57 protein-coding genes and 1 pseudogene (2 of these 58 running past the window's edge) are annotated in these 56,942 nt (G+C 67.6%); 40 read left to right on the top strand and 18 right to left on the bottom strand.

The window, feature by feature from the left end; genetic code table 11:
- The 4 genes and pseudogenes from aroB to ACFWVD_RS13050 all read right to left on the bottom strand — a co-directional run.
- Positions 1-90 carry the 5' portion of a 3-dehydroquinate synthase gene (aroB, locus tag ACFWVD_RS13065; RefSeq protein WP_379242247.1) on the bottom strand. Its footprint begins 1,029 nt before the window's first position, so 90 of the gene's 1,119 nt are visible here — the first part of the coding sequence; its start codon is at positions 88-90; the stop codon falls past the left edge of the window.
- Positions 91-881: 791 nt separating this feature from the next.
- Positions 882-1,568: pseudogene (locus ACFWVD_RS13060) on the bottom strand (shikimate kinase); the annotation flags it as partial.
- Positions 1,569-1,714: 146 nt separating this feature from the next.
- The gene (gene aroC / locus ACFWVD_RS13055; RefSeq protein WP_379242504.1) at positions 1,715-2,923 is read right to left on the bottom strand and encodes a chorismate synthase; all 1,209 of its coding nucleotides are present in this window, start codon (positions 2,921-2,923) and stop codon (positions 1,715-1,717) included.
- 182 nt (positions 2,924-3,105) lie between these two features.
- Complete coding sequence (locus tag ACFWVD_RS13050; protein WP_379242246.1) at positions 3,106-3,561, bottom strand: prepilin peptidase; 456 nt, start codon at positions 3,559-3,561, stop codon at positions 3,106-3,108.
- A 160-nt stretch (positions 3,562-3,721) separates the two neighbouring features.
- Here ACFWVD_RS13050 and ACFWVD_RS13045 point away from each other — a divergent pair, with 160 nt between their 5' ends.
- From ACFWVD_RS13045 to ACFWVD_RS13025, 5 genes are all read left to right on the top strand, one after another.
- Positions 3,722-4,843, top strand: coding sequence for a M24 family metallopeptidase (locus tag ACFWVD_RS13045; RefSeq protein ID WP_379242245.1), 1,122 nt, complete (start codon positions 3,722-3,724; stop codon positions 4,841-4,843).
- Between the two features lie 64 nt (positions 4,844-4,907).
- The gene (gene efp / locus ACFWVD_RS13040) at positions 4,908-5,471 is read left to right on the top strand and encodes an elongation factor P (RefSeq protein WP_379242244.1); all 564 of its coding nucleotides are present in this window, start codon (positions 4,908-4,910) and stop codon (positions 5,469-5,471) included.
- Positions 5,472-5,473: 2 nt separating this feature from the next.
- Complete coding sequence (nusB, locus tag ACFWVD_RS13035) at positions 5,474-5,992, top strand: transcription antitermination factor NusB (protein WP_379242243.1); 519 nt, start codon at positions 5,474-5,476, stop codon at positions 5,990-5,992.
- A 2-nt stretch (positions 5,993-5,994) separates the two neighbouring features.
- Positions 5,995-6,261: a YciI family protein gene (locus ACFWVD_RS13030; protein ID WP_379242242.1), complete on the top strand. Its 267-nt coding sequence runs from the start codon at positions 5,995-5,997 to the stop codon at positions 6,259-6,261.
- A 160-nt stretch (positions 6,262-6,421) separates the two neighbouring features.
- Positions 6,422-7,426, top strand: coding sequence for a hypothetical protein (locus ACFWVD_RS13025; protein ID WP_379242241.1), 1,005 nt, complete (start codon positions 6,422-6,424; stop codon positions 7,424-7,426).
- A 165-nt stretch (positions 7,427-7,591) separates the two neighbouring features.
- On the opposite strand, the gene ACFWVD_RS13020 is transcribed toward ACFWVD_RS13025, so the two are convergent.
- The 3 genes from ACFWVD_RS13020 to ACFWVD_RS13010 form a co-directional block, all read right to left on the bottom strand.
- A complete protein-coding gene (locus ACFWVD_RS13020) occupies positions 7,592-10,057 on the bottom strand; it encodes an NERD domain-containing protein (RefSeq protein ID WP_379242240.1) in 2,466 nt (821 codons plus the stop codon).
- A 114-nt stretch (positions 10,058-10,171) separates the two neighbouring features.
- Positions 10,172-11,365: a serpin family protein gene (locus ACFWVD_RS13015; RefSeq protein ID WP_379242239.1), complete on the bottom strand. Its 1,194-nt coding sequence runs from the start codon at positions 11,363-11,365 to the stop codon at positions 10,172-10,174.
- Between the two features lie 146 nt (positions 11,366-11,511).
- Positions 11,512-12,135: an alpha-ketoglutarate-dependent dioxygenase AlkB gene (locus tag ACFWVD_RS13010; protein WP_379242238.1), complete on the bottom strand. Its 624-nt coding sequence runs from the start codon at positions 12,133-12,135 to the stop codon at positions 11,512-11,514.
- Positions 12,136-12,250: 115 nt separating this feature from the next.
- Here ACFWVD_RS13010 and ACFWVD_RS13005 point away from each other — a divergent pair, with 115 nt between their 5' ends.
- The gene (locus tag ACFWVD_RS13005; protein ID WP_379242237.1) at positions 12,251-13,810 is read left to right on the top strand and encodes an alpha/beta fold hydrolase; all 1,560 of its coding nucleotides are present in this window, start codon (positions 12,251-12,253) and stop codon (positions 13,808-13,810) included.
- A gap of 115 nt (positions 13,811-13,925) precedes the next feature.
- Here the strand turns inward: ACFWVD_RS13005 and ACFWVD_RS13000 are convergent, their stop codons facing one another.
- The gene (locus tag ACFWVD_RS13000; RefSeq protein ID WP_379242236.1) at positions 13,926-14,393 is read right to left on the bottom strand and encodes a hypothetical protein; all 468 of its coding nucleotides are present in this window, start codon (positions 14,391-14,393) and stop codon (positions 13,926-13,928) included.
- A gap of 44 nt (positions 14,394-14,437) precedes the next feature.
- Between ACFWVD_RS13000 and ACFWVD_RS12995 the strand changes: the two genes are divergently transcribed.
- Both ACFWVD_RS12995 and ACFWVD_RS12990 read left to right on the top strand, forming a co-directional pair.
- Positions 14,438-14,968: a hypothetical protein gene (locus ACFWVD_RS12995; protein ID WP_379242235.1), complete on the top strand. Its 531-nt coding sequence runs from the start codon at positions 14,438-14,440 to the stop codon at positions 14,966-14,968.
- Positions 14,969-15,049: 81 nt separating this feature from the next.
- A complete protein-coding gene (locus ACFWVD_RS12990) occupies positions 15,050-15,526 on the top strand; it encodes a DUF1772 domain-containing protein (protein ID WP_379242234.1) in 477 nt (158 codons plus the stop codon).
- A 21-nt stretch (positions 15,527-15,547) separates the two neighbouring features.
- On the opposite strand, the gene ACFWVD_RS12985 is transcribed toward ACFWVD_RS12990, so the two are convergent.
- Entirely contained in the window at positions 15,548-15,922 is a 375-nt protein-coding gene (locus tag ACFWVD_RS12985) for a nuclear transport factor 2 family protein (RefSeq protein WP_379242233.1), read from the bottom strand.
- Between the two features lie 192 nt (positions 15,923-16,114).
- On the opposite strand from ACFWVD_RS12985, the gene ACFWVD_RS12980 reads away from it, so the two are divergent.
- Both ACFWVD_RS12980 and ACFWVD_RS12975 read left to right on the top strand, forming a co-directional pair.
- Positions 16,115-17,641 carry an FAD-dependent monooxygenase gene (locus ACFWVD_RS12980; RefSeq protein ID WP_379242232.1) on the top strand — a complete coding sequence of 509 codons (1,527 nt, stop codon included), beginning with the start codon at positions 16,115-16,117 and terminating at the stop codon, positions 17,639-17,641.
- A 133-nt stretch (positions 17,642-17,774) separates the two neighbouring features.
- Positions 17,775-18,686, top strand: a complete 912-nt coding sequence (locus tag ACFWVD_RS12975) for a DMT family transporter (RefSeq protein ID WP_379242231.1) — start codon at positions 17,775-17,777, stop codon at positions 18,684-18,686.
- 11 nt (positions 18,687-18,697) lie between these two features.
- On the opposite strand, the gene ACFWVD_RS12970 is transcribed toward ACFWVD_RS12975, so the two are convergent.
- Positions 18,698-19,078 carry a hypothetical protein gene (locus ACFWVD_RS12970; RefSeq protein ID WP_379242230.1) on the bottom strand — a complete coding sequence of 127 codons (381 nt, stop codon included), beginning with the start codon at positions 19,076-19,078 and terminating at the stop codon, positions 18,698-18,700.
- Between the two features lie 55 nt (positions 19,079-19,133).
- Here ACFWVD_RS12970 and ACFWVD_RS12965 point away from each other — a divergent pair, with 55 nt between their 5' ends.
- The 15 genes from ACFWVD_RS12965 to ACFWVD_RS12895 all read left to right on the top strand — a co-directional run bounded on the left by ACFWVD_RS12965 (position 19,134) and on the right by ACFWVD_RS12895 (position 36,049).
- Entirely contained in the window at positions 19,134-19,904 is a 771-nt protein-coding gene (locus ACFWVD_RS12965) for a helix-turn-helix domain-containing protein (protein WP_379242229.1), read from the top strand.
- 249 nt (positions 19,905-20,153) lie between these two features.
- Positions 20,154-20,789 carry a bifunctional pyr operon transcriptional regulator/uracil phosphoribosyltransferase PyrR gene (gene pyrR / locus ACFWVD_RS12960; protein WP_379242228.1) on the top strand — a complete coding sequence of 212 codons (636 nt, stop codon included), beginning with the start codon at positions 20,154-20,156 and terminating at the stop codon, positions 20,787-20,789.
- 76 nt (positions 20,790-20,865) lie between these two features.
- Positions 20,866-21,819, top strand: a complete 954-nt coding sequence (locus ACFWVD_RS12955) for an aspartate carbamoyltransferase catalytic subunit (RefSeq protein WP_379242227.1) — start codon at positions 20,866-20,868, stop codon at positions 21,817-21,819.
- The gene (locus tag ACFWVD_RS12950; RefSeq protein WP_379242226.1) at positions 21,816-23,114 is read left to right on the top strand and encodes a dihydroorotase; all 1,299 of its coding nucleotides are present in this window, start codon (positions 21,816-21,818) and stop codon (positions 23,112-23,114) included. The genes ACFWVD_RS12955 and ACFWVD_RS12950 overlap by 4 nt, the downstream gene beginning before the upstream one ends.
- 12 nt (positions 23,115-23,126) lie before the next feature.
- A complete protein-coding gene (locus ACFWVD_RS12945; RefSeq protein WP_379242225.1) occupies positions 23,127-23,633 on the top strand; it encodes a transporter in 507 nt (168 codons plus the stop codon).
- The gene (gene carA / locus ACFWVD_RS12940; protein WP_379242224.1) at positions 23,630-24,745 is read left to right on the top strand and encodes a glutamine-hydrolyzing carbamoyl-phosphate synthase small subunit; all 1,116 of its coding nucleotides are present in this window, start codon (positions 23,630-23,632) and stop codon (positions 24,743-24,745) included. The genes ACFWVD_RS12945 and carA overlap by 4 nt, the downstream gene beginning before the upstream one ends.
- Positions 24,745-28,107 (top strand): carbamoyl-phosphate synthase large subunit, encoded by a 3,363-nt coding sequence (carB, locus tag ACFWVD_RS12935; protein ID WP_379242223.1) that lies wholly within the window; start codon positions 24,745-24,747, stop codon positions 28,105-28,107. Before carA ends, carB begins: the two co-directional genes overlap by 1 nt.
- 30 nt (positions 28,108-28,137) lie before the next feature.
- The gene (gene pyrF / locus ACFWVD_RS12930; RefSeq protein ID WP_379242222.1) at positions 28,138-28,962 is read left to right on the top strand and encodes an orotidine-5'-phosphate decarboxylase; all 825 of its coding nucleotides are present in this window, start codon (positions 28,138-28,140) and stop codon (positions 28,960-28,962) included.
- A 477-nt stretch (positions 28,963-29,439) separates the two neighbouring features.
- Positions 29,440-29,760, top strand: coding sequence for an integration host factor, actinobacterial type (gene mihF, locus ACFWVD_RS12925; protein ID WP_379242502.1), 321 nt, complete (start codon positions 29,440-29,442; stop codon positions 29,758-29,760).
- Between the two features lie 6 nt (positions 29,761-29,766).
- Positions 29,767-30,351, top strand: coding sequence for a guanylate kinase (gmk, locus tag ACFWVD_RS12920; RefSeq protein WP_379242221.1), 585 nt, complete (start codon positions 29,767-29,769; stop codon positions 30,349-30,351).
- Between the two features lie 27 nt (positions 30,352-30,378).
- Positions 30,379-30,657, top strand: coding sequence for a DNA-directed RNA polymerase subunit omega (rpoZ, locus tag ACFWVD_RS12915; RefSeq protein WP_379242220.1), 279 nt, complete (start codon positions 30,379-30,381; stop codon positions 30,655-30,657).
- 32 nt (positions 30,658-30,689) lie between these two features.
- Positions 30,690-31,910, top strand: a complete 1,221-nt coding sequence (gene coaBC / locus ACFWVD_RS12910; protein ID WP_379242219.1) for a bifunctional phosphopantothenoylcysteine decarboxylase/phosphopantothenate--cysteine ligase CoaBC — start codon at positions 30,690-30,692, stop codon at positions 31,908-31,910.
- A 204-nt stretch (positions 31,911-32,114) separates the two neighbouring features.
- Positions 32,115-33,326 (top strand): methionine adenosyltransferase, encoded by a 1,212-nt coding sequence (gene metK / locus ACFWVD_RS12905; RefSeq protein WP_379242218.1) that lies wholly within the window; start codon positions 32,115-32,117, stop codon positions 33,324-33,326.
- 14 nt (positions 33,327-33,340) lie between these two features.
- A complete protein-coding gene (locus ACFWVD_RS12900; RefSeq protein ID WP_379242217.1) occupies positions 33,341-35,419 on the top strand; it encodes a primosomal protein N' in 2,079 nt (692 codons plus the stop codon).
- Positions 35,420-35,461: 42 nt separating this feature from the next.
- Positions 35,462-36,049: a TetR/AcrR family transcriptional regulator gene (locus tag ACFWVD_RS12895; RefSeq protein WP_379242216.1), complete on the top strand. Its 588-nt coding sequence runs from the start codon at positions 35,462-35,464 to the stop codon at positions 36,047-36,049.
- Positions 36,050-36,074: 25 nt separating this feature from the next.
- On the opposite strand, the gene ACFWVD_RS12890 is transcribed toward ACFWVD_RS12895, so the two are convergent.
- Positions 36,075-36,467, bottom strand: coding sequence for a nuclear transport factor 2 family protein (locus ACFWVD_RS12890; protein WP_379242215.1), 393 nt, complete (start codon positions 36,465-36,467; stop codon positions 36,075-36,077).
- Positions 36,468-36,509: 42 nt separating this feature from the next.
- Positions 36,510-38,078: an HD domain-containing phosphohydrolase gene (locus ACFWVD_RS12885; protein ID WP_379242214.1), complete on the bottom strand. Its 1,569-nt coding sequence runs from the start codon at positions 38,076-38,078 to the stop codon at positions 36,510-36,512.
- Between the two features lie 89 nt (positions 38,079-38,167).
- Between ACFWVD_RS12885 and ACFWVD_RS12880 the strand changes: the two genes are divergently transcribed.
- From ACFWVD_RS12880 to ACFWVD_RS12855, 6 genes are all read left to right on the top strand, one after another.
- On the top strand, positions 38,168-38,845 hold the full coding sequence (locus tag ACFWVD_RS12880; RefSeq protein WP_379242213.1) for a PadR family transcriptional regulator: 678 nt from the start codon (positions 38,168-38,170) through the stop codon (positions 38,843-38,845).
- A gap of 62 nt (positions 38,846-38,907) precedes the next feature.
- Entirely contained in the window at positions 38,908-39,927 is a 1,020-nt protein-coding gene (locus ACFWVD_RS12875; protein ID WP_379242212.1) for an esterase/lipase family protein, read from the top strand.
- Positions 39,928-40,002: 75 nt separating this feature from the next.
- A complete protein-coding gene (def, locus tag ACFWVD_RS12870) occupies positions 40,003-40,542 on the top strand; it encodes a peptide deformylase (RefSeq protein WP_379242211.1) in 540 nt (179 codons plus the stop codon).
- Complete coding sequence (gene fmt / locus ACFWVD_RS12865) at positions 40,542-41,465, top strand: methionyl-tRNA formyltransferase (RefSeq protein WP_379242210.1); 924 nt, start codon at positions 40,542-40,544, stop codon at positions 41,463-41,465. The genes def and fmt overlap by 1 nt, the downstream gene beginning before the upstream one ends.
- A 656-nt stretch (positions 41,466-42,121) precedes the next feature.
- Positions 42,122-43,513, top strand: a complete 1,392-nt coding sequence (locus ACFWVD_RS12860) for an RsmB/NOP family class I SAM-dependent RNA methyltransferase (protein WP_379242500.1) — start codon at positions 42,122-42,124, stop codon at positions 43,511-43,513.
- Positions 43,514-43,607: 94 nt separating this feature from the next.
- Positions 43,608-43,952 (top strand): MmcQ/YjbR family DNA-binding protein, encoded by a 345-nt coding sequence (locus ACFWVD_RS12855; protein WP_379242209.1) that lies wholly within the window; start codon positions 43,608-43,610, stop codon positions 43,950-43,952.
- A gap of 25 nt (positions 43,953-43,977) precedes the next feature.
- Here ACFWVD_RS12855 and ACFWVD_RS12850 read toward each other — a convergent pair whose 3' ends face one another.
- A complete protein-coding gene (locus ACFWVD_RS12850; RefSeq protein WP_379242498.1) occupies positions 43,978-44,751 on the bottom strand; it encodes an RNA polymerase sigma factor SigF in 774 nt (257 codons plus the stop codon).
- A 122-nt stretch (positions 44,752-44,873) separates the two neighbouring features.
- A complete protein-coding gene (locus ACFWVD_RS12845) occupies positions 44,874-45,296 on the bottom strand; it encodes an ATP-binding protein (RefSeq protein ID WP_379242208.1) in 423 nt (140 codons plus the stop codon).
- A gap of 98 nt (positions 45,297-45,394) precedes the next feature.
- Here ACFWVD_RS12845 and rpe point away from each other — a divergent pair, with 98 nt between their 5' ends.
- A complete protein-coding gene (gene rpe, locus ACFWVD_RS12840) occupies positions 45,395-46,051 on the top strand; it encodes a ribulose-phosphate 3-epimerase (protein WP_379242496.1) in 657 nt (218 codons plus the stop codon).
- Between the two features lie 13 nt (positions 46,052-46,064).
- Here rpe and ACFWVD_RS12835 read toward each other — a convergent pair whose 3' ends face one another.
- Entirely contained in the window at positions 46,065-46,535 is a 471-nt protein-coding gene (locus ACFWVD_RS12835) for a hypothetical protein (RefSeq protein WP_379242207.1), read from the bottom strand.
- Positions 46,536-46,874: 339 nt separating this feature from the next.
- Between ACFWVD_RS12835 and ACFWVD_RS12830 the strand changes: the two genes are divergently transcribed.
- The 5 genes from ACFWVD_RS12830 (at position 46,875) to ACFWVD_RS12810 (ending at position 50,127) form a co-directional block, all read left to right on the top strand.
- Entirely contained in the window at positions 46,875-47,075 is a 201-nt protein-coding gene (locus ACFWVD_RS12830; RefSeq protein WP_379242206.1) for a hypothetical protein, read from the top strand.
- Positions 47,076-47,094: 19 nt separating this feature from the next.
- Positions 47,095-47,718, top strand: a complete 624-nt coding sequence (locus ACFWVD_RS12825) for a riboflavin synthase (RefSeq protein ID WP_379242205.1) — start codon at positions 47,095-47,097, stop codon at positions 47,716-47,718.
- 174 nt (positions 47,719-47,892) lie between these two features.
- Positions 47,893-49,137 (top strand): bifunctional 3,4-dihydroxy-2-butanone-4-phosphate synthase/GTP cyclohydrolase II, encoded by a 1,245-nt coding sequence (locus ACFWVD_RS12820; RefSeq protein ID WP_379242204.1) that lies wholly within the window; start codon positions 47,893-47,895, stop codon positions 49,135-49,137.
- A gap of 25 nt (positions 49,138-49,162) precedes the next feature.
- On the top strand, positions 49,163-49,639 hold the full coding sequence (gene ribH / locus ACFWVD_RS12815) for a 6,7-dimethyl-8-ribityllumazine synthase (protein WP_378929156.1): 477 nt from the start codon (positions 49,163-49,165) through the stop codon (positions 49,637-49,639).
- Between the two features lie 2 nt (positions 49,640-49,641).
- Positions 49,642-50,127, top strand: coding sequence for a PH domain-containing protein (locus ACFWVD_RS12810; RefSeq protein ID WP_379242494.1), 486 nt, complete (start codon positions 49,642-49,644; stop codon positions 50,125-50,127).
- A gap of 104 nt (positions 50,128-50,231) precedes the next feature.
- On the opposite strand, the gene ggt is transcribed toward ACFWVD_RS12810, so the two are convergent.
- Positions 50,232-52,184, bottom strand: a complete 1,953-nt coding sequence (gene ggt, locus ACFWVD_RS12805; protein WP_379242203.1) for a gamma-glutamyltransferase — start codon at positions 52,182-52,184, stop codon at positions 50,232-50,234.
- Positions 52,185-52,342: 158 nt separating this feature from the next.
- Between ggt and ACFWVD_RS12800 the strand changes: the two genes are divergently transcribed.
- Positions 52,343-53,035, top strand: coding sequence for an HAD family hydrolase (locus ACFWVD_RS12800; RefSeq protein WP_379242202.1), 693 nt, complete (start codon positions 52,343-52,345; stop codon positions 53,033-53,035).
- 41 nt (positions 53,036-53,076) lie between these two features.
- Here the strand turns inward: ACFWVD_RS12800 and ACFWVD_RS12795 are convergent, their stop codons facing one another.
- A complete protein-coding gene (locus ACFWVD_RS12795) occupies positions 53,077-53,424 on the bottom strand; it encodes a hypothetical protein (protein ID WP_379242201.1) in 348 nt (115 codons plus the stop codon).
- A 352-nt stretch (positions 53,425-53,776) separates the two neighbouring features.
- A complete protein-coding gene (locus ACFWVD_RS12790) occupies positions 53,777-54,190 on the bottom strand; it encodes a hypothetical protein (RefSeq protein ID WP_379242200.1) in 414 nt (137 codons plus the stop codon).
- A gap of 167 nt (positions 54,191-54,357) precedes the next feature.
- On the opposite strand from ACFWVD_RS12790, the gene uvrC reads away from it, so the two are divergent.
- Positions 54,358-56,469 carry an excinuclease ABC subunit UvrC gene (gene uvrC, locus ACFWVD_RS12785; protein ID WP_379242199.1) on the top strand — a complete coding sequence of 704 codons (2,112 nt, stop codon included), beginning with the start codon at positions 54,358-54,360 and terminating at the stop codon, positions 56,467-56,469.
- Positions 56,470-56,589: 120 nt separating this feature from the next.
- A protein-coding gene (rapZ, locus tag ACFWVD_RS12780; RefSeq protein WP_379242198.1) for an RNase adapter RapZ crosses the window boundary here: on the top strand, positions 56,590-56,942 show its 5' portion. The gene runs 604 nt beyond the window's last position; only the first 353 of its 957 coding nucleotides appear in the window; its start codon is at positions 56,590-56,592; the stop codon falls past the right edge of the window.

Genomic DNA, 56,942 nt, shown 5'->3' with positions numbered 1-56,942 from the left:
TGCCTCGACGAGATCGCCGAGCAGCCCGCGGCCGATGATCACCGGGTAGGGGTCGGCGGTGCGAACCTCAATGATGGACGGCTCTGTCACGTGCGCTGCTCCGATTCTTTCTGGTCGTTGCTATTACGTCGTCCGCTACGCCGCCGCGGCTGCCCGCGTCGACGACGTTCGTTGCTGATGCCCCCACGCTCCGCATCGCCGGCCTGCCCGCCCCGCTGACCCGATTCCTGCGCCCCGGCCGCGTTGCTCGCCTGTCGATCCGACGCCGGACGCGTGCCCGTCGTGTTGTCCGCCGCTTGATCCGACGTCGGACGCGTGTCAGTCGTGTTGCTCGCCGCTTGATCCGACGTTGCACCGGAAGTGGCGGGCTGCTCGCCACCTGCACCGCGTGCACGGCCCTCGGCACCGGAATTGCGGTTGGCTGTGCGGCCTCCAGCATTCGCCCTGCGGTTGCGCGTGCGACCTTCGGAACTGGCGCGCCGGTTGCCCGCGCCACCTCCGCCGTCGGCGACAGGGGCTCCCGAGTTCTTATCCCGGTTGCCCGCGGTGTCCGCGCCGCGACTGCCCGCATCGGCGCTGCGATTGCGCTGCTGGTCTCTCGCACCGGCGCCTTGGTCGGTCGCCCGATCCTGGCTGGTGGACTCGCGCGGGTCAGTCGGCGCTGCGTCCCGCGCGGCGGCGGTTCGGGTGCGTGCGCCTCCGCGGCGCGACCTCGGGCGCCGGGATCGCCGACTGCCCGCCGCGCGGGGCTCACCCTGGGCCGGCCCGCTGGCGGGTACCTCCGGGATGGCGTCGGATTGTGGTGTGGCCGTGCGGTTTTGTTCGTTGCGAGTGGCCCGGTTCTCGGACACGGTCGCTTCCTGCGGCGCACCGGCGCGTCGGGTCGCGGCGGCACGTGTGCGCGCACGCCGCCGGGTCTTGGACCGATTGCTACCGGTGCCGGGCTTGCTGTTCGCCGAACCCGAAGGCGCAGAAGCATTTCCGGTGTTCGCGCGCACGGGTTCGAGGTCGGTGCGCACTGATTCCAGGCCGAGCTTGGTCAGAATCATCCGCACCACCCGACCGGGACTGCGCCCATCGGTGCGCACCCGCACGGTCGCGATCTCTCGGTAGAGCGGGCGACGCTCACGCATCAGATTCCGGTACTTCGCGGCCGGGTCGCCACTGTTGAGCAACGGACGCGTGCTGCTACCCCCGGTGCGCCGAACCCCTTCGGACACACTGATTTCCAGGTAGACGACTGTCACGTCACGCAACAGTTCTCGGGTCCGCGCCGACAGCACCGAACCGCCGCCGAGCGAGACCACCCCGTCGTGCGAGAGCACAGCGTGGCGAACCACCTGCTCCTCGATCCGTCGGAACTCCGCCTCACCGTCGGTGGCGAAGATGTCGGGAATCGTGCGCCCGGTGTCGTCTTCGATGCCCGCGTCGGTATCGAACAGCGCCACCCCGAGTTCGCGGGCCAGCTTGCGCCCGATCGTGGATTTCCCCGAGCCGGGCAGCCCGACCAGCACCACGCGCGCTGCCGGTGCGACGCGGTCAGCAGCTTCGGACTCGACAGCCGACAGCACGTCGAGCTCGACGGTTGTCCCAGCGTCAGGGTTTTCGGTCGCCGACGCCGCAGGCCCCGCGGTGGTCGGAGCGCCCGGCTCGACCATCGCCGGTGAGGGGCTCGCACCGCCCTCCGGCGCGGACCCCTGCTGCCCCTGCTCGGTCACGGGATACGGCTGTCCGCGGGCACGTGTGGGCGGCTGCCGATCCGCTTGACGTAACTGGTGATGTTGTCGACGGTCTCGGCCAGCGAATCGCCACCGAACTTCTCCAGCGCGGCCTGCGCCAGCACCAACGCCACCATCGATTCCGCCACGACAGCGGCGGCGGGAACCGCACACACGTCGGACCGCTGGTGAATGGCGACGGCTTCCTCGCCGGTGGACATGTCGACCGTGGACAACGCCCGCGGCACGGTCGAGATCGGCTTCATCGCCGCCCGCACGCGCAGCGCCTCACCGTTGGTCATGCCACCTTCGAGACCACCCGCACGGTTGGTCGAGCGCAGCACACCGTCGGGGCCGGGACGCATTTCGTCGTGCGCCAGGCTGCCGCGTCGGCGCGCGGTCTCGAACCCGTCGCCCACCTCGACACCCTTGATCGCCTGAATGCCCATGAGCGCGGCGGCCAGTCGCGAATCCAGCCGCTGCTCACCGCTGACGAACGAGCCGAGCCCGATCGGCAGCCCGTCCACGATCACCTCGACGACACCACCGAGGGTGTCACCGTCCTTCTTGGCCGCCTCGATCTCCGCGATCATGGCCGCTTCGGCGTCGGCGTCGAACGCGCGCACCGGGCTGGCATCGATGGCATCGAGATCGGTCGCACCCGGTGTCACACCGGTGGTGTTGGCCGCGGCACCGATCGACACCACATGCGAGATCACCTCGACACCGAAGGCCTGCCGCAGGAAGTTGCGCGCGAAGGTTCCGGCGGCAACGCGAGCCGCGGTCTCGCGGGCACTGGCCCGCTCGAGCACCGGGCGGGCGTCGTCGAAGCCGTACTTGAGCATCCCGGAGTAGTCGGCGTGCCCGGGGCGCGGACGGGTCAGCGGCGCATTGCGCGCCATCCCGGCCAGCGCCGTCTCGTCGATCGGATCGGCCGACATCACTTCGGTCCACTTGGGCCACTCGGAGTTGGCGATCTCGATCGCGACCGGTCCACCCATGGTGCGGCCGTGGCGAACCCCGCCGACCAGGGTGACCTTGTCGGCCTCGAACTTCATCCGGGCGCCGCGCCCGTAACCGAGCCGGCGGCGGGCGAGCTGTGCGGAGACATCGTCCGATGTCACCTCGACTCCGGCGACCATCCCTTCCAGGAGGGCGACGAGAGCGGGACCATGGGATTCTCCGGCAGTTATCCAGCGCAACACGCCGACCATCTTCCCATGTCGGCGACCATGGTCGGGAATGCGGGCCGACGTGACGAGCGGCACGTGGGCGGCACGCGCGCCCGCACGATGGCGGCCACCGCCCTGATCCCGCCGAACCGACCCCATCCGGGCCACCGACAAAACATGGTCGCCGACCTCACCCCGGCGCGTCGCACCGGCATTCATGCCAGCGCCATCGCGGTCACCGTGGCCAGGCACATCGCCGGACCATGCGGCACCAACCGTCGAGTAGGCGCCGACCGAACTCGAGCCGCACGCAGCCGATCACTGCCCATCAGCAACACAGCCACGCCCGCCGTGAGCACCGGCGCGGCAAGAGCGGCCCACACCCACGCAGGCGGCCCGGCGATCGCAGCGGCCGCTCCCAACGCCACCGCCAGCTTCACATCACCGGCCCCCAGCGCGGCAGGCGACAGCAGATGCGTCACCAGGTACGGCATCGTCAACAACGCGGCCCCGATCACCGCGGTCGCCAACTCCCCGGTCCATAAGGCGAACAGGAACACCGCCACCGCACCGACCCCGGTCAGGGCGTTGGGCAGACGACGGGCATGAATATCGATGACGCCCAACAACAAACACCAGGCGATGAGGCAACAGAACGCGGCAGTGGTCATGGCATCGATCGTGCTGCCTGACAAGCACCGAAAACCGTCCTCACCACAGAATGTGGATAACTTCCGCACATGTGAACAAACCCGTATCCAGTTGCCCGCCGACACGAATGACCGACCTGACAGTGCCGACGTGTCGCGAGTTCAGCGGTAGCGTTGACCCATGTGTGCTGATTACCCGGCTCCCGATTACGCGGCCCGACGCGGTGCCCTGCGGAGCCTGCTCGTGGAAAACGGCGTGGACGCGCTGCTGGTCACCGACCTGGTCAACATCCGCTACCTCACGGGCTTCACCGGCTCCAACGCCGTAGTGCTGGTGCACTCGTGGGACATGCGCGACGCCGAGGACCGCACCGTGATCGGCACCGACGGCCGCTACTCCGCCCAAGTCGCCGAACAGGTCCCCGACCTGCAGGCCGAGATCTGCCGCGCCACCGCCCGCCGCATCCTGGAACTGGCCGGCGAATGGCAACTGGGTCGCGTGGGCTTCGAAAGCCACGTGGTGACCGTCGACCAGCACTCGCAGTTCCAGGACCTGCGCACCGGCTTGCAACTTGTCCCCACCTCGGGCTTGGTCGAGCAGCTGCGCATGGTCAAAGACCCCTACGAAATAGCCCAGCTCGACGCCGCCTGCACCGCCGCCGACCAGGCCCTGGCCACCCTGCTCGAACGCGGCCTGCTGCGCCCCGGCCGCACCGAACGCCAGATCGCCCGCGACCTGGAATGGGCCATGTTCGAACACGGCGCCGAGGCGATCTCCTTCGAAACCATCGTGGCCACCGGCGCCAATTCGGCCATCCCGCATCACCGCCCGACCGGCGCGATCGTGACCACCGGCGACTTCGTGAAGTTCGATTTCGGCGCCGTGGTCAACGGCTATCACTCCGACATGACCCGCACCCTGGTCGTCGGTTCCCCCGCGGACTGGCAGCGCGAGATCTACGAACTGGTCGCGGCCTCGCAACGCGCGGGAACACAGGCGCTGAAACCGGGCGCGCAGACCAGCGCGGTCGACGCCGCGGCCCGGATGATCATCGAAGACGCCGGGTACGGCCCGCAGTTCGTGCACGGTCTCGGCCACGGCGTCGGGTTGCAGATCCATGAAGCACCCGGAGTGGCCAAAACCAGTACCGGTACACTTCTGGCTGGTGTGGCGGTGACCGTCGAACCTGGTGTTTACCTTCCCGGCCGCGGCGGGGTCCGGATCGAGGACACCCTCGTGGTGCGCGAAGCGGGCCCGGAACTGCTCACCCGCACCAGCAAGGATTTGATCGTCGTGCAGTGACATCGGCGCCGAATAACGCAGTAAACCCCCAGTACGCAGTAACGAACGAGGAGATCCGAGGACAGTGGCGGACACCAGCGACTTCAAGAACGGCCTTGTGCTGAAAATCGAAGGTCAGCTCCAGCAGATCATCGAGTTCCAGCACGTGAAGCCGGGCAAAGGCCCCGCCTTCGTGCGGACCAAGCTGAAGAACGTCGTGTCCGGCAAGGTCGTCGACAAGACCTTCAACGCGGGCGTCAAGGTCGAGACCGCGACTGTCGACCGTCGCGACATGACCTACCTGTACCACGATGGCACCGACTACATCTTCATGGACGGTGACACCTACGACCAGATCTCCATCCCGGAGGCCACGCTGGGCAACGGCGCGCGCTTCCTGCTGGAGAACATGGGCGTGCAGGTCGCCGTGCACGAGGACGCGCCGCTGTTCATCGAGCTGCCGGTCACCATCGAGCTGCTGGTGCAGCACACCGACATCGGCCTGCAGGGCGACCGCTCCTCCGGCGGCACCAAGCCCGCGACCCTCGAAACCGGCGCCGAGGTGCAGGTCCCGTTGTTCATCAACACCGGTGACAAACTGAAAATCGACTCGCGCGACGGCAGCTACCTCGGCCGCGTCAACGGCTGATCGTGACGGACTCCTCGGCAGACAAGAAGGGCTCGTTCAAGAAGCTCGGCGCGCGCCACAAGGCACGCCGCCGGGCCGTGGACCTGCTGTTCGAAGCGGAAGCGCGCGATGTCGACGTCTCCGTGCTGCTCACCGACCGCGCCGACCTGGCCCTGCGTGACCAGAGCGTGGCGCCCGTGCACGCCTACACCAACACCCTGGTCGAAGGCGTGGCCAACGACCTGGACCGCGTGGACGGCACCATCGAGGGCTACCTGCAGGACTGGACCCTGCAGCGCCTGCCTGCGGTGGACCGCGCCATCCTGCGGATCGCGGTGTGGGAACTGTTCCACGCCACCGACGTCCCCCCGGTCGTCGCGGTCGACGAGGCCGTGGAACTGGCCAAGGAACTGTCCACCGACGACTCGCCGTCGTTCGTGAACGGTGTGCTTGGCCAGGTAGTGCAGGTGGCACCCCAGGTCCGCGCCGCCGCGGCCGCCACGGCCGCGGTCAAGTCCGCCCGCGACGAGGACCAGTCCTGACCATGGCCCGCAAGTACCTGGTGATGGCGCACCGCACCCCGCAGTTCGACGCCTCGGTGATCGAACCGCACCGCACCTTCCTGCAGGACCTGCTGGCCAAGGGCCGACTCCAGGAAAGCGGCGGCTTCACCAACAGCCCCGGCGGCGCCTACGTCATCCTGGCCGAATCCCTGCCCACCGCAACAATGATCGCCCACTCCGACCCCCTCCACACCACCGGAGCCTCGGAACTGACGATCTACGAATGGGAAATCACCGTCTCGGTGTGAATCCCGTTGTCACGGCCGTGTATCCACTGGATGCACGGCCGTTGTCGTCTCGGTGGCTGAGCAGGTTCGGCATTTCGACGTGCGAATCCTGTTGGCGTGCAGGATGATGCGTAGAAGAAGTAGTCGCGGCCGTGGGGGTGGCGGCGTCAGTGGGGGAACCATGAGTGACAACCAGAGCTTGAGCAGTCTGCACATGACGCGGGCCCAGTACCTATGGGCCGCACTCGGTTTGGTGCTGGTCTTCGCCATTCTGATCATGGCTCGCGGAAGCGTGCGAGACATTTTTCATGCCGAGAAGGAGTTCGTACTCGGCATGTCTTTGTCGATCAGTAGCATCTTCTTCACCAAGGCGTTCTCCCGCTCGAGCGTTGCCTCGGCAGTCCATCACATCCACGAACCCAAAGATCCGAGCGTGGTAGCCGCGCTGGATGCCGCAGTCGACCAGCGGTTGCACGCGATGGGTCTACACGAGAACATTGCGCTGCTGAGCCGCGATATCGCCGTGGCGGGCAAGCGGATCAACGAGTTCTACGACCTGCAGGCGATGGATCCGCGGTTCCATGCGACAGCACCGCTGCTCCGCGTGGCGCTCACCGACCTCGACGACGCGCTGGCGATCGTGAGTCGGGTCGCCGAGCGGATCGGAACGGCCGAGGTCAATCACGTCTACCACATCCCGGCCGAGATGAAGTCGCACCTCAACGATGCCCTGCGTGACGTGCGAGAAGCTTCGGCGCGTCGCAATGAATCCTACGAGTCGCTGCGTGCACAGATCGCCGGTGCCGCCGTCGACGATCTCTGGGGCGTCTTCGCGGTTCTCACCTCCGACACGCTCAAGGCGCAACGAGACCTGGAATCGTTGGCGAGCAGGTCTATTCAAACTGTGCCTGCCGACCGGATCGCCGTCTTGCAGGGATACATCGCGGCATCGTTGCTGCGCCTGGCAACCGTGCGAGATCTGGTTCGTGACCGAGGGCTCGAAGAACCGCACACCTTGCAGATCGTCGGCGAGGATCTGGTGCGAGCACAGGTGAAGCTCGCTCGTGCACTGGAACTCGGCGCTATCGCGCGACCGGCCGAGGAGCAAGCGACCGAAGGGCAGGCCCCTCAGGAGCCAGCTGCCGAGGATCCGCCGACCGAGGCGCCGGAAGCTCCCACACCGTAGTCGGCGTTGGCGGTGGTCGGGGAAAGTTGATCCCGACGGCCTCCGCCGGTGGGTGTACGAGGAAACCGGCGGAGGCGCTACCGGCGCTGGGTGGGCGCGGTGTCGGGTGTGCTCGGGGCACGTTGACGAATACTGCCGCCTCGAGTGGGGTTGAGGTCAAGGGGTTCAGCGGGCGGCGTGGACCAGGGGGGCCAGGAAGCCGGTGAGTTGGGTTTTGGAGGGTTGGCCGAGGCGTCGGCCCAGGTAGTCGTCGGCGTTGGCGGCCGCTCGGCAGCGGTCCTGGTCGGTGTTGGCGGGGTCGGCGGAATAGCGTTCGCCGAGCATGGTCGCCTTGGCTACTTCGCGGCCGGTGTGCAGTTCGTAGACCGCGACCTCGTAGGTCGCGCGGAACAGGTTGACGGTGCGCCCTATCGGCAGGCCGGGGGTGGGGCCGTACTGGCAGGTTTGGACCAGGTCGCGCAGTTCCAGCTGTTTCATGCAGGCGATGAGCTGCACTGTCGACGGGTCGCTGGGGTTCCATGCGGTGGGGTCGTCGGGGTGGACCATGGTGGTGAGTTGGCCGGACAGGTATATCGGGCGTGCGCCGCCGCCGCGTTCGTAGGGTGCGGCGTTGGGGAACGGTTTCTTGTCGGGGCCGCACATTCGGTCGTAGTCCGACATCTGGAACTGGGCGGCCTGCACCGCCTTGATCGCGAAGAACCCGGCTCCGAACAGTGCGATGAACAGTATCAACGCGACACCGGGTCCGATCCGCAGTCCGCGTCGGGGTGTCGTTCGCTGCCGAACGGGGCGGTTGTGCCATTTGTCGATCAGCGACGGACCGTTTCGGTGGCGCAGTGCCTGCCATCGTTGCGTCAGGGTCGGTCGCGGCTTGCGTTCCCGCTCGGCCCATTCGGTCCAATGCCCTGGGTTCTGGTGCGGCGCTTCGGGTTCGGGGGCCGGGGGTGCGATGGTGGTAGTGCCGCTGGGAGTTGATGCGGCGGTTCGGGATTCGGTGCCGGTGGAAGACCGTGTGGAGGCAACGCCGAGTGCGGCACCTGTCGCGAGCGCGGCAGCTGCGCCGAGTGTTGAGCTTCTGCTGTCCGCGGGGCGAGGGTCTGGTGCGGGGCTCGGCGTGGGATTCGCGGTAGGTGAGGGGCCCGGGACGGGAGATGGGCTCGCGACGGGGGAGCGGGTCGCGACGGGGGAGCGGGTCGCGACGGGCGCGGGGGTCGCGGCAGATGGAGAATCCGGGCCGTCCGAGGGGCCCTCACCAGCTTCGCGGCTCGTGCCAGTCGAGGCACCAGCCAAAGACCTCGCGACCTCGGGCTCAGGTTGCTCGTTCTCGTGCTCCACATCGGTTGTGCGCGTAGCAGATTCGCCGTCGAAGTCACCGTCGCTAAGATCAGCGCTCGCGCCTGATCCATCCCCAACGGCCGATTTGCTCAGTGAGACAGGATCTTCGGAGGTGTCCTCATGCGGTGGATCGCCCTCTTCGACAGGGTCGGGTGCGCCAGCTGGGGCGAGAGTTTCGTCGGCAGCAGAAGATTCGGCCGACACCTCTTCGAGAGTCGACACTTCCTCGACAGCCGATTCGCCACTCGACGCTCCCACGGTCCCCGCCCCGTCATCTGCGGGCTCGGCGAGCGGAGCGATCTCCGAGGTCTCCGGTCCGGCCTGCGGATTGTCGAGCGGATCCCCACTCGACCCGATCGCTCCGAGAGATGCCGCCGAAATATCTGATTCATCAGCAGAATCGCTACTGCCAGCAGGTGTTTCAGCGTCCTCTTCGTAAGAGCTCGACGGCGTCGAACTCACAGTGCGAACAGGTGCGGGCGATCGATTCGCGAGCCTATCGATCGCAGCAAGGAATGCCGGGGTAGCAGCCTGGGCAACCGGCAACGAACCAGACTGCCCCGCAACAGGACTCGCCGGAACAACCGATTCATCAGAACCAGAACCCGCCCCACTCCCGAGTTCGAAGGCAGGCGGCGAAGCCGGTCGCGAAGTAGCAGCCGGATCAAGCGTGGCCGGAAACCCCTGCGCCATCAGCTCATCCGATGCCGGCAACAAATGCCCCAGGTTCAGGGCGGCAAAAACCCGCGTGACATCTTCGATACTGAGCCGAACGGTACGCCCGCTTTCGGCCTGAAAATAGTCGTGCAGCGCCGACGCATCATCGCGGTCCACCAACACCGCCCGATACCCGTCAGCGATCCGAGTCTCCTCGATGGTGATCTCGGCACCAGGCTGCGGGACCAGCGCGATCACCGCGTTCACCCAACCGAAGATCCCGGCCTGTTGCAGCAGACTCTTCGCCGCGAACACCTGCCGACGCACCTGGACGAACGGGTTCGGCACCCGCACAGCGTGATAGAGCGCGGCCGGTTCGCCGTCGATGGTCCACGGACCGTTCGGCGGCGTGGCCAACGTGCCCTCTTGGCGGGCGGTGAACCCCTTCACCTCCACGATGGTCACGCTCTGCGGCGTGCACACCAGCGCGTCGACCTCGACCGACCCGCCCCGACTCTCCGGCACATGGCAGCGGAACACCGCCACGCCACCCGCTTTGAACGCCTGGTCACGCACGGCAGTGCCGACGATCTGTTCTGCGCCTTCGAGTTCGCTCTCGTCCGCGACAACGACGATCACCACGACCCCCTGTGCACCCGACTGCGGACTTCTACCAGGATACGGCCTCCACTAGCCGTATCGAAACCGAATCCTGTTGCTGAGCAACATCTTCGGCAATCCGAATTACCGATCTCACCACGGCGCCCCCGGATTTCGTTCCACCGCTGGTTGTTCGCCGACCGGCCGATCCCAGGTCACCGGCGGTGCGGTGACCTGACCTGCGACAAGGACCAGGCCGGTCGGCCGGTCCACGGCTAGGAATCCGAACGGCCGGTCGATATTCACCGAGGTGATGGTCGACCACGTCTTCTGCGGAACACCGCCGAGGCGTATTGCCGCGGCCGTCACGGCTGCCGCTTCGAACCCTTCTGCGTCGAAGCGCGCGATGACATCCTGTCCCGCCGCGTCCAGCGCCAGCGGAACCGAGGCGAGCCCGTCGAAATGGGATCCGGGCATGCTGAAGGCGGTGGTCAGTCCGAACAGCGCCGCATGTTGGGCGAGGTTGTGCTTGTTCTCGACTTCGAACGGTGGCATTTTCAGCACTACGGAATCACGACCCCCGACGGTCTCCCTGCGACTGACCGTCAGGCAGGGTGCCGTTGTCCCGACCGGCAGGTCTGTCCGAACATCGGCGGCCCCGTCCAGTGCTGCCAGGCCTGTCGTCAAGCCGTGACGCGGATCCGCTCCGATCAGCAGGTGCACATCGAGTTCGCCTTTGCCGATCACGATCACTCTGGTCACGTCGTCGTCGAGGATGGATACGCTGCCGTCGGGGCGGCTGGTCCGATACAAGCCTGGTCCCCGATGTCCTTGCCATGGACCGGCTTCCGGCGTGTAGAGGATTTCGTCGAATGGTGTCGCCCAGCGTGTGCGGGCCATCAGGGCGGTTGCGAGCGCAAAGGCGGTGCCCGAGTTGATCGGCACGGGAAACTTCTTGATCAGCCCCTGGGTCTTCTGATTCGCCCACGCGTCCAAGGCAGCCGGGTCGCCCAGCACGCCAACGGTCCCCTCGGGCATGCTGCGAACCCACTCTTCGCGCAAGGTCAGGCCTGCTCGAACCCATGCCCCGATCGCCGTCGATACCTCTCGCGAGTTATCCAGCGATTTCAACATGTCCAGTCCCGCCGCATGCGCTTGCTCGGCCGGAATCTCCAGTGCGGCGGCAAGTTCATCGCGCGCGGGCCCGGAAGCGGCCCCCGCCAATACCGCCAGCAACGGCCACAACCCCGCCCCCGAGACCACCGCATCCCCGCCCCCGAACGTTGCGCACCACCGCCCCGTCATCGCATTCGACGACCGCACGTGCGGCATAAGTGAACTCCCCATCCCCGAATCCTACGACCACCCACCGACAATCCGCCATGTCGGTGAATCCGCCGATCCACTCAACGGCCTGTCGCCCCCGGCTCGCCGATTCGGACCAACAAACTGATTGCGCGACACCCACATCCGCCACCCCCAGTGCTGTCAGCTCACCGCACACCGCGCGGACGGAACTGCACACTGATGCGAGGCCCCACCGGCCGTGCGGTTTTGGGAACAGCGTGCTCCCAGCTGCGCTGACACGCCCCACCCATCACCAACAGATCCCCGTGCCCCGCGGTGAACCGCACACTCGCACCCCCACCCCGCGGCCGCAACATCAACGACCGCGGCGCCCCCACCGACACGATCGCCACCATCGTGTCGTGCGTCGCCCCGCGCCCGATCGTGTCACCGTGCCAGGCGACACTGTCGCGCCCATCGCGATAAAAGCACAGCCCCGCAGTCCGAAAAGGTTCCCCGAGCTCGCCCTCGTAATACCCCGTCAAAGCAGCCCGAGCCTCGACCAGAATCCGATCCGGCAACGGGTCGTTCTCCCCGAAAAACGACACCAACCGCGGCACATCGACCACCCGGTCATACATCGGCCGCCGCTCCGCATGCCACGGCACCCGCTCCGCCAGCCGATCGAACACCTCACTGGCCCCGCTCAACCATCCGGGCAGCACATCGACCCACGAGGTCTCATCGAGTTGGGTACGCCGAACCGCCCCGATCGATCCCAGGGCAATCGCCTCACCATCGAACAGTGAACCTTGCAGGGGCAGCGACATGCGAGCCATTCTAGCGCACGTTCGAATGTATGTTCGATACCGACTGGGTGAATCGCTGCCGCCTGTGCCTCGCGGCAAGTGTTTCGGTTGTATTGAGCGCTGCTACCTTCTCGCGGTGGGTAAAAAGTACCGTGCGGTCGCTTCGGTGGCATTGAAGGCGGTGTGCGCAGGCGTCGTGAGCGTTGCCGTCGTGCCGTATATCAGTGGTTGTTCCGCCTTCCAGACGACTGGTGCCCTGGTGGGCTTGGACGCGTACTACGGGCAATCCGTGGACTGGGCCCCCTGTGGAGACGGGAAGACGGGCGAGTGGTTCGCCGAACCCGTGGCCGGTGTGGAATGTGCGCAGGTGCGGGCGCCGCTCGATTACCGAAACGTGCGGTCGCCCCGGACCTCGGGCGAGCAGCCCGTACTACTCGCGGTAGCCCGCCGCGCCGCCACCGAAGAGAAGAAGGGCACGCTGCTCGCGATCAGCGGCGGACCCGGCGGTACCGGATTGGATTTGATCGAGTTCGCCTACCCGCCAGAAATACTCGCGCACTTCGACATCGTCGCCTATGACCCGCGAGGAGTAGGCCGGTCCACGCCGCTGATTCAGTGTGCAGGCGGAGTGGATCCCGACCTCGACCTCGCCGCCGAGGACACCGACGCTATCGAGCGAGCCGAACTCGCCGAGGTCTCTGCCTGCATGGCCGACACCGGCCTCGACGTGCTGCGCCACATAGGCTCCGACGAGGCGACCAATGATGTCGATCTCCTGCGCGCGGTGCTGGGAGAGGAGCGGATCAACCTGCTCGCCTACTCCTACGGCACCCAGATCGCGGCGATGTACGCACTGCGGTTTCCTGCCAACTACCGTGCCGCGATCTTGGACGGAGTCGTCGACATCGAAGAACGGCCGCACGAGATGCGTCTGGGGCAGGAGCGTGGCTTCCAAGCCACCTTCACCCGACTGGCCGCGTTCTGCGCCGGCGACTATCGGCGGGGCGGCGCCGAGTGCCCGCTGGGTACGGATCCGGCGGCCGCCGAGGCGACCTTCCAGCAGTTGCTGCGTGACGCCGACGCGCGCCCCGTTCGCGTCCGAGACGGCTCGCCGGTGACGCCCACCGACATTCTCGACGCCAGCTATACCGGGCTGTTGTGGCCATCGATCTGGGGGCGGTATCTCGCAGCGCTGCAGTCGCTGCGGCACGGTGACGGCACCGCGATTCGCCGCTTGGCCGAATTTCAGGACAGCGAAGGCACCAATGCGCTTACGGCCATCACCTGCACCGACACTGCGGACCCAACCACCGATCGCGCGGCCAGGCATCACGAGGCGGCAGCCAGATACGACGCTGCGACCTATGACAACTATGAACCTCGTCCCGCCCAGTTTCCGTTGGAGGACTGCGACCTGTGGCCGTTCGAAGGCGAGGTCGTGCCCGGCAAACTCCTGCCCGTGGGGCCGACAAGGGCCGACTTCGCGGCCAGGTTGCTGTTCGTCGGAACCCGCCACGACCCGACAACCCCCGTCGGAAATGCCGAACGCATGGCGAGATATATGACAAGTCCGCTGCTCGTTCGCGAGGGAGACGGTCACACCGTCGTCTTTGGTGACGAGAACGCGTGCATCGACGTCGAAGCCGTTCGCTACCTGAATGATCCGGACTCCGTGCGGGACACGACCTGCGCGTAGACGCCCGGCGGCGATCCATCGACAACTTCCTGGTCCCGCCGCACATGTTGCTGTTCGAAGTGGTCGCGGCGGGGGTTCGAAGTCCGTGTGGCACAACCGTTTTCGTGGCTCGGTGTCAGTACACCCGGAAGCTTGTGACGCTCGGGGAGTGGGGGAGGTCGGTGGTGAGGGTGAATTCGACCTGGCCGGGGCCGGTGACGAGGCGGAGGTTGCCTACTACCGGGGCCGACCAGAAGAAGGGTTGCCAGGCGCCGAGGGTGGTGGTCGCTTGGCCGGTGGCGCCGGTTTCGAGGTTGCGCCAGTGGACCGTGGGGGACAGGGTGCACCAGGGGGCGGGGATGTTGAAGACCTTCAGCCAGCCTTTGAGCTGGAGGTCTACCGTGCCGGGGACGTCGCCGTCGGGGTAGACGTTGCCTACGCCCCAGACGTCGCCGGCGCAGCCGGGGCCGTGGGCGCCAGTGGTGGTCATGGGGAGTTCGACGGGGAGGTAGTTCGAGGCCGCGGCGGGGGCGCTGGTGGCGATGAGAGCGGCTACTACCGCGCCGGCGGTGAGGGAAATCTTGGCGAGTTTCCGGTGGGACATTTTCAGCCTTTCAACGGCGATTGCTGCGAGGGCGATGGCGTGAGATGGCTTTCGTATTCATTGTTCCATCGGCTAACGGGTTGCCGTCGTTACCGTGCTGCCTGGCGCGGCGAGGCGGGCGTTTAGAATCGGTCATGACGCCGTGGCAGCTGTTCTCCCAGTTGGGATTCGACGGTCGACGGCAGGTTCATCTTGCGCTGTGCGAGGATGCCCTGCTGACCTGGACTGAATACGTCAAGGGCAAACCCCGCGCGCTTCGCTACCGCGACTCGGTCGTCGGGATGCGGCACCGCGTCGATGTCGAGCTTCCCGCCGATGCCCTCGGCGCAGCTCGGGTCGGCGTGGATCTCGCGGACGTCGGCACCCGTTATCTCGAGCCCATGACTGCCATGCAGGACGACGATCTGGCCTTCCCGGACTCGGTCGCGTTCGCCTATTACGCGATCTACAACTGCTTCTGCAAGTACGTCCGCGGCGACAATATTCCAGATCAACTGATCGTCAACCAGGCACTGTCGGCGCACGATGACAGCGAGGTGGTGGCACGCCTGATGCGCGCGATCGACGAAATCTAGCAACGCTAGACAGCGCGATGAGCGAGTGTTACCGTTGCTCAAGGTTCTAGCGCCGCTAGAATTTGGGAAGGGAAGCTCGAAATGCTCATCATGACCGGCCAGATCATCGCCGTCGCAGCAGTTCTCGCCAATGCCGTGCTCTATGGCACCGACGTCTGCGCGGCGGTGATCATGCGATCCGTCTACCGCAAACTCGACGACGCGACCGTGACCGTCAGTGCGGGATGGGGTCACTACTACGGCGACAAGCGCATGCCGATCGTCGGCGCGGGCGGGGTGGTCGCCGCGGTGCTCACCCTGGTGATCGCACTGGCCGCAGGGCAACTCGGCGCCGCTGTCGCCGCGGGAATCGCGGTGGCGGCGTTGTTCGCCTGGCTCGCGCTCTACGTCCGCATCGCCAAGCCGATCAACACCCAGCAGACCGCCGCCGCACTCAGCGGCATCATTCCTGCGAATGCCCGTGCGCTGCAAGACAAGTGGGACAGCATCCTGAAATACCGGGTCACCCTGCAACTCATCGCGATCGCCGGCCTGTGCGCCGCGCTGATCCTGTTCTGAATCTGCCGCGGCGTCGAGTAGTCAGTATCGCTCGGTGAGATGTTCGCGGCCGAGGGGCGGTTCGTAGTTTTCCGGCCAGAAATCGGTCACGCGGGTGATTCGACCGGTGTCGTCGACATCGAGCCAGACGATCGCGTCCTGATGTTCGTCTCCGACCCGGGCATCGATCCAAGCGGCGGCGCAATTGTCCTGGGCCACAATGCGACGCACCGCCAGATGCCAGTCGCCGGGATACTCCTGGTTGAACCGCAGATACCGGTCGCGGCCGTTGATTCGCTCACGCGACTGCGGCATCTCATACACCACGTCATCAGTGAGAAGTTCGGCGAGCGCCGTCCAGTCACGCGCTTCGAGGGCGCGAAAGTAGGTCTGTGCGATGCCCTGGGTGTCGGTCACCGCTCGACCATAACCGCCCGCGCCTTCGCACCGCTTGCGGCAGTCTGTCGCACGTGCACCGTAATCGTTTGCACCGGAGCGGAACTCGTTCCCCCTCCAACTTATAACGCACCCAGGGGCTTGCGGCAAGGCCCCGGTGGTCCTGCAGAATCGCTGGGCAACGCAGGGACCAGCCACCTTTGGGAGTGACAGATGCAAGAGATGAACGCCGACGTGATCGTTGTCGGGGCTGGGCCTGCCGGGTTGATGCTGGCGGGGGAGTTGGGGCGGGGCGGGGTGCGGGCGGTGGTGCTCGAGCGGCGGGAACGGCCGGGGACCGCGCAGAAGGCCAGCGGGCTGGGTGGGCGGATTTTGGATGTGTTGCGGTATCGGGGACTGCTCGATCGGATGACCGAAGCCAGTGGTGACCCGAGTCCGAAACCGATTTTCCCGTTCGGCGGGGTGTATCTGGACTTCACCGGTCTGGACGAAAATCCGTTGCACGCCATGGCGATTCCGCAGGCGCGTGTCGAGGAACTGCTCGCTGAGGATGCCGTCGAACTCGGGGCGCAGATCTTTCGCGGGCACGAGGTGGTCGCGGTGACGCAAGATGACGAGGCGGTGGTCGCTGAGGTGAACGGGCCGGACGGGACCTATCGTGTTCGAGCCCGCTACCTGGTCGGTTGCGATGGTGGGCGCAGTCGGATTCGTGAGCTGGTGGGGATCGGATTCCCTGGCAGCACCTATCCGGAGGTGAACCGGCTGGCCGCGGTCGCGGTGCACGAGTCGGTGACCGTGCTCGACGACGGCGGAATCGACGTGCCGGGGTTCGGGCGGATCGCGCCGGGCTTCACGCACACCGACAACGGCATATTCGCGCTGGGCGCGGTCAGCCCCGAAACACGGGTCATGTTCTTCCAGACCACCGAGGAAGAAGACGCCGAATACGACAGCGATGAACCGCTGACCATGACCGAATTGGGAGACAGTGTGCGGCGCGTGCTCGGTTCCGAGGTGCCGCTCGGCGAACCAACTCGGCTGTCGCGCTACCAGTTTCAGGACCGCCAGGCCGAAAACTACCGCTCCGGAAGGGTTTTCCTAGCAGGCGACGCGGCTCACCTGCTGCCAGCGACAGGTGCCGCGATGAACCTCGGCATGACCGACTCGGTGAACCTGGCTTGGAAATTGGCCGCCGACATCCGCGGTGGGGCACCAGCGAACCTGCTGGACACCTATCACGACGAACGCCATTTCGCCGGCGGTCGCGCACTGCTGCAAACCCGCGCCCAAGCGGCACTTCGCCAGGGCCAGGACCCCGCGGCACAGGCTTTGCGCGCGGTATTCCAAGAACTGCTCACCGACGAGCCCGCACTTCGCCGCATGGGAGCCCTCGTCGCGGGAACGGACCTGCGCTACCCGATGCCCGGAACCCATTCGCTCACCGGTACTTTCGCGCCCGACCTGCCCCTGCACACCGACCAAGGCGCCACCAGCGTCGCCGAACTCATGCACGCCGCGCGCCCGATCTTCCTCGACCTGGCAGATCGCGCCGACCTGCGCGAGATCGTCGAACAGTGGGCACCGCGCGTCGAAATCCACACGGCCAAAACCGGAGACCGCCCGGCCGACGCCATGCTGATCCGCCCCGATGGCCACATCGCGTGGGCCGCAACGCTGGACGAGCAGACCGACACCTCGACCGAGTTGCGCGCAGCGCTGACCCAATGGTTCGGCGCGTAGCGATAGAGCGCACACACGAGCGGTGGGTGTCCGACGTCCGGCGCACAGATGACCTGAAACGCGAATCCGCCCAGCATGATTCGGACAGTGAATCCGCGTTGAAATCATCACGGCCCTGTGGATTAATCGTGGGATGAATGCGATCTCGACAACCGACCAGCCGACGAAGCGCACGCTACCCGGCTGGTCGGTGCCGATGGTCTTCATCGTCGCCGCGACCTCGCAATATGTGGGCGCGGCACTGGGCGTGTTCCTGTTCGACACCACCGAACCCTCCACCGTCGCCTGGTTGCGAGCCGCCGCGGCGGGCGTGGCGCTGCTGGCCTGGCGGCGCCCATGGCGGACCCGCTGGACGCGGCGGGGGATCGTGACGGCGGCCGGTTTCGGCATCGTCACCGTCGGGATGAACATCGTGTTCTACGAGGCGATCGCCCGCATCCCCCTGGGCACCGCCGTCGCGATCGAATTCCTCGGCCCGGTCGCCGTCGCGACGCTGGGATCACGTCGGGCCAGGGATTTGCTCGCGGTCGCGTTGGTGGCGATCGGCGTGGTGATGCTCGCGGGCGTGCAACTGGACGCCGAGCCGGTCGGCGTAGCTTTCGCCCTCGCCGCAGCCGTGCTGTGGGCGGCCTACATCCTGGTCGGCAAACGAGTAGCCGACACCGGCGACGGCCAGGACTCCCTCGCCGTCGGCATGGCCGCCGCAGCCGCCCTGCTCGCCCCCTTCGTCCTGATCCCACAACTGGCCATCGACGCAGCAGTGTTCGCCGACCCCCGCACCTGGCTGTTCGGCCTCGGCGTCGGCATCCTGTCCAGCGCCGTCCCCTACGCCCTGGACCAGGTCGTACTCACCGCGGTAGGCCGAGCCCGCTTCGCCCTCCTACTCGCCCTGCTCCCCGCAACCGCCACCATCGTCGGCGCCATAGCCCTCGCGCAACGCCCCACAACCCTGGAACTCGCAGGCATCGCCCTGGTCATGCTGGCCCTGACCATCAGCGCGATCCCCACCCGCCAGTCCGCACCGGAACCACCCGTGCCGCTGTAAACGGCCAGCGATCAGACCACGACGAAAAGCCCCGCCGCCACGGCCAAAGCTGCCAGCGCGGCCACGTCGACCTGCGCCACCCGCCGGGTTCTGGAATTCAGATTCCCCCACCCGACCGCGACCGACAACGCGACAAACGAACCCGTGCTGAGCACCCCGGCCGTCATCGTCACCGCCCTCGTCGACGACACGAACGCCCCGACGATCAACCCGACGCCGACCAGCGTCAACAGCACCGCACGATGGCGCAACAGAAGTTCCAGGTCACGGTCGCGCACCTTCGTCCCGTAGACGACCGCCGCCCGACGAGGTGCCAGCGCGACCACACCGGGCACCAGATGCACCAGACCGACCGCGACGACCAGCATCGTGGCAACGACTTCTCCGAACATGGCACTCCTCCGTTCCCCCGATGCGGTCAGCAGGGGTCGTGCAAGCATGGTGGGTATGGGTGCGCCGCCACTTCCGAAAACGTGCCGTATCTCGGCCACGGTGTGGTTGTGGGCCGGTCACGCCGTCTATTGCGGCCCGTCGCTGCGCCTGGACCGCCACTGCGGCTCCGTGCTGTGCCTGGCAGTCGGCCTCGACGCCCCGTTCACTGTGCGCGCCGACGCGATCGGAGCTCGCACAGTCCGCAGCGCCCTCATCCCAGCCCGTACCCCGCACCAGATCGTGGCCGACACGCGAATGCTGTTCTGCTATATCGATCCTGGCTCGCCCAAATCCGCTGCCTGCCTGCCTCGAATGACCGAAACGTCCGAAGGGTTCGGTTTCGCCCACGCGGAGGAACCCGCGCTGATCCGCGCTGCCGACAACAACGATCCCGCCGAAATCCTGCACCTCGCGTGCGGTCCGTCCCCACGACCGGTCGACCCTCGAGTAGCCGCCGCGACAGCGATCCTGTGCGCCGACCCGGCCCGCCCGGTCACCGCGGATCAACTGGCCGCAGCGGTCCACCTGTCGAAATCCCGTCTGCTGCACCTGTTCTCCACCCACGCGGGAACAACGTTCCGCCGCTACCGGGTCTGGGCCCGCATGCTCGCCGTAGGCCGAGCGATCTCTGAAGGCGCCGACCTGACCACAGCCGCCACCCGAGCCGGCTTCGCCAGCCCCTCCCACTTCAGCGACACCTTCCACGCCATGTTCGGCCTCACCGCCACCGCCCTGCTCAACGCAGGCACCCACATCGTGATCGCGGACGGCGACGTCATGCGGTGAAGTACCCACAGTGAATGCCGTCACGCACCCGAGGGGTCGAACACACCCCACCGACGACGAAATACCGGCCCTCACAGCACTTTCGGCGCACAAGTGATCGCCGACGCATCGCCGACCCCGTCGCGAACCCCGTGGCCGCGCTCACAGGCACCCCTACCTGGTCAAAGGCATCGCGTGGCGCTGATAAGCTGACGGGCGAGTTAGACATCCTTTAACGGACCGTCCGGTGAGGCGGGGAAGGAGGTCGGCATGGCTGTGCCCGAACGGGCGGCCAAAACCGGCGCGAGTGAAACATCGCAACGGCACACCCCGGAGTGGGTGGACGCCGGACGCGAGCTGTTGTCCCCGTCGGACGTGCAACGCACGGTAGCGCGGATGGCGCATCAGATCATCGAGAAGACCGCCCTGGATTCCGGCGACGCCGACGCACCGCGGGTGGTTCTGATGGGAATCCCGACGCGCGGCACCACCCTGGCGAACCGGCTGGCGGACAAGATCGAGGAATTCTCCGGCGTGCGGCCCGCGCTGGGCTCGCTCGACATCACCCTGTACCGCGATGACCTGCGCAGTCGCCCGCATCGCCCGCTCGAGCGCACCTCGGTGCCCGACGGCGGGATCGAGAACTCGCTGGTCGTGCTCGTGGACGACGTGCTGTTCTCCGGTCGCACCGTGCGCAGCGCCCTCGACGGCCTGCGCGACCTCGGTCGCCCCCGCGCCGTGCAGCTGGCGGTGTTGATCGACCGCGGCCACCGCGAACTGCCGATCCGCGCCGATTACGTGGGCAAGAACGTGCCGACGTCGCGCGCCGAGGACATTTCCGTGTTGATGACCGAGCACGACGGTCGCGATGGGGTCTACCTGCATCAGGAGGGTCAAGAGCTGTGAGGGAGCGAAGCGACCGAACCAAGAACACAGCCATCCAATGGTTCATGCCGGAGCCGAGCGTCAGCGAGGTGGAGGCATGAAGCATTTGCTGACGGTCGATGACCTGGATCGCGGGACCGCCACGGAACTGCTCGACGAAGCCGAACGCTTCGAACAGGCCCTGCTGGGCCGCGAGGTCAAAAAGCTGCCGACCCTGCGCGGCCGCACCGTGATGACCATGTTCTACGAGAACTCCACCCGCACCCGCGTGTCCTTCGAGACCGCGGGCAAGTGGATGAGCGCCGACGTGATCAACGTCAGCGCGTCGAGTTCGTCTGTGTCCAAAGGGGAATCGCTGCGCGACACCGCGCTGACCCTCCACGCCGCGGGTGCCGACGCGTTGATCGTGCGCCACCCGGCCTCGGGTGCGGCGCATCAGATCGCGCGCTGGATGGAGCAGTGGGCTCGCGAGCAGAACCGCACCGCCCCCTCGATCATCAACGCGGGCGACGGCACCCACCAGCACCCCACCCAGGCCCTGCTCGACGCGCTCACCTTGCGTCAGCGCCTCGGCGATGTCGAGGGCAAGCGGGTAGTGCTGGTCGGCGACATCCTGCACAGCCGGGTCGCGCGCTCCAATGTCTCCCTGCTCAATACCCTTGGCGCGGAAGTGGTTCTGGTCGCGCCGCGCACCTTGCTGCCGGTCGGCGTGGAAACCTGGCCCGCGCGGGTGTCGACCTCGCTGGACGCGGAACTGCCCGGTGCCGACGCGGTGATGATGCTGCGCGTGCAGGCGGAGCGGATGAACGGCGGGTTCTTCCCGTCTGCGCGTGAGTATTCGATCAACTACGGACTGTCCGAGCGCAGGCTCGGACTGCTCGACGACGACGCGGTCGTGTTGCACCCCGGCCCGATGCTGCGCGGCATGGAAATCGCCCCGGCGGTCGCGGATTCGCCGCAATCGGCTGTGCTGCAGCAGGTTTCGAACGGTGTGCACATGCGGATGGCCGTGTTGTTCCGGCTGCTCGTCGGTCAGGAGGAAACGGTATGAGTGAGCTGCTGATCAAGAACGTCAAGCCGTATGGCGAAGGCGAACCCGTCGACGTCCTGGTGCGCGACACGATCATCGCCGAAATCGGTACCGGGATCACGGTTTCCGATGACGCCGAGGTGATCGAGGGCAACGGCCAGATCCTGCTGCCCGGCTTCGTAGACCTGCACACGCACCTGCGCGAACCCGGCCGCGAAGACACCGAGACCATCGAAACCGGTTCCGCCGCAGCGGCACTGGGTGGTTACACCGCGGTGTTCGCGATGGCCAACACCAGCCCGGTCGCCGACTCGGTCGTCATCACCGACCACGTGTGGCGTCGCGGCCAGGAAGTTGGCCTCGTCGACGTGTTCCCGGTTGGTGCTGTCACCGTCGGTCTGCAGGGCAAGCAGCTCGCCGAGATGGGCACGATGGCCGCCGGTATCGGCCAGGTCAGGATGTTCTCCGACGACGGCCACTGCGTCGACGACCCGCTGATCATGGGCCGCGCCCTCGAATACGCGAACTCCCTGGGCGTGCTCATCGCCCAGCACGCCGAAGAGCCGCGGCTGACCAAGGGCGCGATCGCGCACGAAGGCCCCAACGCCGCGCGCCTGGGCCTGCAGGGTTGGCCGCGCGCCGCCGAGGAGTCGATCGTCGCGCGTGACGCCCTGCTCGCGCGCGACGCCGGTGCCCGCGTGCACATCTGTCACGCCTCCACCGCGGGCACGGTCGAACTGGTGAAATGGGCGAAGTCCCAAGGCATCTCGATCACCGCCGAGGTCACCCCGCACCACCTACTCCTCGACGACTCGCGCCTGGAAACCTACGACGCGGTCAACAAGGTGAACCCGCCGCTGCGCGAGTCCTCCGACGTGACCGCCCTGCGCCAGGCACTGGCCGACGGCATCATCGACTGTGTCGCCACCGACCACGCCCCGCACGCCGAACAGGACAAGTGCTGCGAATTCGCGGCCGCCCGCCCCGGCATGCTCGGCCTGGAGACCGCCCTGTCGATCATCGTGCAGACGATGGTGCAGCCGGGTCTGCTCGACTGGCGCGGTGTCGCGAAGGTGATGAGCGAGAAGCCCGCCGCGATCGTCGGCCTCGACGACCACGGCCGCCCGATCGCGGTCGGTGAACCGGCCAACCTGACGCTGATCGACCCCGACGCCGAGTGGACGGTGCGCGGCGCCGAGCTGGCGAGTATCTCGAACAACACCCCGTTCGAGGACATGACTTTCCCGGCCGAGGTCACAGCCACCGTGCTGCGCGGCCGGGTAACTGCCCGCGAGGGCAAGGCGGTCGGGATCTAGGGAGGCCAGGACGTGGAAAGAACGCTGTGGGTAGTCGGGCTGCTGGCATTTTTCGTGGTGTGCCTGTGGCTGATGTACCGGGCTTGGCAGAAGAAAGCCATGCGACAGCAGGCACGCATCGGCGAACTGCCGACGGTGCCGGCCGAACTGGGCGCACAACTACTGGAACCGACCACCGGCATGTATCTGGGCAGCACCATCGCGCCCAGCTGGCAGGACCGGATCGCGGTCGGTGACCTGGGATTCCGGGCGACCGCCGAACTGACGCGGTTCGAACGCGGAATTCTGCTCGAACGCGACGGCGCCACGGTGATCTGGATTCCGCAGGAATCCGTGAGCGCTGTGCGTACCGAGCGCGGACACGCGGGCAAAGTGATGACAGACAATGGTGTGCTGGTAATTCGCTGGACACTGCCGACGGGGACCGAGATCGATACCGGTTTCCGAGGCGACGACAAGACGGTGTACCCGGCATGGACTGCGGATGCGACCAGGGTGACGACGGGAGACGATGAATGAGCACAGCAAAGGCAGCCTTGGTGCTCGAGGACGGCCGCGTATTCCGCGGAACCGCCTTCGGCGCGCAGGGCCAGACACTCGGTGAGGCCGTGTTCTGCACGGCGATGACCGGGTACCAGGAAACCCTCACCGACCCCAGCTACGCCCGCCAGATCGTGGTGGCCACCGCGCCGCAGATCGGCAACACCGGCTGGAACGACGAGGACGACGAGTCGGGCAAGATCTGGGTCGCCGGTTACGCCGTGCGCGACCCCTCGCGAGTCAGCTCGAACTGGCGCGCGACCACCACACTGCAGGAAGAGCTGGACAAGCAGAGTGTCGTCGGCATCGCCGGGATCGACACCCGCGCGGTGGTCCGCCACCTGCGCAGCCGCGGTTCGATGAAGGCGGGCATCTTCTCCGGTGCCGCACTGGCCGGCGACGAGGAACTGCTCGCACGAGTCAACGGCCAGGCCTCGATGCTGGGCGCCGACCTCGCCGAAGAGGTCAGCACCGACGCGATGTACACGATCGAACCGGTGGGCGACCACAAGTTCACCGTCGTCGCGGTCGACCTCGGCATCAAGACCAACACCCCGCGCATGTTCGCCGAGCGCGGCGTGCGCACCCACGTGGTCCCGGCCAACACCTCGATCGACGACATCCTCGCCCTGAACCCCAACGGCGTGTTCCTGTCCAACGGTCCCGGCGACCCCGCCACCCAGGTCGGCGCGATCGCGCTCACCCAGGGTGTCCTGGAACGCGGGATCCCGCTGTTCGGCATCTGCTTCGGCAACCAGATCCTGGGCCGGGCACTGGGCCGCAACACCTACAAGATGAAGTTCGGTCACCGCGGCATCAACATCCCGGTGATCGAAGAAGGCACCGGTCGCGTGTCCATCACCGCCCAGAACCACGGTTTCGCCCTCGAGGGCGAGCGCGGCGAGGTGTTCGACACCCCGTTCGGCAAGGCCGAGGTCTCCCACATCTGCGCCAACGACGGCACCGTCGAAGGGGTCCGGCTGATCGACGGCCGCGCCTTCTCGGTGCAGTACCACCCCGAGGCCGCCGCAGGCCCGCACGACGCCGCATACCTGTTCGACCGTTTCGCCGGTCTCATGGAAGGAGCCTGATGCCTCGCCGCGAGGATCTGAAGCACATTCTGGTGATCGGCTCTGGCCCGATCGTGATCGGCCAGGCGTGCGAATTCGACTACTCCGGCACCCAGGCGTGCCGGGTGCTGCGGTCCGAGGGACTGCGCGTTTCGCTGGTGAACTCCAACCCGGCGACCATCATGACCGACCCGGAATTCGCCGACGCCACCTACGTCGAGCCGATCACCCCCGAGTTCGTCGAGAAGGTCATCGAGAAGGAACGCCCCGACGCCATCCTGGCCACCCTCGGTGGGCAGACCGCGCTCAACACCGCGGTCGCCCTGCACGAGAACGGTGTGCTGGCCAAGTACAACGTCGAGCTGATCGGCGCCGACTTCGACGCCATCCAGCGCGGCGAGGACCGGCAGAAGTTCAAGGACATCGTCGCCAAGGTCGGCGGTGAAAGTGCCCGCAGCGCAGTCTGTTACACCATGGACGAGGTACGCGAGACTGTCGCCGACCTCGGTTACCCGGTCGTGGTTCGCCCGTCGTTCACCATGGGTGGGCTCGGTTCGGGCATGGCCTACAACGAGGCCGACCTGGACCGCATCGCCGGCGGTGGCCTCGCCGCCTCGCCGACCGCGAACGTCCTGATCGAGGAGTCCATCCTCGGCTGGAAGGAGTTCGAACTCGAGCTCATGCGCGACCGCAACGACAACGTGGTCATCGTCTGCTCGATCGAGAACGTCGACCCGATGGGCGTGCACACCGGTGACTCGGTGACCGTCGCCCCCGCGATGACCCTCACCGACCGCGAGTACCAGAAGATGCGTGACCTGGGCATCGACATTCTGCGCGAGGTCGGCGTCGACACCGGCGGCTGCAACATCCAGTTCGCGGTGGACCCCAAGGACGGTCGTCTGATCGTCATCGAGATGAACCCGCGTGTGTCGCGTTCGTCGGCGCTGGCGTCGAAGGCCACCGGTTTCCCGATCGCCAAGATCGCCGCGAAGCTGGCCATCGGTTACACCCTCGACGAGATCGTCAACGACATCACCGGCGAGACCCCGGCGTCGTTCGAGCCGACCTTGGACTACGTCGTCGTCAAGGCACCCCGGTTCGCGTTCGAGAAGTTCCCCGGCGCCGATGCCACGCTGACCACCACCATGAAGTCGGTGGGCGAGGCGATGTCGATGGGCCGCAACTTCTCCGAGGCTCTCGGTAAGGTGCTGCGCTCGCTCGAGACCAAGGCCGCCAGCTTCTGGACCACCGACGACGGCCAGTGGGCCCCGGCGGATCCGAGCGATCCGGCGTCGGTGCGCGAGGCGATCGAAGCGATTCTCGCCGACCTGCGTGTGCCGACCGAGGGTCGCATCTACCAGGTCGAACGCGCGCTGCGCTACGGCGCGAGCGTCGAAGAGGTCGCACTGGCTTCCGGTGTGGACCCGTGGTTCGTCGCCGAGGTGCTCGGCCTGGTCGAGCTGCGTCAGGAAGTCCTCGACGCGCCCGTGCTCGACGAGGATCTGCTGCGTCGCGCCAAGCACTACGGTCTGTCCGACCGTCAGCTGGCCGCGCTGCGTCCTGAGCTCGCGGGCGAGGCGGGCGTGCGCTCGCTGCGTCACCGCCTCCAGGTGCGCCCGGTCTACAAGACCGTCGACACCTGCGCCGCGGAGTTCGAGGCCAAGACCCCGTACCACTACAGCACCTACGAGCTGGACCCCGGTGCGGAGTCCGAGGTCGCGCCGCAGCTCGAGCGCGAAAAGGTCATCATCCTGGGTTCGGGTCCGAACCGGATCGGTCAGGGCATCGAGTTCGACTACTCGTGTGTGCATGCGGCACAGACCCTTTCGGCCGCCGGGTACGAGACCGTGATGGTCAACTGCAACCCCGAGACCGTGTCCACCGACTACGACACCGCCGATCGTCTCTACTTCGAGCCGCTCACCTTCGAGGACGTCCTCGAGGTGTACAACGCCGAAGCAGAGTCGGGCACCGTCGCCGGTGTGATCGTGCAGCTCGGCGGTCAGACTCCGCTGGGTCTGGCGCAGCGCCTCACCGATGCCGGCGTGCCGGTGGTCGGTACCTCCGCGGCCGCGATCGACCTGGCCGAGGACCGTGGCGAATTCGGTGACGTGCTCGTGGCCGCGGGCCTGCCCGCACCCAAGTACGGCACCGCCACCAACGTGGCCCAGGCCAAGAAGATCGCCAACGAGATCGGCTACCCGGTCCTGGTCCGCCCGTCCTACGTGCTGGGCGGGCGCGGCATGGAGATCGTCTACGACGAGCAGTCCCTCGAGGGCTACATCTCCCGCGCCACCGAGCTCAGCCCCGATCACCCGGTGCTGGTCGACCGGTTCCTCGAAGACGCCATCGAAATCGACGTCGACGCCCTGTGCGACGGCGAAGAGGTCTACCTCGGCGGCGTGATGGAACACATCGAGGAAGCAGGCATCCACTCCGGTGACTCCGCCTGCGCGCTGCCCCCGATCACCTTGGGCCGCAGCGACATCGAAGCCGTGCGCCGCTCCACCATCGCACTGGCCAAGGGCATCGGCGTCAAGGGCCTGCTCAATGTGCAGTACGCCCTCAAGGACGACGTGCTCTACGTCCTGGAAGCCAACCCCCGTGCCAGCCGGACGGTTCCGTTCGTCTCCAAGGCCACCGCGGTACCACTGGCGAAGGCCTGTGCGCGCGTGATGCTCGGCGCCACCATCGCCGACCTGCGCAAGGAAGGCATGCTGCCGCCCGAGGGCGACGGCGGCCACGTGCCCCTCGACGCCCCGGTCGCGGTGAAGGAAGCCGTGCTGCCCTTCCACCGGTTCCGTCGCGCCGACGGCTCCGGCGTGGACTCGCTGCTCTCCCCGGAGATGAAGTCCACCGGCGAGGTCATGGGCATCGACGCCGACTTCGGCACCGCCTTCGCCAAGAGCCAGGCCGCCGCCTACGGCTCGCTGCCCACCGAGGGCACCGTGTTCGTCTCGATCGCCAACCGCGACAAGCGCGCCATGGTGTTCCCGATCAAGCGCCTGCACGACCTGGGCTTCCGCATCCTCGCCACGGAGGGCACCGCGGAAACCCTGCGCCGCAACGGCATTCCGTGCGAACAGGTGCGCAAGCACTCCGACCCGGACGCCACCGATCCGGCCACCGGCATGCCCGAGGCCTCGATCGTGGAGCAGATCCGCGACGGCGAGATCGACATCGTGTTCAACACCCCCTACGGCAACTCGGGCCCCCGCGTGGACGGCTACGAGATCCGCACCGCCGCGGTGGGCGCGAACATCCCGTGCATCACCACCGTGCAAGGCGCGGCGGCGGCGGTGCAGGGCATCGAAGCCAGCATCAACGGTGGCATCGGGGTGCGTTCGCTGCAGGAACTGCACTCCAAGCTGCGTGGCTGACCACCATGACGACAACCAGGAGCAGGATCGATGACGACGTTCGGTAGCCGATTGCAGCACGCCATGCGCGAATTCGGCCCGGTGTGCGTCGGCATCGATCCCCATCCGGCGCTCTTGCGGGCGTGGGGCCTGACCGAGGACGTCGACGGGCTCGAGGCGTTCGCCGAGATCTGCGTCGAAGCCTTCGACGGTCGGGTCGCGTTGGTGAAGCCGCAGGTCGCGTTCTTCGAGACCTACGGTTCCGGTGGCATCGCGGTGCTCGAACGCACCATCTCGGTGCTGCGCGCCTCGGGCACCCTGGTGCTGTCCGATGCCAAGCGCGGCGACATCGGCTCCACCATGGACGCCTACGCCCACGCCTGGCTCGGCAACGGACCCCTGGGCTCCGACGCCGTGACGGTCTCGCCCTACCTCGGTTTCGGCTCCCTCGACCCGGCCCTGAGCCTGGCGAAGGCCAACCACCGCGGCGTGTTCGTCCTCGCGGCGACCTCGAATCCCGAAGGGGCACAACTGCAACGGATCACCGCCCCCGACGGCCGCACGATCGCGCAGACGATGGTCGACGACGCCGCCGCCCGTAACACCGGCGACGGCTTCGGCTCCGTGGGCGTAGTCGTCGGCGCAACCCTCACCCAGGCACCGGACCTCTCGGCCCTCAACGGCCCGATCCTGATGCCCGGTGTGGGCGCCCAGGGCGGGGGAGCGGACTCCATCCGCGCCCTGGTCCCCGAGGCCAACCTGGCCGCAGTGGTGCCCAATGTCTCCCGTGAGGTCCTCAACGCGGGCCCGTCGGTGACAGCACTGTGTGACAAAACAGCCCAACTGCAGGAAGAGTTCGCCTTCCTGCAGCGCTGAGACAACGATCACGAGCCGGGGTAGCGACACGCTGCCCCGGCTTTGTCGTGCCCGCACGGCCCCGCCGACATCCCCGATTCCGCCCCGTCATCGGGCGCGATTCTGGACGAGTTCCGCGCCCGATTTTCGCGACACGCTGTACGAAATCCAGCGACACGCGGGGATTTTCACGGAATCCGCTGGTCGCGCGGCACCGGGTTTGCCAGGGGGACGCCCGCCCGTGTCGCTACCTGGTGGCTATCATCACCCATATCGGTAAAACCGCAGGTGGGGGTGCATTTTCTGATTTCGACGGTACGATCGTGGCAGCGGAATACGGCGTCACCGCATCGAGCCCGCGCGCGCCATACGGCATCCGTAATCCGGCCCTGACCTGGGGGTCGGGTTCGCAATCGGCGCGCACCGTGGGTACGGTCGCACAGACCGTCCGGGTAACCGGCGGTAGATCTGGCAATGAACGATGAGACGGAGGAACCCGTGGCCCTTCCCCAGCTGACTGATGAGCAGCGCGCCGCTGCTCTGGAGAAGGCGGCTGCCGCTCGCCGCGCTCGGGCAGAGCTCAAGGAGCGCCTGAAGCGCGGTGGCACGAACCTGAAGCAGGTTCTCACCGACGCCGAGTCCGATGAGATTCTCGGCAAGATGAAGGTTTCCGCGCTGCTCGAAGCTCTGCCCAAGGTCGGCAAAGTCAAGGCGGCCGAGATCATGACCGAGCTGGAGATCGCGCCTACGCGTCGTCTCCGTGGGCTCGGTGCCCGTCAGCGCGCTGCGCTGCTGGCCCGCTTCGACTTCGACGCCTAAGAACTGGTGGACAAAAACACGCGGAAGGGCCGACTGGTAGTACTGGTCGGCCCCTCGGCCGTGGGCAAATCCACGGTCGTGAAGTGCGTGCGGGAACGCCTGCCCGAATTGGTGTTCAGCGTGTCGGCCACGACCCGGGACCCTCGTCCCGGTGAAGTGCACGGCCGCGATTACCGTTTTGTTTCCCGAGCGGAGTTCGACGCCATGATCGCGGCGGACGAACTGCTCGAATGGGCAGACATCCATGGGGGGTTGCAGCGATCGGGCACCCCCGCCGCCCCGGTGCGCGAAGCGCTGGCGGCCGGACTTTCAGTACTGATCGAAGTCGACCTGGCCGGTGCACGGTCGGTCCGGCAGGCGATGCCCGAGGCACTTCTGGTGTTTCTCGCGCCGCCCAGCTGGGAAGAACTGGTCTCACGGCTGCGTTCGCGCGGCACGGAGACCCCCGAGGTGATCGAGCGCAGGCTCGAGACCGCCAGGGTCGAATTGGCCGCGCGTGACGAGTTCGACACGGTCATCGTGAACAGCGAGGTAACGACCGCTTGTGCGGAGTTGGTATCGTTGTTCGTTAGCACAAATTCGAGTTCTTGACCCACTAACCCGCAGGAGCCACTCCTAGTGAGTACAGACATCACCGTAGTGCCCGCGTACGACACCCCGATCGGCCTGACCAACCCGCCGATCGATGAGCTGCTCGAGCGCACATCCTCGAAGTACGCCCTGGTGATCTACGCGGCCAAGCGCGCCCGTCAGATCAACGATTACTACAACCAGCTCGGCGACGGCATCCTCGAGTACGTCGGCCCGCTCGTCGAGCCGGGTCTGCAGGAGAAGCCGCTGTCGGTCGCCATGCGCGAGATCCACGCCGACCTGCTCGAACACACCGAGGGCGAGTGACGGCGATCGCTAGCTCGGAGGCGTAGAAGACCATGCGGATCGTCGTCGGGGTCGGCGGGGGCATCGCCGCCTATAAGGCGTGTGCCCTCGTCCGCCGGTTCACCGAGACCGGCCATCAGGTGCGCGTCGTGCCCACCGAATCGGCTTTGCAGTTCGTGGGCAAAGCGACCTTCGAGGCGTTGTCCGGGCAGCCGGTGCACACCACGGTGTTCGCCGACGTGCCCGAGGTGCCGCATGTGCGGATCGGTCAGGAAGCCGATCTGGTCGTCATCGCCCCCGCCACCGCGGATCTGATGGCGCGCGCCGCACAGGGGCGCGCCGACGATCTGCTCACCGCCACCTTGCTGACGGCTCGATGTCCGGTGCTGTTCGCGCCCGCGATGCACACCGAGATGTGGGAGCATCCGGCAACGGTGGCCAATGTCGCGACGTTGCGCGCGCACGGCGCCAATGTCATGGAACCCGCGTCGGGCCGGCTCACCGGTGCCGATACGGGTCCGGGACGGTTGCCCGAGCCCGAGGAGATCTTCGGACTCGCCTCGCTGCTGCTCGAACGTGCCGACGCGCTGCCCCGCGACCTGACCGGTCGCCGCGTGGTGATCACCGCCGGTGGAACGAGGGAACCCCTCGATCCGGTGCGATTCCTCGGCAACCGCAGCTCCGGTAAACAGGGTTACGCCCTGGCCAGGGTCGCCGCCCAGCGTGGTGCCCAGGTGACGCTGATCGCGGGCAACACCATCGAGCTCGCGCCGCCCGCCGCGGTCGAACTGGTCCACATCACCACCGCCGACCAGCTCAAAACCGCGGTCGACAAGCACGCGCTCGGTGCCGATGCCGTGATCATGGCCGCCGCGGTCGCCGATTTCCGGCCGACCACCGTGGCCGCCGCCAAGATCAAGAAGGGCGCCGCGGACGAGCCCGACTCGATCCCGCTGACCAAGAACGAGGACATCCTCGCCGGACTGGTCGATGCCCGCACCGAAGGCAGGCTCGCAGGCACCGCGATCGTCGGTTTCGCCGCCGAGACCGGTGACGACAACGGCGACGTGCTCACCCACGCGCGGTCGAAACTGGCCCGCAAGGGCTGCGATCTGCTGGTGGTCAACGCGGTCGGTGAGGGCAAGGCGTTCGAGGTCGACACCAACGACGGCTGGTTGCTCGGCGCGGACGGCACCGAGGTCGCGCTGGATCACGGTTCGAAGGCGTTGCTGGCCAGCCGGGTACTCGACGCGCTGGTCCCGCTGCTGCGCTGACCGGGTGTCGCGCGTGAAATACGTTGCGCGACAAGGTCGGCCGCGCAGTCTACCGGTGGCGTGTGCGATCGCGGCGCGGCTTGGTACTTACTCGCCACCATGTCGGTGGTTTGGAATAGTCTTGATGAGAAGGGTTGCGCGGTAACACCGAGAAGTTACCGTCACAAGCCGAACGAGTAACCCGTTGAGGGAGAGGGAATAACTGTGCGTACGACAGGTAGTCGGCTATTCACCAGTGAGTCCGTGACCGAGGGTCATCCGGACAAGATCTGTGACGCGATCAGCGATTCCATCCTCGACGCACTGCTCGCGGAGGACCCGAGCAGCCGGGTCGCGGTGGAAACCATGGTCACCACGGGGCAGGTCCATGTCGCGGGCGAGGTCACCACCTCCGCCTACGCCGACATCCCGCGCATCGTGCGCGAAAAGGTCCTCGAGATCGGATACGACTCCTCCGCAAAGGGTTTCGACGGCAACTCCTGCGGTGTCAACATCGCGATCGGCGCCCAGTCGCCCGATATCGCCCAGGGTGTGGACACCTCGCACGAGGCGCGCGTGGGCGGTTCCGACGACGCGATCGAGCGTCAGGGCGCCGGCGACCAGGGTCTGATGTTCGGTTACGCGACCATCGACACGCCCGAGCTGATGCCGCTGCCGATCGCGTTGGCGCACCGCCTGTCGCGCAAGCTCACCGAGGTCCGCAAGTCCGGCGTGCTGCCGTACCTGCGCCCCGACGGCAAGACCCAGGTCACCATCGAATACGACGGTGACCGCCCGGTTCGCCTCGACACCGTCGTGATCTCCACCCAGCACGCCGCCGATATCGACCTGGACAACCTGCTTGCTCCCGATATCCGCGAAAAGGTCGTCGAGGCCGTGATCGGCGATCTGAACATGCCGAGCCTGGACACCGCCGACTTCCGACTGCTGGTCAACCCGACCGGCAAGTTCGTGCTCGGCGGCCCGATGGGCGACGCGGGCCTGACCGGTCGCAAGATCATCGTCGACACCTACGGCGGCATGGCTCGCCACGGCGGCGGCGCGTTCTCGGGCAAGGATCCGTCCAAGGTCGACCGCTCGGCCGCCTACGCCATGCGCTGGGTCGCCAAGAACGTCGTGGCCGCGGGCCTGGCGGATCGCGTCGAGGTGCAGGTCGCGTACGCGATCGGCAAGGCGGCACCGGTGGGTCTGTTCGTGGAGACCTTCGGCACCGAGAAGGTCGACCCGGCCAAGATCTCCACCGCCATCTCCGAGGTGTTCGACCTGCGTCCGGGCGCGATCATCCGCGACCTGGACCTGCTGCGCCCGATCTACGCGCCCACCGCGGCCTACGGTCACTTCGGTCGCACCGATATCGACCTGCCCTGGGAGCACACGGACCGCGCCGACAAGCTGCGCGCGGCCGTCGGCCTGTAATACCCACGGACCGCGTGAGCGGCGAAGAACACTCGACAACAGCGGGACACCCGATCGCCAGGGTGCTCCCGCTGTTGTCGCCTGCCCACCTCGACCGCGACTTCGACTATCTGGTTCCGGCTGAACTCGAGGAGATCGCGCAGCCGGGGGTGCGGGTGCGGGTGCGGTTCGCGGGGCGGCTGGTGGATGGGTATCTGCTGGAACGACTTCCGCGCAGCGACCACAACGGCAAGATGATGCCGCTGGAGCGGGTCGTTTCTGCTGAACGTGTGCTGACTCCGGAAGTTCTGCGGTTGGCCACCGCTGTGGCCGCGCGCTATGCCGGAACGCGCGCCGATGTGCTGCGGCTGGCGATACCGCCGCGTCACGCCCGCACCGAAACGGGTGGGGTCAAGAAGGCTGAGGCGGTCGAAACTGTTGGCGGCGAGGCAGGTTCGTCGTCGGGGGATGCGGGTCTCGACTCGCCCGAATCCTCTGGTGTCGCTGCGGAATCGACCGTCGATGCCTCGGCGTGGGGACGCTACGTGCACGGGATGGCGTTCGTCGACGCGCTGGCGCAGGGTAAAGGTGCGCGGGCGGCGTGGCAGGCGCTGCCGGGGGAGGACTGGGCGGCGCGGCTGGCCGAGTTGGCGGCGACGGTGGTGGCCAGCGGGCGCAGTGCGGTGTTGATGGTGCCGGATCAGCGGGATCTGGATAGATTGCTGGCTGAATGTGTTGCGCTGGTAGGGGATTCGGCGGTCGGACTGTCGGCCGGCCTGGGGCCCGCGGCGCGGTACCGGCGGTGGTTGGCGGTGTTGCGGGGCCAGGCGCGGATCGTGGTCGGCACGCGGGCCGCGGTGTTCGCGCCTGCCCAGGACCTCGGATTGATCGCGATCTGGGACGACGGGGACGACACCTATGCCGAGCAGCGGTCACCGTATCCGCACGCGCGCGAAGTGGCGATGTTGCGCGCGCACGAGACCGGGGCGGCGTTCGTGGCCGCGGGTTTCGCGCGGACCGCGGAAGTGCAGGCGGTGGTCGAATCCGGTTGGGCGCGTGACCTTCTCGCGGAACGTCAGCTGTTGCGTGAGGTGACGCCGCGGATCAGCGCGCCCGGTGACAGTGACTTCGCGCTGGAACGTGATGCGCTGGCGCGGTCGGTGCGAATGCCCGGTGTCGCGTTCGCGGCGGCGCGTTCGGCCCTGAAGGAGAACACGGCGGTGCTGGTGCAGGTGCCGCGGCGAGGGTACGTGCCGTCGCTGGCCTGTGCGAAATGCCGCACGCCCGCGCGTTGCCGCCATTGCAACGGTCCCCTGGCATTGCCGCAGTCTGCCAACGGTGAAGCGGCCAGCCCGCATTGCAAATGGTGCGGGATCGTCGAAGCCGCTTTCCGCTGCCAAGCCTGTGGTGCGCGCGCGCTTCGAGCCACGGTGATCGGGGCCGCGCGCACTGCCGAAGAACTCGGTCGCGCGTTCGCTGGGGTGCCGATTCGCACGTCGGGGGGCGGGGAAATGCTCGACACCGTCGAACCAGGGGGTCAGGTCGTTGTCGCCACCGTCGGCGCGGAACCGCTGGTGCGCGGCGGCTACGGCGTCGCCCTGCTGCTGGACGGGTGGGCCCTGCTCGGACGCGCCGACCTGCGCGCGAGCGAGGACACCCTGCGGCGCTGGATGGGTGCCGCCGCACTGGTCCGGCCGCGCGGACAGGTGATCGTGATGGCCGAACCCTCCCTGCCCACCGTGCAAGCGTTGGTGCGCTGGGACCCCGTCAACCACGCCGCCGCCGAACTGGAAGCCCGCGCCGAAGTCGGCTTCCCGCCCGCGGTTCGCCTGGCCGCCGTCGACGGCACAACGGCCTCGATCGCCGAATTGCTCGATGCCACAACACTTCCCGAGGGCACCGAACTGCTCGGCCCGGTGCCGTTGCCGCCCACCGCCCGCAAACCGTTCTCGGGAGCGGATTCCCCCGTCGAGGTCGAGCGGATGTTGCTGCGGGTGGGTCGGTCGGGTGGCGCACCGCTGGCTCGGGCATTGGCCGCCGGGCAAGCGGTGCGCAGTTCACATCGGTCCGACGCGCCGTTGCGAGTGCAGATCGATCCGGTGGATATCGGGTGATGGGCGACCGACCGGGGTCGCCCCACGTCTATAGTCAGTTACATGACTGAATCGGATGCGCAGGTCAGGCCAGCGATCGGGAAGCGGGACCGGCTGGTCCAGGCGGCGATGCGGGTGTTCTACCAGCAGGGCATCGAGAAGACCACGATCGCGGACATCGCCCGCGAAGCCGACGTGCCGGTCGGCAACGTCTACTACTACTTCAAAACCAAGGACCAGTTCATCGCCGCGGTCATCGACCTGCACGCCCAGGTCCTGGCAGGCGCGGTAGCCGAGCTCGCCGACCTGCCGGGCCCCGCCGACAAACTGAAGGCGATGGTGCGCAGCTGGGTCGAACAGCGAGAGATGGCTGCGCGATTCGGCTGCCCGACCGGATCCCTCGCGGCCGAACTCGACAAGCGCGAGGATGCCTTCGGCGGCGAACCGGCGCGGGTGATCGGGCTACTGGTGGAGTGGGCGCGGGAGCAGTTCGCCGAACTGGGTCGCGACGACGCCGACGAACTCGCGATCGCCTTCGTCGCCGCCTACCAGGGAATCTCCTTGCTGGCCAACACCTTCCGCGATCCCGAACTGATGGTCACCGAGGGTGCGCGGTTGCAGCGTTGGATCGACGAACTGGCGCAGAAGTAGCGCCCCGGGTTGGTCGGGCATCGGCTCACTCGGCCGGCTGCCAGCCCGTGCATACCAGGTCGATGCTGGTGATCGTGTCGTTGTCGGTGGTCAGGTAGGCGCGCTGTTCGGCCAGGCGCGGGGTGCCGTTGGCCGGGTGCATGCGGACTCGCCAGTGCATCGCGAGCTTGTCGCCCACGCGGTCGCGGCCGGAGTCGACCACGGCGAAGTCGTCGGGGCCGCCGAACCAGCCGCGGAAGCGGTCGATGGTGGGGGTGGGGCCGGTTTCGGTGAAGGGGCCGGGTGGGATGAGGCCGCGCAGGGTGACGTCGGGGGCGAGGTAGGTGGACATGGTGGTGAAGTCGCGGTCGATCAGTGCGGCGAGGAAGCGGTCGGCCACCGTGGTGGTGGCCTGCGGGGTGGGGGTCGAAGTAGTCATGGGGAAAGTCTCGGCGTTTCGCGGGCGCGGAACATCGGGTGATCACCCGATCTTTGTGGGCTGATCCTCGTCGGGGAGTAGGCCGTGGCGCATCGCGAAAACCGCCGCCGAACCTCGGCTGTGGACGCCGATCTTGGTGTAGATGTGCTCGACGTGGCTGCCCGCGGTGCGCGGGCTGATGCCCAGGGTCTGGCCGATTTCGCGGGTGGAGCGGCCGCGCACCAGCAGGGCGAGCACGTCGAGTTCGCGGGCGGTGAGGCCGGCGATCTGGGCGCGTTTGCGGGGTCGACGGCCCTGGGCTGCCGCGAGGACCGCGGCCACGGCGTCGCCGTCGAGTCGGCCCGCTGTCACTTCGGCGCGCAGGATCGCGGCTCGTTCGTCGGCGTCGACGGCGGGTCGGTGCGGGCGGTCCTCGCCGAGGGCGCGAAACATCTGCGCGGCGGCCAGAATTCGCGCGGCGGGCGGCAGCATCGAGCCGGTGAGCCCGCGCGGATACCCGGATCCGTCCAGGCGTTCGTAGACCATCGAGGCGGGTCCGGCGAGTGCGGCCAGGTGGGGGCTGCGGGCCAGCACGCGTTCGGTGAGATAGGGGACCATGCGAACCCGTTCGCGTTCGGACGCGGTCAAAGGTCCGGGCTTGTTCCAGATGCCGGTCGACACGCCGATCGTGCCCAGCCGGCACACCAACGCGGCCCGCCGCACCGTCTCTGCCTGGTCGGCGGGCAGGCCGTATTCGCGGGCCGCGGCGGCTGCCAGGTCGGCGACCGCGCGCGAATGACCGAGGAACCAGGTCGCTTTCGAGTCGGAGTAGTCGGCGAACACAGTGAGCACGTCGGTGAGTTCGGCATCGGGAATCGGCCTGTCCAGCGCCGCACAGCCGTCGATCACCTGCTGCCAAGCATCGACCTGGTCCAGCCCTTCCAGCAGTTCTCCATCGACGCACAAGGCGACCAGATTGGGATCGAACTCGGTTCCGCTGCGCGACTGCAACATTCGCACCGCCGCGTCGATACCGCCCACGCGCGCATGGACTTCCGCGTCATCGGCGATATGGACCACGCGCATCACCGCGGTGATCTGGTCGCCACGCAACCCGCCGGGCACGCCGTGGCCGTCCCACCGTTCGAACGCCTGCGGCAGCGCCGTTTGCACGGCAGTGGGCAGGTCGAGGCGTTCGGCGATATCGGCGGCGGTGCGGCAGTGGGTGAGAAACGAGTCCATCGTGTCGCGCACGCCGCCCGCGAGAAACCGGCCGGTCATCGACAGGCGGCGCAGCGGTGACGCGCCCGGCGCGAGGTGACCGAGCAGGAAACCCATCATCGGCAACCCGGTCTTGTCGATGTCGTAGCTGTCGGCGCGGATGCGCAGATCGTCGCCGAACCAGCGGGCCATCTCGGGGGAGTCGGACACGCAACCGACCCACGCCAGCAGCGAAACATAGTACGCCGCAGCACGATCCGCCTCCGATAGGCCGGCCGCCTCCGCGAGCCGGACCGCGAGAACGGTCTGCCGCAGGACGTGTTCCTGCGGCTGACCCAAACCCAGGTCGGTGGCCAGCGACAGCGAGGCGATGAGTTCGGCCAGGCGCAGCGGTGCGGCGAGTTCGGTCATGGTGCATCAAAGATACTCCTTGCGCTCGATGCATTGCCGATATATCGTCGATAGTGTCAAGAACAACGAGGAAGCCTTAGGAGGCTGTCATGCAGAACCAGGAACAACGAGAATTCGGACACTTCCGGCGCGGTCGCGGACCGGGCCCCAGGGAGTTCGGTCACGACCGGCAGCAATTCCGGCACGGCGGGCGACACGGGCACGGCCCCGAGTTCGGACCGGGCTTCGGTCCCGGATTCGGGCCGGGTTTCGGCCCCGGATTCGGTCGCGGACGCGGCCGCGGCGGGCGGGGCAGGCGTGGCGATGTGCGCGCCGCGGTGCTGCTGCTGCTGGTCGAGCGACCCATGCACGGGTACGAGCTGATCCAGCAGATCCGCGACCGCAGCGACGACGTCTGGCGCCCCAGCCCGGGATCCATCTACCCGGCATTGGCCCAGCTCGAGGATGAGGGGCTGGTGCTCATCGAGAAGATCGCCGGTCGCAAGACCGCGCAGCTCACCGACGAGGGCAAGGCCTACGTCGAGACCCATCGCGAGGACCTGGGCGACCCGTGGGCACAGGTCCGACAGGACGTCGGCGCCCAGGCGCTGGACCTGCGCGAGCTGGTCGGACAGGTGATGGGCGCGGTCGGTCAGGTGGCCCAGGTCGGCACCGCGCAGCAGGCGGCAAAGGCGGCCGACGTGCTCGCCGAGACCCGTCGGGCGCTGTATCGAATCCTCGCCGAAGACGATGTTGTTTCCGAGGGCGACGCAACCCCCGAGAAATGATGGCGCGGTGAAGGCCCTACCCGACGTGCGGATGTCAGACCCATGGGGTAAATGTTTGGGATATGGAACAACTGGATACGTTGTGGGGTTGGGGAACATCACGAATGCGCGCGGCGGTGGCGGTCACGGCACTGGCCTGCACGGCGGTGATCGGTGTGTCGTTCGCGCCGATCGCCACCGCTGAACCGGCGGGTTTTCGACCCGCCGTCATCCCGATGGAGGCGGGTCCGGCACAGTCCGATCACCTGGATGCCGCCCATTACATCAACACCCACCCGAACTCGGTTCCGGTGGGGCTCAACAACTTCGGCTGTACGCCCAGCGCGCAGCATCCGCGGCCGATCGTGCTGGTGCACGGCACCGATTCGAGCGCGTACTCCGACTGGGCTGGCATCGGCCCGCAACTGGTCGCGGCGGGCTACTGCGTTTTCGCGTTGAACTACGGCGGGGCGCCCGGCGCCGACACCTACGGCACCGAGGACATGCGGATCAGTTTCGCGCAGCTGTCGGCCTTCGTCGACGACGTGCTCGCCGCGACCAAGGCCACCAAGGTCGACCTGGTCGGGTTCTCGCAGGGCGCGACCGTGAGCCGGTTCTACGTCAACAAACTCGGCGGCGCCCCGAAGGTCGGCACCTGGGTGGGCCTGGCCTCGCCCAGCTACGGCGGGGTCATGTACGGACTGGTCCCGGTGGGTCAGGCCATTCCCGGCATGATGGACGTGTTCGCGAAAGTCACCTCCACCGCGGCGGTCCAGCAGGCGCAGGGCGAACCGCTGATGGTCGAACTCAACGCGGGCGGCGACACCGTGCCCGGTGTCCGTTACGTCACGGTCGGCAGTCGGGTCGACGAGATGATCCAGCCGTTCTCCAACATCGCGCTGCGCGGCGCGGGCGCGGAGAACCTGGTGCTGCAGGACCTGTGCGCCGAGGATATGACCGGCCACTTCCACCTGGTCTACGACCCGTTCGTGCAACAGCTGCTGCAGCGCATTCTCGACCCGGCCGGCGCGCCCACACCGGTGTGCAAGCCGGTACCGCTGGGCACCGGGATCCCGGAGGTGATCATCGCGGGCAACTCCTGACGGCCGTGCTGGCTGGAGGGCCCCCGCGAGGTCTCTAGACTGGGACGACAGCAATTCGTCCTCCCGGGAGCCGCCTTGACCATTCAGCCCGTTCGCCTGTTCGGCGACCCGATCCTGCGTTCTCGTGCCGACGCGGTCACCGACTTCGGTCCCGACGTCGCCACGTTGGTCGCCGATCTCATCGAGACCATGCACGATGACGGCGGCGTCGGCATGGCCGCGCCGCAGATCGGGGTCGGGCTGCGGGTGTTCGTCTACGACACCGGCGACGCGGCGGGTCACGTGGTGAACCCGGAATGGTCCGCGATCGGCGACGACGAACAGGTCGGACCCGAAGGGTGCCTGTCGATTCCCGGCGTGCGCTACGACGTGCGCCGGGCCGCGCGCGTGCGGGTCACCGGGTTCGATTCCACCGGTGCCCCTGTCGAATTCGAGGCCGACGGACTGCTGGCGCGGTGCGTGCAACACGAACACGACCACCTCGACGGCGTGCTGTTCATCAACCGCCTCGAACCCGCGGACCGCAAGGACGCGATGCGCACCATCCGCGAATCCGACTGGTTCCGCGCCGGTGTCACCGTGCGCGAATCCAGCGGTGTGGGCGGTGGCCGCTGATGCGCCTCGTTTTCGCGGGCACGCCGGAACCGGCCGTGCCGTCGCTGCGCCGACTGATCGAAAGCGCGGGCCACGAGGTCGTCGCGGTGGTCACCCGGCCCGACGCGGTCGCCGGTCGGGGACGCAAGATCATGCGCTCGCCGGTGGGGCAGCTCGCCGATGACCACGGCATTCCGGTGTTCACCCCGCGCAAGCCGTCCGAGCCCGACTTCATCGCCGCGCTGACCGAACTCGCCCCGGACTGCTGTCCGGTGGTCGCCTACGGTGCGCTGCTGCCGCAGCAGGTCCTCGACATTCCCGCGCACGGGTGGATCAACCTGCACTTCTCGCTGCTGCCCGCCTGGCGCGGCGCGGCGCCGGTGCAGGCGGCCATCGACGCGGGCGACGATATGACCGGCGCGTCGACCTTCCTGATCGAAGCGGGCCTGGACACCGGCCCGGTGTACGGGGTGATGACCGAGAAGATCGGTCTCACCGATACCGCGGGCGAACTGCTGTCCCGGCTGGCCGACGCGGGCGCGGTACTGCTCGAGAAAACCCTGGACGGGGTGGAAGACGGGTCGCTGCAAGCGATTCCGCAATCACATGACGGCGTGTCCTACGCACCCAAGGTGTCGGTCGAGGCGGGGCGGATCGGTTTCGACGAACCCGCACTGGCCATCCACCGGCACATCCGCGCCGTCACCCCGGCGCCCGGTGCGTGGACCGAGGTGAACGGGCTGCGCCTCAAACTCGGCCCGGTGGAAATGGTGGAGGAAACCTTGCCCGAACGCGAGATCGAGGTGCGCAAATCCGGCGTCTTCGTCGGAACATCGACCACAGCGGTCCGCCTGGGGCAGGTACAACCGCCCGGCAAGAAGATGATGAACGCGCTGGACTGGGCCCGCGGTGCGCGCCTGGCGGCAGGCACGGTGATCGGATGAGTGCGTCCGACCGCCGTCGTCGCCGCGAAGCCGACGCCGCGAAGGGTGTCGCACCCCGCGACGACCGCAAGCCCGCGGGTAAGGGCGAGCCGCGTGGGGGTAACCCCGAGCGCAAGATCACCAGCAAGAACGTCGACGGTGGCTGGGCCGCGCGCGCCGCGAAGGGCACCACCACGCCCCGCACCGACGAGGACCGCGGGACCGGGCGCGACGGTCGCCCCCGCTCCACCGACAATCGTCCCCGATCCGGCACACCCCGTCGCCCGGACGACCGCCCCGGTTTCGGCCGCGGCGCGCAGGGACGCGACGCGGGCAACCAACGCGCCGACGCCCCCCGTCGCACGGATGACCGCCCCGGTTTCAGCCGCGATCGCGAGCAGGGTCGTGACGCGGGCAACCAGCGCGCCGACACCCCGCGCCGCGTAGACGACCGCCCCGGTTTCGGTGGCGCCTCGAACGACCGTGCGCAGGGTCGCGACGCCGGTAGTCAGCGCGATGATCGTGGTTCGGCAGGACGCTCCGGCGCGGCGAGCTCGGGTCCCGCCCGTTCTGATCGTGGCGCCGCAGGTTCCGATCGTGGTGCGCGCGAAGGAGATTCGCGTGGCCGCAGTCGCGACGGCGGGGCTCGCGGTGCGGGTCCGGCGAGCAAGGCGCCGGTGCAGCGTCGCCCCGAACGCCCCGATCCCAGCGTGCCCAGCCCGCGGAAGCGGCGCGGCGAGCCCGTGGATCCGGCGCGTGAGGTCGCCCTCGACGTGCTGCGCGCGGTGCGTGAACGCGACGCCTACGCCAACCTCGCGCTGCCGAAGTTGTTGCGCGAGCGCAAGATCAGCGGGCGCGATGCCGCTTACGCGACCGAGCTCACCTACGGTGCCAGCCGTTCGCAGGGGCAGCTCGACGCGGTGATCGCCGCGTGCGCGGGCCGCCCGATCGAGGAGATCGACGGCCCCATCCTCGATATCCTGCGCCTCGGCGTCTACCAGCTGCTGCGCACCCGCACCAGCGCCCATGCCGCCGTCGACACCTCCGTCGACCTGGCCAGCGCCGAATTCGGCCAGGGCCGTGCGGGATTCGTCAACGCGGTGCTGCGCAGGGCGGGGGAGAAGACCTCCGAGGAGTGGATCGCCGAGTTGGCCCCCGCCGACCCGGTCGGCAAGCTCGCCTTCGAACACGCGCATCCGAAGTGGATCGCCCAGTCCTTCGCCGACGCGCTCGGCGCGCAGGCGGGCGAGCTGGACGAACTCCTAGCCGCCGATGACGAGCGCCCGGTCGTGCACCTGGTCGCGCGTCCCGGCGAGATCACCTCCGAGGAACTGGCCCTGGTCACCGGCGGTGAGGAAGGCCGCTGGTCGCCGTACGCGGTGTACCTCGACGGTGGCGATCCCGGCCTGCTCGAGCCGGTCCGCGACGGCATCGCCGCGGTCCAGGACGAAGGCAGTCAGCTGGTCGCCCTCGCACTGACCCGCGCACCCCTGGAAGGCCCCGACCAGGGCCGTTGGCTGGATCTGTGCGCCGGTCCCGGCGGCAAAGCGGCCCTGCTCGGTGCCCTGGCCGCGATCGACCTGTTCACCGTCGACGCGGTCGAACCGGCCGAACATCGCGCCGAACTGGTCCGCAAATCGACCCGCAACCTGCCGGTCACCGTGCACGTGGCCGACGGTCGCGACAGCGGACTGACCCCCGGCTACGACCGCGTCCTGGTCGACGCGCCCTGCACGGGCCTCGGCGCGCTGCGTCGTCGCCCCGAGGCGCGCTGGCGTCGCACCCCGGCCGACGTGGCCGAACTGGTCACCCTGCAGCGCGAACTGCTCGCCGCCGCATGGGATCTCGTGCGTCCCGGCGGTGTCGTGGTGTATTCGACCTGTTCACCGCACCTGGCCGAAACCACCTCGGTGGTCGCCGATTTCGTGCGCCGCACCGGCGCCGAAGAACTCGACAGCCGCGACTTCCTGCCCGGTGTCACCGATGTGGGCGACGGCCCGTCGGCGCAGCTGTGGCCGCACCGCCACGGCACCGACGCCATGTTCCTGGCGACGTTCCGCAAGAAGTAGCCCGCGACAAACGACGGCGCCGCTCCCGTATTCGGGGGCGGCGCCGTTCCATTCGTCCAAGCAAGCGGGTTCTTCGAAGGGGAGAATCGGGGGTATGGCATTGACGTGGAAGCAGGTAGTGGCCGTGGCGACGGCGCTGCCGGGTGTGGAGGAAGGCACCTGGTGGCGCAGTCCGGGCCTGAACGTCGGCGGCAAGAGTTTCGCCCGGTTACGTGACGAGGCCGAAGGTGGTCTGGTGCTGCTGTGTGAGCCCGCGGAGAAGGAGGCGCTGCTGGCCTCGGGCGATCCGAGTTTCTATACGACCCCGCACTACGACGGGCACCCGTACATTCTCATCGACCTCGATGTAGTCGACCCGAAACAGCTCACCGAACTCATCGATGCCGCGTGGTGGTTGCGCGCACCCGCGAAACTGCGGCGTGCCAGGCAGGGCGGTTAGGACGTCGTTGTCCCGTCCGCGATGGTCAGTCCCGTTCGGACAACTCGCGCAGGCGCGCAAGGGTTTTCGCGAGAATACGCGAGACGTGCATCTGGGAGATCCCCAGCTGGGTGGCGATCTGGGTCTGGGTCATCGACTCGAAGAACCGCATCGTGAGGATGCGCCGTTCGCGTTCGGGCAGGCCCGCCAGCAGCGGCCGCACCGCGATGTACTCCTCGACCCGGTCGAACTGCGATTCCTCTTCGCCGAGCGTGTCCAGCAGCGACGCGTCGCTGTCGCGCCCGATCGACGCGGCGTCGATCGAGGTCGGCTGATACGCGTTGCCCGCGATCACCGCCTGGGTCACCTCGTCGGGATCCACATCGAGCTCGGCCGCGATCTCCTTGGCGGTGGGGGAGCGCCCCAGCCGCTGCGACAACTGATCCACCGCCGCGCCGATGCGCAGGTGAGTCTCCTTGACCCGCCGCGGAACTCGCATGGCCCAGGTGTTGTCGCGGAAGTACCGCCGCACCTCGCCCATGATCGTGGGCACCGCGAACGACAGGAAGTTCGAGCCACGGCTGAGATCGAACCGGTCCACCGCGTGGACGAGGCCGACCCGGGCCACCTGCGACAGATCGTCGAACGGCTCACCGCGCCCGCTGAACTTGCGCGCGATGTGATCGGCCAAGGGAATGCACCGGTTGATCAGCGCGTCACGCGCGACCGCGTGCGCCACACTGCCAGGCTCGGTCTCCGCCAGCCGTTCGAACAGGGCGCTGACGTCGTCATAGCCGGAAACCGGTTCGGGAGTCTCCAACTCCTCCTCGGCGGTTTCCTGCTCGACAGCGTCGGTGGCCTTCTCCGGCTCGGCGACAGGGGAGTCCGTTTTGTCGTGTTCGACGAGATCGTCCTGGTCGGTCTGGTTGTCCTCGCCGTGCACTACGCCTTCCCCCGGACCCGACGGAATCGGACCGTCGTCGGAAAACCGGACACGGTCGGGTCGAAATCGCGCTGGTCGGCGATCACTTCGTCGCACAGCGTGCGCAGCACGTGCCAGCCGAAGCTGCGTTGATCGGGCATACCCTGCGAGGCGGCGACACCGTCCACGCGCACCTGTAATTCGAAGTCACCCACGAGGAATTCGCAGGTGAGCAACGTGTCAGGTGCGGCGATCGCGATGATCGTCGAGCACACCTCGTCCACGGCCAGCCGCACGTCGGCCACCTCGTCGAGGGTGAAATCGCTCAGTAGCACCAGTGTTTCGGCCAGTCCGCGCACGATCGGCAGCTGCGTCAGCGCAGCTGCCACACGAATCTCCACCGGGGCGCCGAACGGCCCTTGTTCCGCCGAAAAATTGGTCACCTGCGCAAGGCTACCCACATCCGGGCAGGGCAATCACCATTCGGTGGCTACACTGCCCTGCTGTGTCCACTCCGACGTTCTCCCGTCCGGCAAAGCCGATGATCGCCCCGTCCATCCTGTCCGCGGACTTCGCCTACCTGGCCGCTGAAGCTGCCGCGGTCGAAGGATGCGATTGGCTCCATGTCGACGTCATGGACGGCCACTTCGTGCCCAACCTCACACTGGGTCTACCGATCGTGCAGAGCTTGCTGAAGCACACCGACATCCCCTTCGACTGCCACCTGATGATCGACGACCCGGGCCGTTGGGCCCCCAGCTACGCCGAGGCCGGTGCCTACAACGTCACCATCCACGCCGAGGCCACCGACGATCCGATCGCGGTGGCGCGCGATATCCGCGCCGCGGGCGGCCGCGCCGGACTGTCGGTGAAGCCCAACACCCCGATCGAGCCGTACCTGGAAATCCTGCGCGAGTTCGACACCCTGCTGGTGATGAGCGTGGAGCCAGGCTTCGGCGGGCAGTCGTTCATTCCCGGCGTGCTGGAGAAGGCGCGGATCGTGCGTCGCCTGGTCGACTCGGGCGAACTGCGGCTGGTGGTGGAAATCGACGGCGGCATCAACGACGACACCATCGAGCAGGCCGCGGCGGCCGGTATCGATTGCTTCGTGGCGGGCTCGGCGGTCTACAACACCGCCGATCCCGGTGCCGCCGTGCAGACATTGCGCAATCTGGCCACCGCGGCCTGGCTGCCGTAGTTCGCGAATTCGGTTACAGGGTGCGGAGTTTGCGGGTGCCCAGCGCCCGCGCCGCCTCGATGACGGCCTGCACCGGCGGCCGATGGTCGCCGGCGTCGGGTGCCTGCACCCAGGTGCGGTAGCCGGTGCGCTCGTCCTCGGGTGAGGGCAGCACGATCTGGCTGCCCGCGCACGCCACGGTGGCGTAGAGCCGGAACAGTTCGGCCGAGGCGGCGGCGGTGACCGAATCGGGTCGGCACGGGCCGGTAAGAAATGTCCAGCGCCGGGCGCGGGGATGGTCGACGACCGGGCCCGCGATCGCGGCCTCGCGCAACCGGTCCTGCACCCGTTCACCCAGATCGCTGGGCATGGTCACCGCGCCGTACGTGGTGCCGATCTGCAGCAGAATGCGGCGGGAATCGACATCGATCTTGGCCGGTAGATGTAATTCGCGCCGATAGCGCACGCACCGCATTTCCAGCGTCGTATTGATCAATGTGCTCACGCGGCACCCCCGCATCTGGCGAACTCGGTGTTACCCACAGTGTTGTCTTCCCTGTTGTGGTGACTATCCCTGGGGCTTACTCCCGGTGGCCGCACTGCCCCGGGCGATGGTCGTGACAACCTGCTGTTCCAGGCCCTGACATCTGGTTGAACGGCAGGAATCGTCGACGTAACAATATTGCGTCAATGGTGTGGCAGGCGCAAGCATTCCACTCACCGTGTTTCCAGTTCGTAATGCCGGGTAATACAAGGTTAAGACTGCCCGATGAATACCGGGGACCGGTTCGTGAAAATGGGGATAATCCACAACCGCCGAATTGATTAACGGCGGGGCTGCGTCATGTCGACACACCTTTGTGCCCGCATCGATGCGCGACCGTTCGCTTCCGGTGACCCACTGCTGCCCGCGGTCTGGTTCGGCCCCCGCCCTGTGCTCACCGACCGCGCTACTAGGCTGTGCGACGAGCTGGGCGACCGCGTGGGAATAGCGGCCGCGCACCTGCTGTTGGGCCCGGTGTACGACAAGCGGGCACGGAAATGACGCGACAAGGGAGTCAGGCATGTTCACAGGGATCGTCGAGGAGCTCGGCGAGATCGTGGCCACCGAAGCGCTGGCCGACGCCGCCCGGTTGACCATCCGCGGCAAGCTGGTGACTTCCGATGCCGGACACGGTGATTCGATCGCGGTCAACGGCGTGTGCCTGACCGTGGTGGATGTCGTCGACGGCGACAGCTTCACCGTCGACGTCATGGACGAGACGTTGAAGCGCTCCAGCATCGGCGCGCTGGTGGCCGGTTCGCCGGTCAACCTCGAACGCGCGGCCGCGCTGAACAGTCGCCTGGGTGGACACCTGGTGCAGGGTCACGTCGACGGCACCGGCACCGTGTTGCGCCGCACGCCGTCGGAGAACTGGGAGATCGTGCGCATCTCCCTGCCCGACGCCATCGCCCGCTACGTCGTGGAGAAGGGCTCGATCACCGTCGACGGCGTGTCGCTGACCGTCTCGGCGCTGGGCATCGACGACGAACCCGCCCTCGACGGTTCACGCGACTGGTTCGAAGTCTCCCTGATCCCCACCACCTTGGCCCTGACCGTGTTGGGCACCGCCCCCGTCGGCGCCACGGTCAACCTCGAGGTAGACGTCATCGCGAAGTACGTAGAACGCCTCGCCCAACGAGGCTGACACCGCCCGACGCTAATGTAGGAAGTCATTGCCATCCCCCTGGCAGTTTCTCGGCCGCCTTGATCTGGACTGACCAGAGGGTGTGACGAAGGAGCACCCGCCGGGAGGGAAGATCGAGGCTTCCAGGCCGAGAAACCCGCGGCACCAGCCGCCAAGAATACGGAGCAAGCAGACGTGACCAGGTTGGACAGCATCGAGCGCGCGGTCGCCGATATCGCGGCCGGCAAGGCTGTTGTCGTCATCGATGACGAGGACCGCGAAAACGAGGGCGACCTCATCTTCGCCGCCGAGAAGGCCACGCCGGAGCTGGTCGCGTTCATGATCCGGTACACCTCCGGCTACATCTGCGTGCCGTTGACCGCCGACGACTGCGATCGCCTTGGCCTGCCGCCCGCGTACGCGATGAACCAGGACAAGCACGGCACCGCCTACACGGTGTCGGTGGACGCGCGCGAGGGCATCACCACCGGCATCTCCGGCGCCGACCGGGCCGTGACCATGCGCCTGCTGGCCAGCGCGCAGGCCAAGGCCGACGAGTTCACCCGCCCCGGCCACGTGGTGCCGTTGCGCGCCAAGGACGGCGGCGTGCTGCGTCGCCCCGGCCACACCGAGGCTGCGGTGGACCTGGCGCGGATGGCGGGGTTGCGTCCGGCGGGCGTGATCTGCGAGATCGTGAGCCAGAAGGACGACGGGCACATGGCCCGCACCGACGAGCTGCGCGTGTTCGCCGACGAGCACGACCTGGCGATGATCTCGATCGCGGACATGATCGCCTGGCGGCGCAAGCACGAGAAGCATGTCGTGCGGGTGGCCGAGGCGCGCATCCCGACCGCGCACGGCGACTTCAAGGCCGTGGGCTACCAGAGCATCTTCGACGAGGCCGAGCATGTCGCGCTGGTGCGCGGTGACATCGGCGACGGCGAGGACGTGTTGGTGCGCGTGCACTCGGAGTGCCTGACCGGCGACGTGTTCGGTTCACTGCGCTGCGACTGCGGCCCCCAGCTCGACGCCGCCCTGGACATGGTCGACCAGGAGGGTCGCGGGGTGGTGCTCTACATGCGCGGACACGAAGGTCGCGGCATCGGCCTGATGCACAAGCTGCAGGCCTACCAGCTGCAGGACAGCGGCCGCGACACCGTCGACGCCAATCTCGACCTCGGCCTGCCCGCCGATGCCCGCGATTACGGCACCGGGGCGCAGATCCTGGTCGACCTCGGGATCCGTTCGATGCGACTGCTGACCAACAACCCGGCCAAGCGGGTGGGTCTGGACGGGTACGGTCTCGCGATCACCGAGCGGGTGCCGATGCCGTTGCGCGCCAACGCCGAGAACCTGCACTACCTGCGCACCAAGCGGGATCGGATGGGGCACGTGTTGGTGGGCCTGGACGATCTGGACCTGGGCGAAACCGCGCAGTGATCACTACTTTCGAAAGGCGGCAACGATGAGCGGCACCGGTGTTCCCACCTTCGCCCTGGCGCAGGCCAAAGACGTCAAACTCGGCATCGTCGCCTCGCGCTGGCACACCGAGATCTGCGACACGCTGGTGGCCAATGCCGAGCGGGTGGCCAAGGAAGCCGGCGTCGAGCACGTGACCGTCGTGCGCTGTGCCGGTGCGATGGAGTTGCCGGTGGTGGCTCAGGAGCTGGCCCGAACGCATGATGCCGTTGTCGCGCTGGGTGTGGTAATCCGTGGTGGCACACCGCATTTCGAGTATGTGTGTGATGCGGTGACGGCCGGGCTGACCCGGGTGTCGCTGGATGCGGCCACGCCGGTCACCAACGGTGTGCTCACCACCAACGACGAAGAGCAGGCGCGCGATCGGGCCGGACTGCCCGGTTCGGCGGAGGACAAGGGCGAGCAGGCCTGTGCCGCCGCGCTGGACGCCGCGCTCACCTTGCGCGCGCTGCGATCGGTGTGACCGTGCCGGTGGTGCGCACGTGGCGTCGCGGGGCACCCGAGCCCGATCCGGGCTGGGAATTCGAGGTACGTGCGCGTCGCTCGACCCGCACCGCCATCGTGGTCGCGGTGGTCATTGCCCTCGCGTTCACCGCGGGCGGATTGGTGTTGCGGACCGGGTCGACCGGGGTGAACTTCCGGGTCGCCGACCAGGTCGCGATGATCCTGATCGGCGTGGTCGGTGCCTGCGCGGTGCTGATGTTGACCCGTCCGCGGGTGCGCGCGGGTAGTCGTGGTGTGGCGGTGCGCAACATCCTGGGCGAGCACGTGTACCCGTGGGACTACATCCGCGGCGCGTCCTTCCCCGACGGCAAGTCCTGGGCCCGCCTGGAACTGGCCGACGACGACTACGTCCCGATGCTGGCGATCCGCGCCAACGACAAGGCGCACGCCGCCGACGCGATCGAACGCGTTCGCGGACTGGGTGCCCACTACGCCCCGCAGAGCTGAGTTCGGGCGTCGGGCGGACTGAGCTGGTTCGTCAGGCGGACTGAATCCGGCCGCCTGCCGAACTCGACCGGGCGCCCGACGGAGTGAGCCCGGCGCGGCAACGTTCAGCGGGTATCGCCGAGGACCGCTCCTTCGCGGCGCGGATCGGCACCGCCGACCCAGCCGTCCTTACCCTCGCGTTGTAATGCGCTGAGCCCACTGGACTGTGGTGCCACCGATACCTGGTGTCCCATCGCGCGTAATTTCTGCACGAGCGGATCGTGGTCGCCGTTGTCGGTGGCATCGATGTCGGGATGCTCGCCGCCCACTCCGGTGACCGGTGTATTTCCGGCGCCGAACGACACTCCCGATACCGCCTGCTGTGGGTCGAGGCCCCAATCCAGCACATTGACAAGGGTTTTCACCACGAACTGGATGATCACCGAACCGCCCGGCGAACCGGTGACCAGCTTCAGGTCCCCGCGGTCGCCCTTGTCGTCACGGTCGAACACCAGTGTCGGGGCCATCGAACTGCGCGGCCGTTTGTTGGGCTGCAGGCGGTTGGCGACCGGGGTGCCGTCGGGATCGAGCGGGTCGGCGGCGAAGTCGGTGAGCTGGTTGTTGAGCACGAAACCGTCGACCAGGTGGAACGAACCGAACGCCGATTCGACGGTCGTGGTCATCGCCGCGGCATTGCCGTACTTGTCGACCACGGAGATGTGGCTGGTGCCGTGCTCGGGCGGCTGCGGACCGTTGCCCAGCGGAACCGGGCCGAGGTTGCCCGGCTGGGCGGTGCCCATGCTGCGCTGCGGGTCGATCAGCGTGGAACGTTCCTTCAGGTACTGGGGGTGGACCAGCGAGAGCGCCGAATTGCCCGGCAGCGGAACGAAATCCGGGTCCGCGACGTACTTGTTGCGATCGGCATAGGCCAACCGCTCCGCCTCGGAGATCAGGTGCACCGCCTGCGCGTCGGGGCGCCCACCGTTGGGGTCCAGTTCCTGGGGGCGTAGCGCGGGGAGGTCGAAGTTGGCCAGAATACCCAGTGTCGCGGCCACGGTACTGCCACCCGATGACGGCGCCGGCATCCCGCACAGCTCGAACTTGCGATACCCGGTGCACAGCGCGCTGCGCTTCTTGGCCTGGTAATTCGCGAGGTCGGTGGTGGTCAGCTGGCTCGGAGTACGCCCACCCGCGGTACTGCCTGCCGCTTCGACGATGTCCTGGGCGATGGCGCCGCTGTAGAAGGCGTTGGCGCCGTCGGTCGCGATCGCCGACAGTGTTTTCGCCAGACCGGGATTGGTGAGCACCGTGCCCGACTTCTTGGGCGAGCCATCGGCCTCCAGGAAATAGGCACGCGCGGCCTCATCGGCGGCCAAACTCTTCGCCGATTCCGCGATCTGCCCGGCCAGGCGCGGGCTGATCTGGAAACCGGTGTCGGACAAGCTGATCGCGGGATCGAACAGTTCCTTCCACGCGCTGCGCCCATGCTCCTGATGCGCCAGCTCCAGCATCCGCAGCACACCCGGCACGCCGATCGAGCGTCCGCTGGCCCGGGTGTTGGGCGCGGGCTCGGTGCGGTCGGTGTCGCTGACCCAGCGCAGGTAGTTCTCGGTCGCCGCGGCAGGCGCGGTCTCGCGGCCGTCGTAGGTGTCGACGGTGCGCGACGCCGCGTCGTAGTGCACCAGGAACGCACCGCCGCCGATTCCCGACGCCTGCGGTTCGACCAGGCCGAGCACCGCCTGCGCGGTGACCAGCGCGTCCGTGGCAGTTCCGCCCGCGCGCAGCACCCGGCACGCGGCCTCGGTGGCGATCGGATTGGCCGTGGACACCGCGTAGGTGCTGGTGCGCACCGCGGTCATATCCGAGCGGTAGCCCGAGGCGATCTCGGGATTGGTACTGAGATTCTGCGAAGTCGGCGCACTCCCACCGGTCGCGGGCGCCGCGGACACCGGGGTGCCGTTTGGCGTGCTCGTGCATTCCGATGCGGTCTTCTCATCGGAAGAACAGCCGGTCAGTACCCCCACCGCGAGCACTGCGGCCGTCGTGGCCCCGATCCACGTCCGTCGCCTTGGCGTCATCTCAGCAGCGTAACGCGCGGGTATGACACAGTCCGATCCTTTTCGCGAAGCGAACATTATGTGCAGCGATCGACGCCTCGATGGCGGGCACGCGAATCTTGGGTCCCACGACCGATTTCCGCCAGGCGCACCCCACCCAGCTGGTTACCCTGGCTGACATGGATATCGACGCGGTGCTTTTCGACTACTCCGGCACGGTCTTCCGACTGGAGGACGACACGGCCTGGGCCGACGAACTCGTCGGCGACGACGGTGCCGAGTTCGACGTGGCGGCCAAAGCCGAGGTGATGCGCCGGATGACGGCGCCGGTGGAACAGTTCATGACCTTCGACGCGGCAGGCCAACACGCGTGGGACAACCGCGATCTCGACCCCGCCCTGCACCGCCACGCCTACCTCGAGGTGCTGCGCGGCTCGGGCCTGCCCGACACCCAGGCCGCGCGCCTCTACGAACGCCTCATCGACCCACTCAACTGGACCCCGTACCCCGACACCGGCGCGGTCCTGGAATCCCTTGCCGCCCAAGGCATTCCCATCGGCATCGTCAGCAATATCGCCTTCGACATCCGCCCCGCCTTCGACAAGCACGGCTGGACCGACCTGATCGGCGCCATGACCCTGTCCTACGAAGTAGGCGCCATCAAACCCAACCCCGACATCTTCCGCGACGCCACCGACCGCCTCGGCGTAGACCCCGAACGAGTCCTCATGATCGGCGACAGCCTCGAAGCCGACGGCGGCGCAACAACTCTGGGCGCCCGCTTCGCCCTGGTCCACGCCCTCCCGACCACCGAACGCCCCCGAGCCCTCATCGACGCCCTCGCCGAATACGGCATCGATACGTCCCGCTGACCTGATGTCCAGCCCCTCGGACCGTCGATCGACGCGCTCGATCAGCGCGCACGCGTGAACCACTCCTGCGCAGACTTCCTCGCCAAAAGAACGGCGATGGCGGCTCCTGCCACCATGCCGAGCGGTCCGGGCGGGGCGGGCATCGCGATCGATCCGGCCCCGCACAGCGCCTCCAGACACGCGACGCCGATGGTGCAGCCGCGAACTCCATTCGCCCCGCTGGTGAACCCGAACGCGAGAATCGCCAGGAACAGGAATGGTAGGAACCCCGCAATCGCGGCTCCGGCAGTTTCTGGCCGGTCGGTGACGATAAGCGCGGTGACCAGCACGATGCCGAGACCGCCGCCGATCCAGCAGATCACCTGTGCGGCACGGACATTGCCGGGCATCCGTGCACGGTGCAGTCCCGCGACATCGTCGTGTCCGCTAGAGACTGCGGCGTACCTTGGGTTGTGGGCAGCTCCGCCGAGATACTGCGCCGCGGCCTCGGGATATCCGGGATCGCCGGGGTACGTGAGATAGCTGCCATCGTGCGTCCGCCGAGTGGCGGAGTACGGTGCGGCGGGCCGACCGAACGGCGGCACCGAGGGTTCGATCGACGCGGAAATCGGTACGGCGGGGTGGTGTTCGGGGCCGGTCACGGCTGTCCTCTCCGAATGAATCATCGGGGGTGACAACACGGACGATTCCGTACCCCCGACGATATTCAAGATCACCGTGGGGGCTCATCGACGTGCGGGGTCAGCGAGTGCGGGTGAACCAGACCTTCGCAGATGGGCGAAGCAGCATCCCGGCGACCGCACCATTGGCCACGACCCCGACCACGCCAGGCGGCAGACCGGTGAGAATGCCGGTCGACGACACCACGCACGCCAGCACCGCGACAGCGATCGTCACCTGGCGCACCGTATCGGTGCCGCGCCCGAACAGCAGCACCAGCGGGATCAGGGCGAATGACGGTAGATAGCCGGCGATCAGTGCGCCCAATGAGCCGCCGAGCGCGACGGTGATCACGATCAGCACGACCCCGACGGCGGCAGCGACGGCGGCGATCAATCGCGCGCCGCGTACGGCCGCGGGCATGACGCCCTGCGGGGTGGCCTCGTCGTCGTACAGGTCATCACCTGTTCGCGGCAGGGCTGCAGCGTCGGTCATCGCACGTCCTTTCGGGCACAGAATCCGAGCACTCACGCTACACAGGCGAGCTCGCCGGTCTCGGTTCGGTCAGCGGTCGCCCGCACCGCAGGTGACCGACGTCCCGTCATCGTGGCCGACCCGCTCAGCGGTGCGAACCTGTCGGCCCCCCTCGCTAGTCTGGACAGGTGGCAGATCCCGCGACGTACCGGCCGGCGCCGGGCACGATTCCCGTCGAACCCGGTGTGTACAAGTTCCGGGACGTGCACGGGCGGGTCATCTATGTCGGGAAGGCCAAGAGTCTGCGGAGTCGGTTGAACTCCTACTTCGCGGATCTGACCTCGTTGCATCAGCGCACCGCGCAGATGGTGACCACTGCCGCCTCGGTGGAGTGGACGGTGGTGTCCACCGAGGTGGAGGCGCTGCAGCTCGAGTACAACTGGATCAAGGAATTCGATCCGCGGTTCAATGTGCGGTACCGCGACGACAAGACCTATCCGGTGCTCGCGGTGACTCTCAACGAGGAGTATCCGCGGCTGTTCGTCTATCGGGGCGCTCGCAAGAAGGGTGTGCGGTACTTCGGTCCCTATGCCCATGCGTGGGCGATCCGCGAGACCTTGGATCTGCTGCTGCGGGTGTTCCCGGCGCGCACCTGCTCCAACGGAGTGTTCAAGCGGCACAACCAGATCGGGCGCCCGTGCCTGCTCGGCTACATCGACAAGTGTTCCGCGCCGTGCGTGGGGCGGGTCAGTGCCGACGAGCACCGCCGGATCGTCGACGAGTTCTGTGACTTCCTGTCGGGCAAGACCGACAAGATGGTGCGCGCGCTGGAACGTCGCATGCACGCCGCCGCTGAAGAGCTCGACTTCGAGAACGCCGCCCGCCTGCGCGACGACGCCGGGGCGCTGCGCCGCGCACTCGAGAAACAGGCCGTGGTCCTCGGCTCGGGCACCGACGCCGATGTGATCGCCTTCGCCACCGACGAGCTCGAGGCCGCGGTCCAGATCTTCCATGTGCGCGACGGGCGCGTGCGCGGCCAGCGCGGCTGGGTCGTGGACAAATCCGGCGACGCCCTCGACGTCGCCGAATCGGGCACCGAACTGGCGGCATTGGTCGAACAGTTCCTCACCCAGTTCTACGGCGAACAGTCCGCCATGGCCGACCAGAACGGCGACGCCGCCATCGTGGTCCCGCGCGAAGTGCTGGTCCCGGAACTGCCCGCCGACGCCGAGGAGATCGGCCAGTGGCTCAGCGACATGCGCGGCTCCGCGGTCTCGCTGCGCATCCCGCAGCGCGGCGACAAGAAGGCCTTGGCCGAGACGGTCCAGCGCAACGCCGCCGAGGCACTGGCCCAACACAAACTGCGTCGCGCCGGTGACCTCACCTCGAGATCGCAAGCGCTGCAAGATATTCAGGAAGCACTCGAACTCGACAGCGCCCCGTTGCGCATCGAATGCGTCGACATCAGCCACGTCCAGGGCACCGACGTGGTCGCCTCGCTGGTGGTGTTCGAAGACGGGCTGGCCCGCAAGTCCGACTACCGCCACTACGCCATCAAGGAAGCCGCCGGCGACGGCCGCTCCGACGACGTGGGCAGCATCGCCGAAGTCACCCGCCGCCGCTTCGCGCGCCTGGCTCGTGACCGCGAACAGCCGGTCGAGATCGAACCCGACGAGGGCGACGAACCCACCTCGCGCCCCGGCATCGACCCCACCACCGGCCGCCCGCGCCGCTTCGCCTACCCGCCCAACCTCTACGTCGTCGACGGCGGCGCACCCCAGGTGGCCGCGGCCGCGGGCGTGCTCGACGAACTGGGCATCACCGATGTCGCGGTCATCGGCCTGGCCAAACGCCTGGAAGAGGTCTGGGTCCCCGGCGAGCCCGACCCGGTGATCATGCCGCGCAACAGCGAGGCCCTGTTCCTGCTGCAACGCGTGCGCGACGAGGCCCACCGCTTCGCCATCACCTTCCACCGAAGCAAACGCTCACGCCGGATGACCGCGTCGGCACTGGACTCGGTGCCGGGCCTGGGCGAAACCCGACGCACCGCGCTGGTCACCCACTTCGGATCGGTGGCCAAGATCAAGAACGCGACCGTCGAGGAAATCACCACGGTGCCCGGAATCGGCGTCTCGACCGCGAAAGCAGTACTCGCAGCACTGAACGGCTCGCAGCCGGTGCCGAACAGCCCAGAGCCGGAGCTGAACAGTGCAGAGCTGACGCCGAACAGCGCAGAGCCGGGGCTGAACAGCGCAGAGCCTGCGCCGAACAGTCCGGAGCCGGAGCCGAACACCTCATAACCGCGAGCTGCGCGGATCGCAGGACGCAACATTGCGTGTGCCGTACGTTGTGTGTCTGCGCCCGATACCCGAACCGGTGCGGGATGATCGAAAGGCACCCAGAAACGGATCCGGTAGGAAATGACACGCGTCGAATCGAATAACAAGGCGGGGGCGGCACCCGGCAAGTCCGGGACGGCAACCGACACACAGCAACCCGTAGAAGTGGTCATCGTCACCGGCTTGTCCGGCGCGGGCCGCGGCACTGCCGCGCGCGTGCTCGAGGATCTGGGCTGGTACGTCACCGACAACCTGCCCCCCGAACTGATCGGGCGCATGATCGAACTCGGCGCCGCGGCCGACCCGCCGATCCGGCGACTCGCCCTGGTCATGGACGTGCGCAGCCGGTTCTTCACCGGCGAGCTGTCCGGTGTCACCGAGCAGCTGCGCGCCGCGGGCATTCGCACCAGAGTGCTGTTCCTTGAAGCCTCCGA

It is taken from the genome of Nocardia sp. NPDC058666, from assembly GCF_042714895.1.
GTDB lineage: Bacteria > Actinomycetota > Actinomycetes > Mycobacteriales > Mycobacteriaceae > Nocardia.
The sequence above is the reverse complement of the archived record's forward strand: the minus strand, read 5'-3'. Positions and strand labels throughout refer to the sequence as shown.

What these genes read in the sequence shown, in the direction of transcription:
- ACFWVD_RS13050 (WP_379242246.1), bottom strand. Translation starts at nt 3,561, where the DNA reads ATGACCACTGCCGCGTTCTGTTGCCTCATCGCCTGGTGTTTGTTGTTG.
- ACFWVD_RS13045 (WP_379242245.1), top strand. Translation starts at nt 3,722, where the DNA reads ATGTGTGCTGATTACCCGGCTCCCGATTACGCGGCCCGACGCGGTGCC.
- ACFWVD_RS13030 (WP_379242242.1), top strand. Translation starts at nt 5,995, where the DNA reads ATGGCCCGCAAGTACCTGGTGATGGCGCACCGCACCCCGCAGTTCGAC.
- ACFWVD_RS13025 (WP_379242241.1), top strand. Translation starts at nt 6,422, where the DNA reads ATGAGTGACAACCAGAGCTTGAGCAGTCTGCACATGACGCGGGCCCAG.
- ACFWVD_RS13015 (WP_379242239.1), bottom strand. Translation starts at nt 11,365, where the DNA reads ATGGGGAGTTCACTTATGCCGCACGTGCGGTCGTCGAATGCGATGACG.
- ACFWVD_RS13010 (WP_379242238.1), bottom strand. Translation starts at nt 12,135, where the DNA reads ATGTCGCTGCCCCTGCAAGGTTCACTGTTCGATGGTGAGGCGATTGCC.
- ACFWVD_RS13000 (WP_379242236.1), bottom strand. Translation starts at nt 14,393, where the DNA reads ATGTCCCACCGGAAACTCGCCAAGATTTCCCTCACCGCCGGCGCGGTA.
- ACFWVD_RS12995 (WP_379242235.1), top strand. Translation starts at nt 14,438, where the DNA reads ATGGCTTTCGTATTCATTGTTCCATCGGCTAACGGGTTGCCGTCGTTA.
- ACFWVD_RS12990 (WP_379242234.1), top strand. Translation starts at nt 15,050, where the DNA reads ATGCTCATCATGACCGGCCAGATCATCGCCGTCGCAGCAGTTCTCGCC.
- ACFWVD_RS12980 (WP_379242232.1), top strand. Translation starts at nt 16,115, where the DNA reads ATGCAAGAGATGAACGCCGACGTGATCGTTGTCGGGGCTGGGCCTGCC.
- ACFWVD_RS12975 (WP_379242231.1), top strand. Translation starts at nt 17,775, where the DNA reads ATGAATGCGATCTCGACAACCGACCAGCCGACGAAGCGCACGCTACCC.
- ACFWVD_RS12970 (WP_379242230.1), bottom strand. Translation starts at nt 19,078, where the DNA reads ATGTTCGGAGAAGTCGTTGCCACGATGCTGGTCGTCGCGGTCGGTCTG.
- ACFWVD_RS12965 (WP_379242229.1), top strand. Translation starts at nt 19,134, where the DNA reads ATGGGTGCGCCGCCACTTCCGAAAACGTGCCGTATCTCGGCCACGGTG.
- pyrR (WP_379242228.1), top strand. Translation starts at nt 20,154, where the DNA reads ATGGCTGTGCCCGAACGGGCGGCCAAAACCGGCGCGAGTGAAACATCG.
- ACFWVD_RS12955 (WP_379242227.1), top strand. Translation starts at nt 20,866, where the DNA reads ATGAAGCATTTGCTGACGGTCGATGACCTGGATCGCGGGACCGCCACG.
- ACFWVD_RS12950 (WP_379242226.1), top strand. Translation starts at nt 21,816, where the DNA reads ATGAGTGAGCTGCTGATCAAGAACGTCAAGCCGTATGGCGAAGGCGAA.
- carA (WP_379242224.1), top strand. Translation starts at nt 23,630, where the DNA reads ATGAGCACAGCAAAGGCAGCCTTGGTGCTCGAGGACGGCCGCGTATTC.
- carB (WP_379242223.1), top strand. Translation starts at nt 24,745, where the DNA reads ATGCCTCGCCGCGAGGATCTGAAGCACATTCTGGTGATCGGCTCTGGC.
- pyrF (WP_379242222.1), top strand. Translation starts at nt 28,138, where the DNA reads ATGACGACGTTCGGTAGCCGATTGCAGCACGCCATGCGCGAATTCGGC.
- coaBC (WP_379242219.1), top strand. Translation starts at nt 30,690, where the DNA reads ATGCGGATCGTCGTCGGGGTCGGCGGGGGCATCGCCGCCTATAAGGCG.
- ACFWVD_RS12895 (WP_379242216.1), top strand. Translation starts at nt 35,462, where the DNA reads ATGACTGAATCGGATGCGCAGGTCAGGCCAGCGATCGGGAAGCGGGAC.
- ACFWVD_RS12890 (WP_379242215.1), bottom strand. Translation starts at nt 36,467, where the DNA reads ATGACTACTTCGACCCCCACCCCGCAGGCCACCACCACGGTGGCCGAC.
- ACFWVD_RS12885 (WP_379242214.1), bottom strand. Translation starts at nt 38,078, where the DNA reads ATGACCGAACTCGCCGCACCGCTGCGCCTGGCCGAACTCATCGCCTCG.
- ACFWVD_RS12880 (WP_379242213.1), top strand. Translation starts at nt 38,168, where the DNA reads ATGCAGAACCAGGAACAACGAGAATTCGGACACTTCCGGCGCGGTCGC.
- ACFWVD_RS12875 (WP_379242212.1), top strand. Translation starts at nt 38,908, where the DNA reads ATGGAACAACTGGATACGTTGTGGGGTTGGGGAACATCACGAATGCGC.
- fmt (WP_379242210.1), top strand. Translation starts at nt 40,542, where the DNA reads ATGCGCCTCGTTTTCGCGGGCACGCCGGAACCGGCCGTGCCGTCGCTG.
- ACFWVD_RS12855 (WP_379242209.1), top strand. Translation starts at nt 43,608, where the DNA reads ATGGCATTGACGTGGAAGCAGGTAGTGGCCGTGGCGACGGCGCTGCCG.
- rpe (WP_379242496.1), top strand. Translation starts at nt 45,395, where the DNA reads ATGATCGCCCCGTCCATCCTGTCCGCGGACTTCGCCTACCTGGCCGCT.
- ACFWVD_RS12830 (WP_379242206.1), top strand. Translation starts at nt 46,875, where the DNA reads ATGTCGACACACCTTTGTGCCCGCATCGATGCGCGACCGTTCGCTTCC.
- ACFWVD_RS12825 (WP_379242205.1), top strand. Translation starts at nt 47,095, where the DNA reads ATGTTCACAGGGATCGTCGAGGAGCTCGGCGAGATCGTGGCCACCGAA.
- ribH (WP_378929156.1), top strand. Translation starts at nt 49,163, where the DNA reads ATGAGCGGCACCGGTGTTCCCACCTTCGCCCTGGCGCAGGCCAAAGAC.
- ggt (WP_379242203.1), bottom strand. Translation starts at nt 52,184, where the DNA reads ATGACGCCAAGGCGACGGACGTGGATCGGGGCCACGACGGCCGCAGTG.
- ACFWVD_RS12800 (WP_379242202.1), top strand. Translation starts at nt 52,343, where the DNA reads ATGGATATCGACGCGGTGCTTTTCGACTACTCCGGCACGGTCTTCCGA.
- ACFWVD_RS12795 (WP_379242201.1), bottom strand. Translation starts at nt 53,424, where the DNA reads ATGCCCGGCAATGTCCGTGCCGCACAGGTGATCTGCTGGATCGGCGGC.
- ACFWVD_RS12790 (WP_379242200.1), bottom strand. Translation starts at nt 54,190, where the DNA reads ATGACCGACGCTGCAGCCCTGCCGCGAACAGGTGATGACCTGTACGAC.